Below are 52,202 nucleotides of genomic sequence, written 5' to 3'. Positions count from 1 at the left end.
CCAGCTGCTCGTAACAGATCCTTATCTGCACTACCTCGACTTTTCAACTCTTGCCAAAAAGCTTTAAATAACATTCCTGTTCCATTAAGTACAAAATGAACTTTGTCTACAGCACCTGTTAATTTAGAAATTGTTTCATCAGATAGTCCGGCTGCTTTTAGTAATTCAACTCCAGCGTCCTTTTTACCTGAAAGCACCTTCCAAAAACCTTTTAATGCTTTTAAAACGTTATTTATAGCATTATGGAAAGGTTCTATATTTTTGTAAGCATAAGCGAACCCTACTGCTAACCCTGTTATCGCAGCAGCTAATGCCCAAGCAACGGGACTAGCCATCGCTAAAACCATGACTGCAGGTTTAATTATCATCCATAAAGCAGCAAAAGCAGCTCTATACCCTTTTAATAATCCCATTCCTGCCCCTAAGGGTAGCAATAGGAGTGTTAGGGCTGGAACAAGCATCATTGTTCCTTGAATAAACCTTGCTAAAGCTGGATGCGCCTCGTTAAATGCTATTACCATTTTTGCTAACGCATTAACGAAGTTATATATTGGTACCATAAGAGCAGCGAAAGCATCTCTCATAGGTTTTAATGCTTCTGTGATTGAATCCATCATATTTTTATACGCTTCTGCGTATTTAGGATTCATCTCCATATTAGCTTGATGCAATCGGTTGTAAAACATTACAGCCCCAATACCAACAACTAAAAAAGCTTGTCCCATACCCATGACAGACTGATTAATAATGCGAATCTGATCATTAAGTTGTTTCATATTCGCATTTGGTCCAAGAAATTCTAAAGCTAATTGAGCAGCACTACTTCTATTTGCTAATCGCTCCATAGCATTTGTTGCCATTAAAGCACCTCTGGAAACGTTATACAACGGATTGCCCATACGTTGTAAATTACCTTGTAGTTTGCTAGAAGTTGTAGACATATTGTTTAGCATACCTATTGTTTGTAATATACTAGCCTGCTTCATTCTATCTAATTTCATTATTTCATCGTTAGCAGCCTTCTCAGCCTTACCGATTTCGTTAACTTGAGCAATTAAGTCTTGTGCACTACCGGTGTATGTCGCCATTCCCATGGCAGCATCCAAGTAAGCGAGTTTCGTCCTTTTCAATTCTTCAATATGGGGTCTCATCGCTTCCCGTTGCTCATATTTCATCTGACGTAAGCGTCTGCTATATTCGCTGTTCGCATCCCCCATATTCTCAAGACTACGGTGATAATATCGGGAGGACCGAGCCGTAGCATTTACAAACTCGTTCATTTCACGTTGCATGGCAGCTAATTCTCTTCGAATTTGGTCAGTCTCTGCTCGAAACTGGACTACTAATTCTTCTTGTGTCGCCAAAATCTCACCTACCTTTCAATCAACCGAAGTTGAGATTTTGTAAGAATTGCATATCTGCCTCAGCTTGTTTTGCACGATTCTCAATAGATTTTTTCTTTTGTTCATCAGTAACCATTTTCGATCTATCAAATAAATCTTTTGGCTTCATGCTCTTTTTAGGATTACTGTGATAAACCGCACGCATCATGAGAGCAAATATACTATATGTTTGCAGTTCATCTAGATACTGTTCATTTCTCCCCGTCATCATATTTTGAAACTCACGAGGAGTTAGGTTCATTACCTCATTTGGTAACAAACCTAAATATCTAAATCCATCCTGCTGCACCTTGTCTATTTCTTCTCTAGAGAAGTCTGCGGTTCGTCGTCCGTTCCGTACATCTCCTCTGCAATCTCCTTGAATTCCGGATTCTTCGCTAATAATTGCTTCTTCATTCGTGCTTTGTACTGCTTCGTCTTCGCTTTGTAGAAAAAATTATCCGCTACCACTTCGTTAAGAACATCTTCAATGTATTGTTGTGAGATTTTTTCTTCTACAAACAGCTTTTCAATAGCAGCTGTCACTTTAGCTCTAGTGAACCCTTCTTCTGTGTGCATTAATCCGAAGTATACCGCGTCTTCGAATAGTTCTAAGTCACCTTGCAAACAAGCAGCGATAACTTGGTTCGCTCCACCCTCATATTTCTTGTTTAGCTCTGCAATAGATTTATAAGTAAGTTTTAACTCATATTCTTTTCCTTCGATTTCAAAACGCATATATATCAATCTCCTTTTAATTGGATGTTATTTTCAAATTTAAAAAGAGCGGTATAAAACCACTCTTATGCATTAGCCCCTGCAGGGATTTCAGTTAATATTTCTTCGCTTACAGTTCCAGAAAGCTTAGCCTCTAAAGAGTAAGTCGCAAATTCACCAGTAGATGCTGATTTTTCAAAAGAAGTCATCATGTAAGTTCCTTTTTCAGCTTTTAATGTACGTTTGTTAATTTCGTAGATTTCAATGTATTCCTTATTGCGTAGCTTTTTCTTTGCTGCATCAACAAATGGATCTCCTTCAGAAACAATTCCTTCAAAAGAACGGGTCTCTGTTACTTTTCCGTAATCAGAAATTGTTCTATCCTTTGACTCTGCTTCAATCTCATCCGCTTCAATAGAATGAGATGAATCAGTTTGGTCAAACGGACGAATCAGTTTAGTTTTTAATGGGTCGGTTGGGTCAGGGATTACTACCGCGTAAATAAACTCGTCACCGCGGTACATCTTATTTGAAGTAGTAGGCGTTTGCGTTTCAGCCATACGTTACACTCTCCTTTAATTGATATAACTTTGTTCGTATTCAAAAATCATTGTTAATTGAGCAGAACCTACCTCAACTGGGGCGGTAGTCACTCTTCTGAAATAGACGGTATCAGTCGATTCACTTCCATCCTCATTCCGAAGACTTAATGTGTAACCGCTGCGTCGAATTAAGTTCGCAATTCTGTCAGATAGCTCCATAGCTTCTTCTGTTGTTGCATAAAAAAACCTCACTGTCATTGTGTACAGTAAGGTGAATGTATCCTTTGTATTTTTCAAATCATTCGTTGATAAGTGCGGAAAGTATACTGAAGGTATCTTTATTTCTTCCGGAACCTGCTCATGATAAGCGAATGTACCTTGCGGCAGGTTATCGAAGACAAAAGCCTTCATAGATCCATGTATTTGTGCGTACATATCCTAACCTCCATGTACCCATTGTCGGAACTGGCGGTCAAATGCAGTCTGGAACATACGCTCATAGATAGCGATAGCATTATCCCAATAGGGACGACCTTCTATGAATTTAGCAGTTAACATCATTCCAGTAGGTGCATGCGGATCATACTCGAAATTATGACCATCCCATCTTCCTGGGACGAATCTCCTTACCTGCTGCCACCCATCATTTTGAAGTTTAGCGTATTCTACATTTGTACCAACTTCTAAAACTAAACCACCATCAGAGGAGCGCCATACGTTTCCATCTCCGCCTTTATCAAACGAATTGAGCAGCCTTCTCGTATCGACAACTGCTAGTGAAATGATTTGGTTCTGAACTTCCTCTAAAAATTGAAAACCGCTAGCTTCAAGCCATAAGGCAACGTTCTGATCTAACCCATTTGCCATACGATTCAACTTGGCGCTGAACTCACGGAATCCTCTAGTCGTTATTTGGCTAGCCATGGCTCACTCTTCCTTTCTGCAGTGGCCTTTATATGTGAAACCTCACCAGTAAGTGGATGTACTACCGGAAAGGGATTGCGTATATAGTAAACGACATTAGTATTCTTCTTAATTACCTTGTCATTGTGTCTTATATCTGTACCAGGCATAAACAATACACGTGTATGCTGTTCGTTTAATTGATTTGGTGCAGACTGTATTGCAGTAGGTCTAGCAATCGCTACATTCTCTGCAAAGTAGCAGCTTTGTTCTGCTATATCAGGAGTATCAGGGTATAAATAAACCTCTTCTCCTGGTTGCCCGTACTTTCCAGGCTTTGTTTCCTTCTGCAAATGGTAAATATCACATTCATGGACCATCATCGCTTTTAGAGACATTAAATCGTCCTCATTTTGAAAGTGACTTTATTTTTACCTTTATGATCCATAAACTTTTGCAAAAGGTATAATACAGACGGTTTTGTGATGCTGGAACTATCCTTTGTATAAGAATAGTCACCACTACCAATACTTTCGGACTTAATACCTTTCATCGCAGTTGTATCGGCATTTGTGTAAGCATAATACTGCGCTAACTTCTTACACGCTAACTTCACTTCTTCCGGAACCTCAGGATACTTCGTCTTATCACTAAAATCTATTTTAGAGAGATTATTAATCTCTGTTTCTGCCTCAAGTATGTCCTGCTCCAATAAAGGAACAGGACGATTTTTAACTTCAGGCAATACAGTGTAATCTATTAATTCTTGAGCAGTAATAAGTGGCATGCTTATCACTCATCTCCTTTAGATTTGCCGCCTTCTTTTCGAACTTCAAATTGTTCATTACCATTTAGATAATCATAGGTTTTCTTTGTAACCTTCTCTTCTTGGTTCAATACAAAAAGACGTTCATGGACGTCATATGTTTTACCAACAATTAATTTAGCGTAGTAGTTCAAAAGTCATCACTCCTTAACTTTGATAACTTTCGCTACTGCATCTTCCTCTTCGAATTTAGCATCCACTTTAGCAGTTAAAACAATGATGAACTTACGAGCACGGATATCTTTATCTACTTCAATTCGGATATTTCGGCTCATACCAACTACAATGTTTTTAGGATGAGTTAATAGAATGTCAGATACAGTATTTGTTTCATTAGTGTATGGTTGTAACATCGCAATACCATCTACAGGAACACCATACGCTGAAGATAAACCGCCTTGAAGTGAGAAGTCACCAAGGTTTGTTTGTCGTGCTGCAACTTGGTCTTTCCATTCAACTTCTAATCCATGTGAAGTATAGAACTTCCAATCTTTAGGATTGCGAAGGTATTTCGCAGGAACAGCTTTATAAGCTTTCTTAAATACATCTTTAGAGAATGCACCAGCTGCATGATCAATTACATGTGAAGTCGCTTGTTTACGTAAACCATCTAGTAATGTTAAATACGTATCAGCAGAAGATTTGTCGCCATTAATAATTAATTCTTCAATATCTAATGCCGCGCGCTCTGCGATCATCTGCATAATTGTATTTTGTAGATTATTACCTTCAATATTATTTTCTAATGTGTCATAAGTAATATGCACTTCAGCGATTACTTCTTTTGCGTTTAATGTGACTGTACTAGTTGTTGGAGCAGAACGATCAGAATCCTTTAATGGCGTTCCTTCTACACCTGGACGTAGAATACGAGAACCGAAACCGATTTTTTCAATTTTACGTGTATCTGAAGCCATTTGAACAAATCGAGAATCCTTTAGAATCGTAGGAGCACTTTGTACCATGCGTAAGAATGTATCGGCTTGCTCAGGGTTCATTAAACCACCACTAGCTAATGTGGCAAGAGTAACATCCGCTTTTTCAATAATTGTTTTGTTATTAAGTGTCATATATATTTTCCTCCTTCAGGTTTACAGTAAGCCATTCCATACAGATTTTTTAACTTCTGCTTTCTCAACAACATCAGTATCTTGCTGATTACTAATACCTTGAGATTTTTTTAACGCTTCAATTTCTTCACGTAATGAAGCAGTAGCAGCTTCCACAGCTTTTTCTACCTTGATATCCTCTTCCGTTTTTTCTTCATCAAGATTAAGGTGTTTCTTAACAGAAGCTAATTCTTCCTTGATTGGGCCAACAGCCTTTTCTACTGCTGAAGTTAATGTCTTTTCAAATTGTTCTTGATTAAACTCCATATTGTTTCCCTCACTTCCTGCGCCTTCCGATGACGGTGTGACGCGCGTTTTTAGATTTGTTAATGATTCAATAGCTGCATCTATATCGGCCATATTTGTATTACTAATTTTCTTTCCTGCTTTTTCTACTTCTTCAGCTAGAGAGATAACAGGTTTGTTTTCCCATGCCTTTACAACTGCTCCTGTACCCTTCAGCTCATTGATAATCTCAATAAACTCTTGCGCAGCTGCTTCAATACGATCTAAGTCGATAGTATCAGCAGTAGGTGCATTCCGAAGAGATTGATAGAAAGTATCTTCTAGAGCAGAGAAAGAGGCGTTGACGTCACGACGATGCTTATTCTGGTTAAATTTATCTCTAACCTCACCTTTCGCAACTTTTTCTCCACCAAAAAAGCCCTTCATCAATTGGAAGAAGGACTTCATTTGTTTCTCTTCAGTTTTAGTTACTTCTTCCTCAATTACTTCTGTTTCAGCAACTCCTGCAAGGGAATATCCTTGAAACTCACCTTTCTTAACAGCTTCCCATGTTTCCTCATCTGCTTTTGTAGTAAGGATCCATGTACCTTTCTTTACAGACTCACCGTTAAGTTCCATATCAGCAGGTGCAATATATGATTCAACAACTTCTCCAACTCCTGCTATAAAGTCATGATTCTTATCGATTTGGCGGTACTTGAGCATAAACTCATGCGCAGCCTTTTCGATAGTCTCAGAGTCTGTAAAATCGCCATGGGCATCAATTACATCCGGTTCATATACGATTCCATATACTAGACGTTTCTCTTCATCATTGGACTTAATAACCCTCACAGGCTTTTCAAAGTTTGGTTGTTCTTCTGATTTCGTTAAAAAGAACTTGCGTTGGTTTGCTCCATTCTCTACATAAGAGACGTGCGAGACCTTCAAGTTCTTCAGCTTACGTTTTTTCATTTATTCACCTCCTTTCAAAACTATTTATTTTTTTCGACTTAAATGATACAAGACTTAAATCATATTCAGTGATTTTATCGATAGCAGAATCAATTTTTATTGCAGTCCAATCCTTAACTCTTTCCCCATGCATGTACACTTCTTCTCTTCTGCTATCATGAGAAACAAATATAAGTGCAGGAGGTTCATCGAATTCAAGAACATATTTCTTTTTAGATTCTTCATCCATTACTTATTCAACTCCTTCAATGTTTCTTCCCTAATCTTCTGCTTCTCTTCTTCAGAAAGACCTAATATGTTGTTATCTACAGCAGGAGACATAACGCATTTGCACTTAACTCTCTCCTTAGCAGATAGAGAGCTATCGCGCGGAAACATACACCTCTCACCAGAACCAGGTAATTCAAACTCTTCCTCTACCGGCACCGTTGTACCGTCATACGCCACGTGATTATCACGTGGTTGGTTATTCTTTGCACCGCTATGACGCCACTTTTTACCTGTAACCGCAGGGGATTGGCGATATGATTCGAATTGAGAGGCAGAGCATGCAGCGAGTACTTCTGTCTGCGCTGTAGTCTTCGCTCTTTTGCGGTCAAATTCCGGAAGCTTCGCAAGTTCTCTTGCAATCTCCTTTATACCTTTCCCTTTCTCTAATCCCTCGTTTAAGATACGTTCTACTGCTTTGTGAGAGTTAATCTTCATGATCTTACCTAATTCATCAGACCAACTATCAATCCACTTAGTAGTACGTTTTGAGAAGGTATTAAACTGAATATCAGGGTCAATTGCATCCATGAAAGCTTTTGTCATATCCTTCATTGTGTAATTAAGAAACTTCCTCGCTGCTTTACTCAAGCTTTTAGCAAAGGTATCAGCTCCGAATAGGCTACCAGTAACAAAGTCGATGATATCCTTTATCTTAATACCCTTCTCCACAGCATCCTTTTTCGTATAGTTCTTAATTCCATCTATAAAGTATTTCTTCTGCTTTCGAAGCAGTTTAGCTATTTCTTTTTCAAATTCCTCAACGTATCCTGGTAACATGTCCAATACTTCTAAATCAGCAGGTAATGAAGCCGTGAAATCGTCAGTATCAGCCTTTTCAATCCACTCATTCAATGAATCCAGTAACTTATCAATCTTCTGCATTTTGCATCGACTCCAGTAAGTCACGTAAGTCTTTCATTACATTGACTAAATCCTCATTCGAATTACCATCAGCTGACTTTTGCAACGTTTCGCTTAATCCCTTCTGCCAACCACTCACCTTACGATGTCTTTCGATTACTAAAGCGACCGGTTCATTCGCTTCAGGCATATCATAATCTGAGAACTCTTTATTTAGCATATTGCCAGCGATATTACGCACATCTTGGAAAGTCAATCCACCCTTATCAGCAAGTACCTCAATGGTTTTAACCATATCCTCAGTATTACTAATCTCTGACTTACGCAGATTCACATATACGTGTTTTAATCCATATGGAAGCAGCAGAACGTTATTAATGATGAATTCTAAATTGCTACGCTCAGGCTCAAATACCTGCTCCTCTGTAATCTCTCGTACAGACTCAGCAGTTGCTCTGTTAAAATCACGAATATACCCTACATATACATCAGGAAGACGGAATGCTGATTGCACTTTTTGGCGCGACTTCTCATCATATTCAAGGAATAGAGCGTCATTTTGCAATACATCTGCTAATGATTTCAACTCTATATCAATGTTTGGCTGTGTATCACCAACTACACCTTCTTCTGCATTTTCAACTTGCAACAAGAGATATTTATGTTGATTATCTTCACCTTCAACATTTGAAACATAATCGGTAAGAGCTGCTTCACTTTCATCTGATAAGATGCCATTCTTCAATAAGATAGCCATTGGAATATGACGGCCTTGTTTGAAATAGCGTAGGTTTAACTCTTCCGCTTTCCTCGCACCAACCATGTGAACGACATGCGATACCCAACGTGGAATGCCATAAGGACCATTCCCAATCTTCAAATGCAGGACCTCAGTAGCATTTTTCTCTCCTAATGAAACATCGGAAAACTCACCCGTCTCTTTATTTAAAAAACGAGGATCACCAAACTCTTTAAAGTAAGTATCTACTGCTCCTACTCGTTGTACATAGCGACGGAATATCTTCTTACGTTTAATTTCTTTCCCGTTTACTAAGTACGTTACGTCTTGAGGTTTATTATCCTTACGCGTCACTCGCATGTACTGCGGTAACATATTTATTAATTCAGCGGGTTTTCCTTCTAAATTACGAATAACTTCTATATAACCATTGCCAGTTGTCTCTTTATCATCAATAGCAGTTTCAAGGATCTCTTTGAATGGCTTGTCGAAACTAAATAAAGGTATGATTTCTGTATCAACTAGAGTCCACTCTGCCTTCATTTCAGGAGTTTCCTTGTCATCCTCTTGCTTATACTTCATTTCATGACCAAATCCAGCTATATTTCGCTTGTATGCATCAATACATTGACCAAGAATTGTACTATTTTCTCTGATTTGCTGTAAGTCTTCTATTCTATAAGGTGGTTCTATGATGTCGTTTACAGCATACTTTTCATCTTCGCTCTCTTGTTGACGGGATAGCACCTGTGTACTTGTTCCTGCTGCCTTAATTACCTTCGCACTAACTTGTCTTTTCTTCGTCATTAAGTTACTTCACCTCATTTCCTTTTCTTCTTTTTACGCAATCCAAATATAATTGTATTAATGAAGTATCTCGTTTCATCCATGTGGTGGTCATTCTCTTTGAGAGGTTTATCCTCACCACGTTGTATCGCTTTTTCATCCCATATATAAGAGGCAAACTCTTTAAATGTCTCGACACAACAATCATTAAAATATGTTCTGCCAGTATTCAGTGCTATACCAACGTTACCTATACCTTCTTTTACATTGTTACGAGCCTTATATACTTTCCTCTTATTACGCATCAACACAGCGATAAATGAAGCTGCAGAAGGGTCAACTACAGTTCCTTTGATTGGCAAATCACCAACGAACTCCTCATAGTCTTCGTAATATTCTTGGTCAGTTTTCTGCTTCTCTGTATCACGGCCACTATAATGGTACTCTTTTATTTTGTACCATACTTCTTTGTCGCCTTCTTCAATACATTTACCCCATAAACCATACGCCATTGCATTCTGCGTACCGTAGTCACAGGACACATAATACTCAACGTAATTACGATCAACAGACTCGACTTTGTGTACTTTTTCATCAAACATATCAAATATTAGTCCAGAAGCAGCTGCCCATTCACCTTTGATATATCTGCGATAGAATACACCACTATACATACGGTGATATCTTCTTTTCGTCTTCTCGTCTAATGACAAATTATCGTCCATAGAGAATTTAAGGTGCAGTAGATTCTTTTCTTTCTTTTGATCCAGCCACTTCTCTTTAAACCAGTGATACGGTCCTGCCGGGTTACAGTTAAACCACATTTTTGAACCAGTAACCGATAAACGTCCAGTCGCCTGATTGACAAAGCTTTGCACCATAAGCGCTACCTCATCAAAGAACATTCCTGCCGCGGTTATACCCTGAATCAAATCCTGAGAACTTTCATCCTTACCACCAAAGATATAAAAGAAGTTTGTCACACCATCTTTAGTAATAGTAAGCATATTCTCACTGCGATGGTCCTTAACCTTATACCCACGAGACTTCAGCATCTTTTTAAGTGGCGTTATAACGTTACGACGGTGCGAACCAATCGTTTTACCACACATACCAAAGTTCTCGCCTTCGAATGATTCCATTGCCCACATAACGTAAGAAAGTGCCATTGATACTGTCTTTCCAGCACGGATAGAACCATCGCAAATAATCCCGTCATAATCTTTAACGGGACTGTTAGGCTTCCACCAGGTTAATACTTTCAGCTGCTTCTTGGAGAATGGTTTAAATTTGAATGGAGCAGGTTTCTTTTTACGCTTCGGAATCGTCGCCATGGTCATCCCACACTTCCTCTACCTTGCTTTCTAGCGCCTCTTTGAAACCGTCATCTTCGTACTCATCACCATCTTCACCTTTAATACGAGCTGTATCGGCTTTTGTTTTTTCAATGTTAGCTTTCATCTGCTCTAGCTTCAATCTTCTTTCATCATCAGCATTTGCTAACTTATCAAATCGTTCAATCATAGAGGATAACGCTGTCATAGCGCGCGAATAAGCTGTAAGTAAATTAGCTTGTTTATCCCATGCAAACTGCACTGTATACGCGTCTCCATTCAGTGATTCGCTAATCATCTCTTTTGACATATCATTTTGAGTACGAACATGCATAATACGTTGTGAATTAAGGATGTTGAAGTATTGCAGTTGAATAGAATGGAATAGCATATCTAATTCAGTATGGTTTTGTATTTCATCCAGCAATTCCATTGCACGTGGATCGTCACTCGGGATTATCTTCCTAAATAACCCATGCGTCATAGCGTTATGGTTACCTTTTGGTGGACCATGCCCTACAGCATTCTTATTACCATACTTAGGGTTCTTGTTACCCGAATTACCAACTGCGTTCTTATTACCAATGGGTGCACCTGTTTTCTTTTGTGTGCGCACTTTTTCCTCTTTTGTATGCACACTTTTTCTGTCCCATTTATATCTGGTCTTCCATGACTTTACGGTATTTACACTGACCTCATATTTTTCAGCCAGTTCCTTATACTTCATACCTTGCATGTAATCTTCTTGAGCTAACTCGTGTTTTTGTTTCACTTCACATCACCCACCACCTTCTTTATTAATAGGAAGAAACTCGTTATAACTCCCCCTCATGGTAATCCCTAATTTAGTCTTGAAATTCTCTAAAACTCGTATTATTATATTTTTGTGTTTTTCTCAGTTCCCAAACGGAGAATGCATCATCACTTATGAAAAGGACCCGAACTCCAGCGGGTTCTTTTTATAAAATAAAAAAACATCCATTATATGAATGCTTCATGTTATTATGGTAAAGCTGTATTAATTCAGATTGATATGTAGGTGAGACTAATGGAAAATAAAGAACCTGAACAAAAGTACGATCTAAGCAAGATATACACATACACAGAACACCCTGACAAAATCAGTGGTCGCTGTGATAATTGCGGAAATACCGCATTCAAAAGTTCCGTTAAAGATTTCATCTATTTAAGAGAATGCCGTAAATGCGGCATGAAGAAAAGTATCTAGCCCAGGTAGGGCTTTTTTCTTTATAAAATAAAAAAGCAGCGGATTCGCTACTGTAATTGTTCAACGATCTCATTAAATAACTGATGTCCTTTTTCCGGATATCTTTCTAATCCGCCATCAGCGAAATATTCACCTTCACTATTTATCATTTCAATTAGCACTTCACCCTTCTCCCAAACTTGCAAAGAGAACGCTACACATGATTCAAATTCTTTTAACGCTTCTTCTCTGTCTGCAGTAGCTAACATAATATCCGTATCAGCATGGTCCCACATCATAACTGTATAGATCAGCACGAAATCACCTCAAAAGAATCATATTTTAAAAAATCCATAACGAAAACTAATTTATGCAGGGAAATGAATAGACCCAGCAGTTTTAGTTTACATAATAGTTATTATATTGCAGTAGTTAAATCGGGAAATGCCCGTGGTTGAGTGATTCTTGTTTTTACCCTTTATACAAGTTTTATGCATCGTTGATTTTACGCCATTTTCAGTACCTAATCACCGTTATTTCCTGCATAAACTTCACCTTGTTAACTATCTCTATTTTTATCCTGGTCTATATTCTTTTACTAATACGTCTCTTGGATGTAAATTAGTTTTTTCAGGACCGACAATACCTTCTTCTTCTAAACGTTCTACTATTGTAGCCCCTGCAGTGTAACCAATTCGAAATCTACGTTGAATGAAAGAAACAGATACTTTTTGATGTTCAATGACAAATTGTTTAGCGTGCTCATACACTCTTTCTACAACTTCTTTAGTCTTACTATCTAGCATGTTCTGCCTCCTTTATTTTCGTTCGTTGTGTTCGTTTGTTTTGTTAGAAGTCAACCGATAAAATTTCATCTGAATTCAACAACGTTACTCTCCAATTTTCTCCGTCATAATAATTAAGCTTAATAAAACGATTCGAATTAAGTATTTGTAACACTTCAATTTCTTCCATATCGGTGTACAAACCCTGTCTTTTATTATCCTTTAAAAACACAGTAATTTCTGTCATGGTATTACCTCACCCCTTATCTTTCCTTAACAACAAACAAGACGCCACCCAGATCACGGCAGCGCCTACGATAATTGCTATTGGTTTAATCATTATGCTTCTTCTTTTGTTTCTTCCACTCTACTGAAGTTACAGTGTTCCTGAACCAGTAACTGTTACATTCCTTGCATTCGTACTTTGTACAAGCGGAGGTATAGTTAATCGTAATTAATTGTTTTCCGCAATCCATACAATACATAATCATCCTCCTAACCAAATGTCCATTTTGTTCATCTTCACGTTTAATGTGTAATTTCTATATAACAAAGAAAAAAGCACCCGTTATGGATGCTATAGTTCACTCTTTAGATAAGGAACAACTATAATTTTATTATCTTTCATAGGAATTATTACGGTCCTTAATTGTTTGGCAGTCTCATCGTAACTAAATTCACTATCGCTTAATTGTCTTTCGAATAATTCGTTATTTTCTATAACTGTCATATTTACATTAATTTTATTATTACTCATGTCCTCATCCTTTCCTAAAAAAGAAGCCATCACTACATAGTGACAGCTCTTTTACAACTATAAAAATATTAAAGGGGATGGGAGAAATAATTCACGTTCGTACATAAGGAGATATGTTTATGTGAATTCAAGGCTGAGTACTCTCGACCTTCTCCAAGCCACCGCATCAACTAGTATGGCTACACGCCCTGTGTTCGGTGACCTAGAGAAGACTAAGAATCTTCTCGTTTATACTCCGTAGAGTCGGCTCAATACTTCGGCTACTTAATGTCATTTTCACCTTTGCTGGCCAATTATGCTTGATAATGTGATTATATCTAGAGGGAATATGTTTATTCCGTCCCCCTGTTTGAACCAACACATAGAACTAAGGGGGAAGTTCAGTTGTATTAGCTCAAACAAAGAGCGGAAGCTCTCTGCCCTCGTTTTGGTCATTAATAAGAATCGTGAGTAATTACTAATGTACGAGATTACGTATGTTTTAGATTTTTAGAATGCAAGCGTTTCGTTACTCATTTAAGAGCAACCACCCCCATTCCATTTTCAAGAAACAACTTTAACAAAGAATACAGAGTATTATATTCACTATCAACCCAGAGGACATGGCGGTCTCTGAGCTGAATGTTAAATATAATAGAAACAGCATGACGAATGCGAGTAATCTCACACCCGCCACACTGGAATATGTCATTGTTATACATTCATTGGTCTTTTCGTCTTAACGCGGGTTCTTACCGCCTTGCCCGCCCTACTATGCGGTATACGTTACCGTGACATTCTCGCATAAGAACGTTTCACTGATAGGTGTACTAATCCTCTTCGATATGCGGTTGTCAAAGGGCTGTCCAAAGCTCGTTAATGAGCTTGTAAGATAATAATAATTTGAATCGCACATCTACTTATCCGCTCCTTTATCGTTAATTTATCCGCATTTTATCCGTGTTTTTTAATTACATATTCTTATAAATTAGGAACACTATGATTTGCAAAATGTGTATCGCTTGATCGATTAACAATCCTGATTTTAATGAATCTAATTTCTTATAGAAGCCTACAGGTTTCGCTTTCATGTAATCTGCAACAACGTGAACAACAAACATCCAAGCTACATCAATATAAGTAATGTTATAACCTAAGAAATATGCCGCGATTAATACTGTTCCTGTCCATATCCCTGCGTGTGTAGCTAGTACAATATGATTCTTACCTTTCATATTTGCTAAGAAATCTCCTTGTAATGGGTAATCTGCCAATAAGTGCGCAAATAACAATACTAAAAAATCCATATATCATTCTCCTTTTTATATAATCAATAACGCTTCAGCTAGCGCCATAATTGCATGTCTCTTTTGCGTATAGAACCAATTATTCTCCATCATCATTTGTGCCTTTACAGCTTTATCGCTCATCAATCCATTATTAAGATACTTCCTTTCAATAATTTCTCTCTGCTCCGGATCAAGAGCATGTTCTAATGCTCGCTTCATTTGAATGTACTTTATATCCTTTATTTTCTTTGTATTACGTATTTCAACGAAAGGACTACTGATATTTTCTGCTGCACACTCTTCCTGATTAATCATACGAACTTTTAAAGCTCTATAATTAAGCAATGACTTTGCAACTTCTCTCTGTATATCTTTGTACTCCTCATTCGTGATTTCTGGAAAGAATGCTAATTGCTCCATCTGTAATCCCCCTATTTCTAAATTTGTTTTTTAACATCACGTAAGGTACGTGAAATTTTACTATCTCTTTGTTGAATAAGGGAACGATACTTACAATACAGCCCCCACCACACTGTGAAGCATGGTTCCGCTATCCATTAAGCTGTCTTTTGCCCAACTGTTATTCCACTACTAAACCGCCATCCATCATTTAAATGGTCCATTAACTCCTGATACGTTAATACATCGAATATCGTAACGCACTGATTATCTCCAAACCCTGGTTCTTTTCGAAACAACATATACTCTCTTGTACCTTCGTATCTTTTTATAACACTCACCCCTTATTCTCTAATCCAGCCTTTTTGCTTGTCCTTCTTAACTACAACTAACTCCTGCTTGTATCTATGTTCAAACATCTTCTTAAAATATGGAAAGCGATCATTTGCATAGCCTTTTACATCAATCACTTCCTGCGTTCCGTCTTTATAAGTAACAAGAAAATCTGCTGTGAATTTCCAGTCTCTACGTTTCTTTCGCTTGCCATCTCGTGTTGTAATATAAAACCCTTCAAGGAGCAGGTACTGAGGTTGTAGCTCAATCTCAACAACCTCAGGATTACTCTTCAATACCAGGTAATACTCCGCTTCTGTTTTACTATCAAACTCAATTCCTAGTGCAACTGTTTTTCTACTATTAATACGGCCTGTCTTCTTTTTACGCTTGAACAACTTATATCCTCACTTTCTATTCCATTTGTTCTTTACACTCTTCAAGAAAATCAATAACTTCCTGAACATGCTCCCTTGTTGTCATACTCTCCATTACATGTCCTTCATCGTTATAAACATTAACCTTATCTCCCGTGAACTCCATTCCACACATTCCGTCTGCGCCTAATATTTTTACGTTACCTTCCATTCTTTTAACCTCGCTTTCTATTCAAAGGATTATTTTGTTCAAAAATCATGCCCAGATAAGCCATCCTGTTCCTACTCCTATTAAAAATGCAGGTCCTAACCTCTTGATTAATTGCCATAACCAAATACAAAGCAACATACGAGTAAATCCATTACCAAATATCATTTTTCTTATCCTCCACTCCGATTCCAACTACAAACTCATCTAAGATGTCCGCTAAGTTATGAGCTTCTTCCATATTTAATGTATGAAATCTAATTACCTTACCATCAGGAAAATTCACCGAAACTCCTTGAGAATTTTCTGATCCAAAAGTACTGCAATAAACTCCCGTTTTACACCACAAACACTTATCTTTATCTATATGACATGTACATGCACTACTCATTTTCCTCTTCCTCCCCTGAATAAAACTCAATATTCCGTCAATACTGTAGATGGAGGAATTTTTATATACCCATTTTTATTCCTCCCTTTCTCTAAAGACTGGACAGTTAGCTTTCACTAGCTGTCCTTTATTAATTGGAATAATTAGCACAACTTTGTGCATACTATCTATAAGCTGCTTTCTTAACAGTGTTGGCAGCCCGGAATCTTTTGTCAAAAGGAGCAGTTAGCTTTTGCTAGCTGCTCTTTTATATTCCTGTAATTCCTTCTCGAGTCTTTCAATATGTTCATCCCTTATTTGAACATCATCTTTTAAAAACTCAATTTCCTCTTTAAGTTTCATCCGTTCATTAAACAATTGGCGATATTCGTGTATAGATTGATCACGACTTGCTCTAAGAAGTTCAATTTCTTTATTCCTCAATTCAATTTGTTTTACAGCATGATCGAAATCATCTTTTAATAGTTGATACTTTGTAGAGCCTTTCATCTGAGCACCTCATTTTTCTACAAAATGAAATTTTTATAACCTTTTTGCTATCTCGTACACAACATCTACAGTTACGCCATTACCAGCCTGTTTATATAATTGATTTTTCGAAGTAACTGCAGCTGCCTTTTCAAAATACGAATCTGGTATACCTTGCAAACGCCATGATTCTCTTTCCGTAAGCCATCTCAACTTATCGTCATTAGTTAAGACAGCTTGTTCTCTAGATGTGAGTAGGGTTTGTGCTATTCCCTTACCGACACGTCCTCTTCTTGTTTTAGATGTAGGAAAAGTTAAATTCACCGTGTCACCATGGTATGCAATGTTATACCCTTTCTTTGTAGCTTCACGAACAAATACTTTCCCTTCGCAGATACCAATTACACAATCTTTTACTCGATCCAGGTCAACTAAATACTCGTCTGGTGTCTCGTCCTCTAAGATGTGCGACAATGAATAGTCTTGTTCTATTTTGAGGAATTCCGCACTCGGTTGAGGTGATAGTTTGCCATTCTGCATCATACCCGACTTCATCCAAGCTAGAGAGAATACGGAAAAGGTCCCATCCTTTATTAACTCGTAACAAGTTTTCAACGTTTTCAAAGAGTAATCTTGAGGGTTTTTTAACTTCATCTGCTTCCCTAATGATTCGTATAACCTCTCTGAAGAGTCCTGATTTTTCTCCTGCCAATCCTTTTTGTCTTCCGTTCTTTGAAATGTCTTGGCAAGGGAAACCGGCACACCATATATCTGCTGCTGGTATTCTTGATCCGGTAACGTTTCTAATGTCATTTTCGGTCCATTCTCCCTTCGTATCATGCATAGATTCGTATGTCGCTCTAGCATCTTTGTCCCATTCAACCCAACCGATGCATTTGTGTCCGGCTTTCTCCATCCCTATCCGAAACATTCCAATTCCAGCAAATAAGTCTATAAAAGTAAGACTCATATCACCACCTCGCTTTCTACTAAAATGAAGTTTTTATTCGATTTCTGCATCCAAACCATCAGCATTTAAGAAGTCACTTAATATCTCTAAATCACCACTTGCCACAACCATTTCCCAAGCTTCGCCTTCATAACCATATTCTTGTTCCAAATTTCGTACAGCACTTTCAAATCTAGTAAATTCATATTCTCCGCAATTAACAACCAAACTTCGAACATTATCCGAATCTTCCGTTTGATCTAGTTTTAACTCATCGATAGTTATATCTTTTTCAATTAATTCTTCTTCCTCCACATATCCATCACGAACACGATCAGCTGCTTGTTCTAATGTTTCCGCTTCTACAATTCCCTCGTATACCTTTGTTTCCGTATACGTTACAGCAAATGTTTTCATCATTCATTCTCCTTTTCTATTCAAATAGCGTTTTTGTTGAAAATGATGCCCTCATTTTTTTGGACACATTTACCAGTGTTTTTACAAAAAAATTCATGATATGGTTATTTAGTTGAGTACGTCATTACTTGACAATTACCCTTAGGAACCCCGCGGACAAACGGGGTTTCTTTTATTTAAATAACGATTTTTTCTTACTCCTCAACCAGCTAAAACTATGTTAAAATTAATCCATAATTTGTAAGGAGGTATATAAAATGCTCTCACTATATACATGTGTATCTTGTGATCAACCTCTCATACAACACGATGAACATTCGTTTATTCATTACTGTATTAATCCAAATTGCGAAGAAGCAAAACTGCACTTATCTCTGTTGGAAGAGATGGGGTTGTGAACCCTATCTCTTTTTCTATTCAAATACCGATTTTGTCTAAATCCATTCACTACTCTCATACTTTGACATACAATAATAGTGCCTTTCTAAATAATGTGAGTTCGTCACTGTCGTTATAATGAGGTATAAGGAGCGCTCTCGATTAGCGCTCTTTTTATTTAAATAAAGATTTTATTTAATTCCCATTCATCTTTTAGATTTCTTTGAATACATTAATATCATAAGAAATTCAATATGGTGCTCTGGTCCAGTTACCTTGAATTTCTTGCAGACCTTGAGAGAAGAATCCGTTTATAGCAAACGGGTTCTTTTATTTTTGGTCATACAATAAGAATTTTGTTTAAATTTCATTAACCGTTTTCCCCATTTTACATATAGTAATATCATCCAAGTGAATACCTAGATTGCTCTGGACCAGCTTCCTGGTGTTCCTGGTGCACCTGTTACGAAGAACTCGTTTATAACCAGCGGGTTCTTTTATTTATTCATCACAAAATAACTATTTTATGAAGTTTTTAAGTATCCGATTTCCCTTGCGTATTCACGCATTTTCTTCATTTCTTCCTTTGGCCATCCCCAATGAGAACAGTACAAACCACCATAACCATTCGCTCCATCTGAATCATCATTGCCAAATATAAAGTCAGTAAAATCCCTAACTAATCCCCACATAGTTCCACCTTTTGAGAAGTAGTGGCTTTGTTTCTTGTTTTTGTATGGGCTACGTGTCATACGCATTGCTACATTTGTAAATCCATCAACGAACCATAGGTTTTTACCATCATGTTTAAACTCGCCTATTTTATGTTTAGATTTAAAGAAATCTTTCTCTTGATCTCCTAAGTAATTAATAAGTGAATTCACAATTTCAATCCGTTTTTGCTTGTCCATTTCTTATTCCCCCCTCAAGCTCATCATGCATCCATTGCACCAATACCACACGTTTTGTGGCCCTGAACAAATACCATAATCTTTAGTACTATCGACGTTCCCTTTACATACGCAGCATTTTTTAACTTTAGTAATTCTCCAACGTTGTTTCTTCATTTTCCGCTCCCCTTCCAACCAAATAACGCTTTTGTTAAATTTCTTTTAAATCCGTGTACTTAGCAACATGACCGCATACGTTATCCCATTTATGAACTGCATACCATTCTCCATCTTCACAAAAACTTTCTATTTTCGGCTCAGACATCTCTTCTCCACAAGTTGGACAATTCCACTCAACAGCTACAGTTTTTGTTCCATGTAACCAACCTGATGCATCTCTATTAGGTACAACAATTGGTTTTACATTCATTTTGTTTCCCTCCATTTTCTTTTCTTCTAACCACCAGGCACCCTTAAACTCTCCATCTACTATCATGCAATCACAATATCCACCGTAAGTTCTTTTGCCGCAATTGCTGCATGTCATTTTGTTCACCTCGTTTTATACAAAATTCAAATTTTGTCTTACTTTACTCCCGTTGATCCGAACCCGCCTTTTCCTCTCTCACTATCCGATAGCTCGTCCACCTCAACAAAATGAGCTGTTTCCACCGGTGCTATAACTCCCTGAGCAATACGCGTTCCTCTTTCGATAATATGAGCTTTCATATTCGTTCCTAAGTTACGTTCTGTATTATCTACAATGACTCCAACTTCACCCCTGAAACCACTGTCTACAGTTCCAAGAATCACTCTTAATTTAGTATTACGTGAAATCCCGCTACGTGGTCTCACCTGCAATTCGAATCCTGGTGGAATCTCAAAACACAATCCTGTAGGTACGACCTTTGTTTCGCCTGGCCAAATAATTGTGTCCTCTGCTGCTACAAGATCAAAACCTGAATCCCCTGGTTTAGCATACTTCGGCAATTCCACATCTTTCACTCGCTTAATCTTCACTTGTAAATCCATTCCGTTACGCCCCTTTTAGTAACTTGATAATTTTATTTTTGCGATCAACTAATTCTGATAGATTTCTTTCTGATTTTTGTTTCTCCAGGTTTAACATGTGGATATGTAACTTCGTGTTGCTAACATCGCTTTGAACACTTTCTAATTCTGATTCGAGTTGAATTCTCGTTTCTTTCTTCATGCAATCCCTCCTACAGTCCTAAATGCTCCATGATCTTGCCAATGTTCTCATCAAAACCCCTATATACATTTCCGCCTATAATGAAAGTTGGTAAAGTGTTAGATTCATAAACTTTAGTCAGCACTTGTCTATGCATTGGAACTTCATCAACATTTAACTCTTCCATCTCAACCTCAACCGGACAATTCCCTAACATTTCTTTTGCTCTCTTGCATTTACCGCAATTATCACCTGTATACATAATGATCTTAGTTGCCATTCTCTTCAGTCTCCTTCGCTTCTGCTAATAATTTAGTAATTTCATAAACACCGTTTTGTAATTCCATCATTCTTTATCCGCCCCTTTTAATAGGTTTCTATTTTCAAACTTATTACCAATCACTTCAGCGTAATGCTTCATTCTGAACAAGTACCAACCACCACAACTTAATTCTGTATATTCGTTGTAGTAAACTTCGTAATTCCCATTTATATCAATTGAACCTTGGAATGGATGATCACTAATTTTTACAATGTCACCTTCATAAATTTCGTTTCCTTTTGAATCCTTTAGCCCTGTATACTGTATCAACTCCACTTGTTCAAAGTTGAAATACTCCGTATCAATATGATTTGAATATGTTGCTGGCACTTCTACCTTTTTAAAATCGAATTGTATTGAAAGTACTGGCAACACCAAATTCATTTCCTTTACATAGGCTTTAAACTTAATCTCTCTCATTCTCCCCATCTCCTTTTATTCGCACTCGAAATCAATCATGCAATCCATGTCGTCGTATCTATTTATGATTACATCTGAGTAGCCTTCAGTATCTTCGCTTGTGTATCTGTTTATATCAAAAACAAATGCTCCACTTACATTTGTAATTACTTTTCCATCAACCTCAATAAGATCAAACAATTCACTACAAAGGTATACTCCTCTTACTTCACTATCTGTTTCATGTTTGCTGTAAACCTCACTAACAATTTGATGCAAAACTCTATCTGATAATGAAATCCTCATTCTCCCCATCTCCTTTGATTAATTCGAATAGCTCCTGTTCACTCATTTCATACAGCTGACGTCCTGTGTCTTCTTCCTTATAAATCCCTTTATGCAGTAGTACTTCTATGTAGATTCGCTTTTTGTTCACGACTGAAATACCTCTTGTTTTTTACTACTGGAATTGTCATTGCATCTTCTTCGCTCCACCCATTATGGATACGTTGGTAATATGTGTTTTTGCTGATTCCGTTTTTAATCGCTATAGCTAAGTTGCTGTTACTTTGTTTAATCGACTGTTTCGTGGCAGCTTCCATTGGATCGAAACCTAAATTCATAACCCTGTTATAAAACTTTTGATAAGTAATTCCGTTTCTTTTAGCAATTTTTAATTCTTCCTTATACTCTTCAGAAAACTTCCTATTTTTTAATGGCTTTGTTGCTGCTTCGTAAGGCGTCATCCCTCTCCTAATACGCGTGTAGAATGTTTCAATTCCAATACCGTTATCTAGTGCAATCTGAAGCTCTATGTGTTTTACAGTAGGTTTTATAGCAGCTTCACGGGGATCCATTCCGTCTTTTATTCTCTGTCTATAAGTTCCATAATTAATTCCATTCGATTCAGCTAACAGCATTAACGCACGATCTGTTTTCTTTTTCTTTGTATTGAGAAGAGGTTGCGTAATAGCTTTCTCTATTGGCCAGCCATATTCGTTTACACGTTGATATACATTCCTCCTTGAAATACCGTTTTTGTTTGCAATTAAATATTGTTCGTCTGTGATAACTTCGTTGTACATTCTTGTCATTTCAGGCTTCCTCCTTAACCTTCACTGAACAACGTCTTCCCGTATTAATGACTGGCGTTGTTGCCGCTCGTTCGATGTCCCATTTTTGAGTGCAAATCCGTGAAAGGAACGTATGATATCCAATGTCGTTGTTCTTTGCGATATCTAACCACTTTTTCTCTATTTCACCTTTTCGTCTCACTGGTTTAGTTGCCGCGTTTTGATATGTCCAACCTAATCCCAATCTGTTATAAAAATTATGTTCCGGAATGCCATTCTCTAATGCAATTTCCTTCCATTGTCCATGTTTACGATTACGTCCTCTATGCGGTCTTAATGGAGTCGTTATCGCTTCTTCTACACTCATCCCCATAACAACAATTCTTGCGTATGCAGTTTTGTAAGATATTCCATTTGATTCTGAAATTTCTCTCTCTTCTTTTGTGAATATCCCCCCTCGCACTGGAGGTGTTGTTATCGCTTCTTTTATCGTCCAACCACTTCTAATCCTGTCGTACAACGTGTGGTAGCTAATCCCGTTGTTTAATGCTTTTTGTAAATTTTCTTCGCTTATCCAACTCGGCATTTTCTCCCTCCTAATCTAGAGCTAGAAACTCAGTCCTTGTACGATTTGAATGTTTTATCTCAATCTTCTGAATGCCTTTACCATGTTCTTCTATCGCTTCATTCCACGCTTCACTTTCGGTATCAGTATCAAAGCAGTCCATCTTTTGCCTTTCGTCTTGGTCGAAGAAGTGAACCTCGTATGACGTTATGACGCTAGGCTTCGCTAGGAATTGCTCGGCCGTACTTTTTGCTTTGTAATCGAAAGTCCCAACTACATCTTCCAGTGTTAGTTGTTTCATGCTCCTAACCCCATTGGACGCTTATTAATTCTTTGCTTATCACCTTGATCCATAATGAGAACCGCTATTTCCATTTCATGACGTCCCATTTCTTCAGCTATTTCTGCTAGCGTTTTGTTATCTCTCCATAGTTCTTTCATACGAGTTACTTCTTTTTCGTCGAATACCAGGTCATACTTTTCAAGAGGAATATACAAATTGCGTCGTTTCTTTTTCATATACTTTTTGGTCTGTTGTGAAATCGTGTAATTCTCAAGCTGTTCTGCCGTTTCGAACTTCCCCATCCCATTTCCCCTCCATTTGTAATTTATGAATTGCTCTTAGTCTCGCCATAACGGCATGACGCTTTCTATCCACTTCCTCAGGCGTTTGATTCCCTGCTTCGCAAACACATGGTCCAAACTGATACATACCCGTTCCAATGTCGTTCTGAATTACTCCCGTTCCATTACATGCACACATTTCAATTTCCCCCTTTTAAAATGGCAATGCCTTTCTTCTGTAATCCTTTGTTTCTTTGAAAGTGATCGTTCTGAAATTATTGAGAATACGCGATACAATCCGTTCATCGTATGCCTCGTCTAAACGCTTCCCTGTGAGGTTTGTCGTGAAGATAGTAGATTTACCTTGCCTGCCATCAAAAACATCGAATAGCACCCTATTAATGAAGTTTGTTGCTTTTGTATTTGCATCTAATGCGCCTAACTCAGCTCCCAAATCATCAACTATTAATACTTCCGCTCTTACTAAGCCTCTTATAATTGCATCTTCAGTTAATGTAGATTCTTTACTGAATGTACTTTTAATCTTCCGTAGCAATTCGCCTACTGTAACGAAGACAACTGACTTCCCTGCTCCTGCAAGCTGATCTGCTATTGCATAAGCAAGATGTGTTTTCCCCGCTCCGCAATTCCCGGCCATAATCGTGTTAAAAATCTTTCCGTTTAGATAATCCGTTGCAATGACCTTTGCAAGTTCAAGGTTCTTCGCTCCTTCATCGCTGGTAGGTTGGTAATTATCAAAGTTAGCTTTCTTAATGTTGCTATCTGCAATCATGCTTTGTTGATGGAACATGAATTTCTTTTCGTTTGCTTTACCTGCATCGTATTTCGCTTGTTCCTGCTGTTGAAGCTTCTTACTTTCGTTTTCAAGGAAGCATCGAGGGCAAACAACTTGTCCACCGAACTTCATCTTATTCATGCCGTGGGTATCACATACATCAGAATCCATAGTCATATTCACCTTTTTGGCTATATCGGTTGGTATTGCTGCCGCCGCTCTCTGCATTGTTCTTCGCTCCTTTTTTTGAATTCATTTGAATAGTAAGTTGATCGAACTTCTCACGTAGCTTTTTAGGAGATAAAATGTTACCTTGCCAGAATGGATCAGCTTGGCACCAATCGATAACATCTTTAATCTCTTGTGGTTCCCTGTTATCACGTTCTCGCATTAATCTAAATTCATTTGCCCAATTATCGAAGTTAGGCTCTTTTTGTTTAGGGTTGTTACCCTTAATTTTTTCAAAGAGATACTTAGCCCCGTTGGTGTCGCAAGTTTCAAACTTGTGACGAGAAGTCTTTTTTTCTTTTTCTTTTTCTTTTTCTTTTTCTTTTTCTTTTTGTCCCCGTATCGCGGACGTATCGTGTGACGTATCGTCAAGACCCGCATAAACACTGACTTTTTGTACTAACGAGGTGTTTTCTGTTCGCTCTAACACCAGTCTTACTAACGATAAATCTTTAATACTTTTAAGCTCTTTTTTAATACAATCCTCAATCGGCTTGCCACCTTTATTAAGGTTGTATTTTCCCCAGTTAAGTATGCAAATCTCTCTTGTTTCTTCGTTATAAACAATAAGTTCATGATGATTTATAAAACGATCTAACAAAGCTTTTGCACTTTCGATTGAGTAACCTAATTCGAAAGCCATTTGCTTTCTAGTTATCTGATAAACTCCGATTTGGTTAGTATGTTCATTTGTCATTAGGTAGAGATAAAAGTATCTATCTTCTGGTGTCATTTCTTCTGAAACTCTTGCGTCTGACCAAAATGAAGTCTGTACGTGTCTATATTTAGCCATTTAATTCACCTTCTTCATCCAACATTCATAGCTGACATTATCCACATATCCGATTGTTCTAAATTCATGTTTCCCTTGAAAACTTCTACCACTTTGCTCATAAAATTTACCGTTCTTATATATCGGTTTGATTGGTGTTAAGAAATCAAAACCTCTTTCAATCAAATCATTTGTAGCTTGTATCATTTCTATTTGCGTTTGTCTTCTTACAGGTATCTTAAACATCAACCATCACTCCGTTCGCAGATAGCAAATCCTTTCGATACTTTCAGGACCCTATAACCTGGGTAGCGTTTCGGATTTATATATTTCAGTACATTTTGTTTTACTTCGTCAGTTGATTTGGCATCCTTCCAGCACCAAGCCGGAAGGAGTACCTTGCTTTGTTTTTCGATCATTGTTCAAATACAATTTCTGATTGTTCTTGGTTTGTTGTTTCTTCATTTGGTTCTTCCACCTCAATAAATTCAGGTTCTGCCGTAATATCTTTTCTAACTACTTCGTCATGCTGTGCTTGCGTTTGAACCTCAATACTGATTGGTAAGTATTTAAACATCGATCTCACGACTGTTTTCTTAGCCATTTCTTCATAATCACTTTTCCAAGGTCCGAAGTCTTTTGATTTAGAACGACCTCTTCGCTTTTCAATCTCGCTTTCTGGCATAAATTCCATTTGATATCCACCATCTTTGAAGTGAGCTACTGCATAAGCTCCAATGAACTTCCCTCTATCTCCAAATGAAGGTTTATGTGTCAACTTAGGATGTAACCCTAATTCGTATTCAAACTCGTCATTTTCGTACACCGCGTGAGCATATATGCTTTGGATATGACCGGAACGTCTCGCTAAATCAATCATTCCTTTGTATCCGATGATGAATTGAACTTCCTTAACCCACTGAGGATTCTGTTTTGTACCTGCGTTTTTGTTAAATGGAAGCAAGTAGCAATGACCAAGTAACCCTGGTTCTAACCCTAATTGCACTGCCTGCATCACAGCCCCCATAAGAGAAGGAACAGTGCATTCTAATAGTGTTGGGTTAGTTCGAATCGTTGTAAGTGCTATACGGCTCATACGGTCCATATCCATGTGCTTTGGTAATACTTCAGCCATTCTTGGACCCATTTTCTTCATATAAGCTTCAACTGTTTGTTCTGGGCTAGCTGGTTTGTTTTCAGTACGATTTGCTAATTGATTTTTAATAGATTCATTGTTTGCCATTGTTCATTTCCTCCCTATTTAACTGTGAACTTTCTGCTTTTAGATTCCTTTGTATACCGTTTGTACAATTCCGGTTGTTCTTCTTTTAAACGCTTGCTATCAATCCGATTAGAAATTTGTGTTTTCCAAGAAACCTTGTAATTTTCTGTTTTCCCAATCTCATTTGAACCAAGTTTTGCTTTAATTTTGTTTTCATACTCTGCTTTTTGTTCTTCTAACGCTTTAATTTCTTTATCTACCTGATCACGAGCTTCTATTAATAACTCAACTTCATTTCCTAGCTCAATCTCGCTATCCTCAACCGAATCTGGATACATTTCTTTGAGTAATGTAGATGATGCTTCAGAACCGTCGAACATAGGAGGAATCCCTTTTTCTACGTGGTTTAACCAGAAGTCTTTTTCAATATCGATTAGGTACTGAATGATTTCTTCATCACGTTCAATCTTTTTATAGATAAATTTGTTGCCACCGATTAACACCGCAATCCACCATGCTTTATAACCCGTTACAGCCATATAGTGTTGGCACTGTAGAAGGTAAGAAGCTGGAATTTCTTCACCTTCCCACTCTTTTTTTAGGTATTCGGAAGCTGTTTTACACTCAAGCCCTACCTTTTCACCAACAACCAACCTGTCCACGTTTGCTAGCATCCAAGGGTATTCAGGGTGTTGTAAGATTGCGTTGCATGTTCTAACTTGCAAATTAGTACGTTTACTGAATTCTTCTGCTACAATTTCCTCTAACACATTACCGAAGTAAGCTGCTTCACTTGGTAATTGATCTTTAACTGTTTCACTTGTTTTGTCGTAATAAACCGCAATTGGAGAACTCCATTTATTTAAACCTGCAATAGCAGCTGCATCAGATCCACCGATACCTGCTTTTCTTGCTTCTAACCATTGTTCATGGGCCATATCTTCAGTTGTTATAAGTACGTTCGCTTTCATCTTATTCACCTGCAACTTTCGTAATTGAATTCTCAACTACATACTCTTCAACACATTCCGTTGAGTTATGGATGTAATCTCCGTCAAAATCCAAGTACTCTTCACCCAAATAAATCTCTTGAGAGCATCCTTCACAATTACCAATAGAATCAATAGCTGATGAGTCATGATGATTACCAATTAATATTCCATTTTCAATCATTTCCACATTCCTCCTTATTTACTTGGAAGAAACAACGTTGTATAATAGAGGTACATAATAATCTGTTGTTTCTCAAACCATTCGATTAGGCGTAGTCGAATGGTTTTTATTTTGTTTTGATGCTGTACGCATCATCATGACCAGAAACGAGGTGGAGGAGGAAGGGTGTCCGCTCCTGATCATGATGACAAGCACAACGCTTGTCCTATTTAGCTAGGGTAATAAACTCCTTATGCATTTCCCAAATCCTATATGCACTTCTATGTAACCCTTTTTCTTTTAAATCACGTATCATTTTGATAATGTTCGCTTTCTCTTCTTTGTCCCGCTGCTGTCTATCCATCACTTTTCATCCTTCATAAACCTTTTGTCTATCCAATCCATCAGATGAATAAATCCTGCGACTAAAATGACAATTACCAGAATCATTAAATGTGAGAATGTGCTTTCTTCCATCATTTAAACCGCCTCCTGTTCCTGTTCTTTCTTCAGTCGGTCTATGATGTAGGCTTGTCCTTTTGGTGTTACGTATGTCGTTGTCCATGTGAATGGTTCACCACTCGGCTTCTGTTTAACACCTTGTGCGATTTCAAAGTATCCTTTTTCAACTGCTGTCTGAGTTGGTTCAGTAGATCGCTTAAACATTAAGTTCCATTCTCTAAGTTTTGCGAATAACTGACGTTGCCCGATTTTGATATTGTGTTTAGCTGCTAACTTAGCGACTTCACTTACTTTCAGCGATTCATTCGACTGCATGCACGCTTCTGCGAATGTTACCAACGGTTGTTGTTGTACGATTTGTTGTTGTGCTGCTGCAAGCTTTTCTTTCTCTTCTTTTAATTTAGTGAGAAGACCGATTGCAAAGTCTGGATTAGTTACCGCTTGTTCCAGGACTTGATCTGTCATGTATGCTCCGTGTTTTCTAATAGAAGGAAGTACTTCTTCAAACACCCACTTTTCGAACTGTTCCGCTTGTGGAAGTTTTGATTTGACGATTAAGCGGTATAAATTGGGTTCATTGATGAATTTCTTTGTTTGTATACCACTATTAGTAGGGACTAACGATTCGTTCACCCCTTCAGGTTTACAATGATCTTTTATTGCTTTGTGCGGATTTGAATACCCAAGCGCCTTTGCAACAGATGTTGCCGGAAAGAATTCCTTTCCCTCTTTAATAAGAATTTCTAAGTTACCGAACATGTTATGTGAGAATTTTTCAAGTTTATTCATTTGGTTTACTCCTTCCATTTTGTAAATCTTAGGTTTACTTCAATTGTTAAAAAAAAGTTCTTTCGGATCTTCCTCAAGAGCTACTGCGATTTTATATGCTAAGTCTATTTTTAATGTTCTTTTGTTGTTTTCGATATACCAGTAGTGCATTTTAGTGATTCCGACTTTATCGGCAACGTCTTGGCAAGACATCCCTTTTTCTAGTCGTTTAAGTTTTAACTGATGCAAGTTATTTCCTCCCTTCGTTGCCTGTGATTTCATTATAAGTAAACCTCAAGTTTATTTCAAGTACTTTTTTTAAAAAAACTCGAATAAATTTTATCTTGTGGTAAACACTATGTTTACTTTATACTTTAGGTATCATAAACACTTTATATAAAGGGGACGTTAATGTTGATCGGGGAAAAGATTAAAGAACTCAGGAAGAATAGTAAGATTACGCAAGAGCAATTAGGTAATGCTATTGGTGTATCTAAGATGGCTATTTCTTATTTTGAAAAGGGTAAAAAATCACCTGGGCGAGAATCATTAGAAAAGATAGCGGATTATTTCGGAGTAACTACAGATTATTTATTAGGGAGATCAGAAGACCCTGAACTAAATGAAGAAGAAGACAAAGTTGTCTCTGAAGAAGGTAAAAACATAATGTCATTAATTGAGAGTCTTCCAGAGGATGAGCGAAAGAAAGCTTGGGAGCAATTAGAAATGTATGTTACTTACATGCAAAATAAAAAGAATAACTAATTAAAGAAGACTACCAAGCACGGCAGTCTTCTTTTTTTTATGTATTTGGTTTTTCTTTATATGATTCATCAAGGACAATCTTTAGAATATCCTCCGCTTTAGGATTCCCCTGTTTTAACCCTAATTTTGCAGCCATTCTCACTAATTGTTCTTTCGTCATCCCTAATTCCCCCAGCATCTTTTTATTTGGTTTGTGAATAATTCACAATAATTGCATTTCCCCTCATTTTTTTAAAAAACGCAATTTCTTCGTAAAACAAGAATGACACCGCCTATTTAATAGACGATGTCATTCAATACATATATTTAAATTCTTACCAGCCGCCGCCGCCTGGATCAGTCATCATGCGCTGAACTTCAGCAGTTTTTTCAACGGCTACTTGGTTACTCTGTTCTTTCTGAACGTAAGTATTACTTAATGTAAATACTCCTAATACAGCAAGAACGGAGATAATAGAAAGTAGTTTTTTCATTTTTATCACCCAAGTATATTATACCATTTTTTCAATCTATACCCAAGTAAATCTTAGGTAATTTAGCATAAAAATTGTTATTATTTTTAATAAACATCTCTAAGGATTTCTCTATAAGTCGAACATCATTTTTAGCAAGACCTAAGTAAAATGTCGAGAATTCATTTAAATAACCTTTTTCTCTTTCTATGTCTCCAAGTATTTTCAGAGCTAGCTTATTATTCCCTTGTCTTATCGCTAAAAAAGCTTGTTCTGGATAATCTAAATCCCCTGTTAAATTGTCCAAATCTTTTGCGTGATAAATCTTCAAGAAGTTTAAGGTTCTTTCGATCGCTTTCCTTTTTCTCGCAACCTCTTGGCTATAAGGGGATTCACTTAACACATGTAGTGCTTTTTCGAAATGGTAGTTCGATTGGACGAAGTTTTCAAAGATGTATGATTCCGCAATATTATAATGTGCGTTAGCTTTTTGGATGTAAAAATTAAGTTCGCTACTACATATTTCTAATAATTCGAATGAATTCTTTCTTATTTCCAATACTTTATCATCCATCAGTAATACTGCGTTCATACCTTCTTTTAATCTTACAGAAAAACTAGCGCGAAGAAATTTGTTTTTCACTTTAGATAACCTTTTTTCAATCTTTTTCATTCTCTTAAGTAATGTCCTGTAATCGCGCAATTGATATGCAGTTTGGCACCTAAGAATATCGATTAGCACTCCCATTTCTTTAGTACTTACCTCGAATCTCATTTCTTCTAATTCTTCATCGAATTCTTCTAAACTAAACTTTTCGCCTTCTGTATGCCTACGGTAAATCAATTCGTAAACATTAATCCATTCTTCATCCACACTAGGTGTGTACTTTTCTTTATTTTTCTCTTTTTCTTCTCTTTTTAATGTAATGCGTTCTTTCTCTTTAATTATTAATCCTTGTAACATTTCAAATTCGCCACGGAAAGACAAATACTCCATCGCTTCTTTAATGTTTTCAGGTTTCGCAAATTGTAAATACTTTTGAACAAGATCTCTTCTTAATACTTGATCTTCATATAAACTTAGTAGAGTCTTTGATAAATAACAAAAACTTATTTGCGTATGTCCGTTGAATACTCTTGAAACATTACTTGGTGCCACTCCCCATATTTCCGATAACGCCTCGTTTGTAATTCCTGCTGCATATAAATCATTATGAATTTTGTTTAATAACGCTTGCATGCACTTTTGTCCTCCTTGTTGGACAAAAAAGACACGTTACCCTAGATTCTTACATTTACAGGAAAACGTGTCATTATATCTAGGTTGTGTGTTATAATTATGTATGAGACTTATGACAAGTGTTTTCCCTACCTGGTTTAGGGAGGACGGTGTAAGGGTGTTGGTAGCACCACTTGCACAGTCATGGGTCTTTTTTACGTCCGTTTATTTTATTATTTTCATAATATCACATTTTTGGCAAATTTCAGTCATGCAGTTATCAGATAAATATTGAGAAAGTTGTAAAACCGTTATATACCAACGTTTACCAGCTGCAACGAAAATAAAATATGCAAATATGCATGGAACGTTCGAAGACCTCACATGCATATTTTACCACTAAACATTCAAAATGAGAACACTAGTTCTTATTTTTATTTCTAAAAACAGAAACTTTAACTACCATTTTATCATTAAAGGTAGTTAAACGCCCATAAATAGTAGTATAGTTGTTTAGTATTTATACTTTAAACTATGAGACACTTTGGACAGATTCTAAAAAAACTAAGGAAGTCACGTGGCTTAACTCAAGAGCAACTTTCCCACAAGTTAAACTTGAGCAGGAGCCAAATCAAGAACTGGGAAACTGATCGATATCAACCAGACATAGACACTTTGGTTAGTATCGCCTCCTTCTTCAACGTATCTGTAGACGTGCTTATTGGGTTCAAGAACGATTTTGAAGATGAACCGCTACAAGAACTATTATCCAATGTTCAAACAACGTATACGGCGTTGAATGAACATCAGAGAGAACGTTTCTGTAAGCAAGTCTCCGTATTAATCGATATGCTTGAAGATAATCAAGATATATTCTGATTTAAGTACATTGTAGAAGAAAAGGTTTCCATTGGATAGTGGTAAAAATTTACAAAATATCACAAATCCAACCAACAGGACTAATTGGTCCTGTTTTTTATTTTTCTTCGACAAAATATGACAAAATAGTTGTAACCGTTTCTGTTATTATGTTCTAGAAATCTTACATTTTATATTTTAGGGACGGAGTGAACAGAATGAAATCTAAAGGTATTGCGTATTTATTACATATTTTCCTTGGATTCTTAGGTGCGGGGAGATTCTATGTCGGGGATATCGGTATGGGTATTTTGAATCTTCTCACTGTTGGGGGATTCGGTTTTCTGTGGTTTATTGATCTATTCTTACTTAGCGGACGTGTGGACTACAAGAATGCTTTATTTGCTGCTCGTACTGGCGGAACTAACAATGTAAATAATGTCAATACAGTCCAAGTTAATATTGATCCGAATATGTTAAAAAGCATGCAATCTGAGGCTGCTGCAACATCAGAACCAAAAACAGAAGAAAAGAAAGAAGAATCTTTAGATTTATCAAAACCTCGATTCTAATTAATTTGTAGCGCTCGATAGAGCGCTTTATTTTGTTCTATCCAAAAATACATATTCAAATTATGGGAATTTTGATACTATTTTATTATAAAAATCTAATATATAAGGGGAGAAATACGGGTGGAAGTTGAAAAGAAATCAAAGGTTTGGGAGTATATCGGGTGGAAGTTGAAAAGAAATCAAAGGTTTGGGAGTATATCGGGTGGAAGTTGAAAAGAAATCAAAGGTTTGGGAGTATATCGGGTGGGGGAGCTTCATTTTAGTCGGTTCTTTCTTATTTTTTTGTGCTTTGATATTAGTATTTGGTGATCCGAAAACTAAATACCAAGCTCAAGAGGTTACAGCCCAAGGTCAAGAGGTTAAAGATGCTGAAAAAGATTCAAAAAAAGAATATTCGATTGGTGAGACTATTAAATTAGGTGATCACAGACTAACTGTAACCGAAGTTAAAAAATCTCCTGGTGGAGAATTCGATAAACCAAGACAAGGGCATGAATACATATTGGTAGCAGTAAACATCTATAATGGTGGAAAAGAGGACATCTCATACAATACGCTTGACTTCGAAATGAGAAATAGCCAAGGTAATATCACTAGACCGACCTTATCAATGATCAATCAAAATACCGCACTTAATTCTGGCCAATTAGCGCCCAAAGGACAAGTGGCAGGAACTATTGCATTTGAACAACCTATCGGTGAGAAATTAAAATTACAATTCACACCTAATTTCTGGAGTAAGAAAAAGATCATCATTAATCTTTAAAATAAAAAAGCACAGGGAAAGGGAATCCCATGTGCAATAATAACTTAGGTAATTACAGTATAACATAAAAACTCCAATATTTGGATGGTAATCCAATGTAAATTATTCAAATTAATGTAGTTCAAGTCGGAGGAAGGCACCTTAGGGTGTCTTTTCTTTATCTAATACAATTGTTGAAGTTATGCTGCATAGCATGATATACTTTAGGTAAAGATAAAGATGAAGATAAAAAAGAAGCCTCTCAGTGCGCCAACACTGAAAGACTTTAGATAAAACTATTACTTTTTTTCTTTACTCAGGTTAATCATTCCCATTACAACCATGAGTATTGCACATACCGCTGTTACAGTGACTGCATCCATATGTATTCACCACCTTTAACATCCCTTCGTACGCCAATACATGGGATGTTTTTTATATACATCTATTATACCATACACCACCCTCAAAACCCGGAGATGTATGTTACATTATTTGAAAAAACTTTTAAATTCTCCTACAAACTTATTATATTAATTTAAATCAACAACAGTCTAATTCAATAGTTTCATCTAAAAATTTCACGTACTATATCTATTGTGTAAAACCAAATTCAGCAATAAGGCCTATTCTACCATCCGTTCCCTTATCCTCTAACCAAGTAAGTAGTAAATCCTTTATTTATTCCTCTATCTTAGCGAGTAGTTCCCCTAAGTATTAAACAATCTCATATTTTTCTGCTTTTCTTCGTAATTAATCTTGACTGAAGGTCTTGAGAGTTTTTATCATGTGGGAACGATTATGGAACACGGCTGGAAGGCAGATTTATCCCCTACTTTGAAAGATCACAAAAAAAGTAATCGATCAAAATAGATGGATAAGCGTCTTGTTTTCGCCATGCGGTCACTTATAAGGTATCCGTATGTATAGACCCTGTTCACTCAGCGATTTTCACCGCATACATCCTTTTACTATGGCTTGTCCTTGTAATATCGTCCCTACACGACAAACTGAATGTACTCCCTAGCACCGTAATGCTAACGATAACCACCCGAACCTTTTAGAGAATCGTCCCTGGGCAAGTTCTCGCCCTCCCTCACCAGAAGAACAGGATTCCAATGAGGGGTGCTGTTTTTGTAGGCGCATACTCTGTACCCCCTGCACGACCAACAGCTAGCCACGCACGTAACACGTTCCCTCTATATAGAAGCACGGAATTACGGCTTATCAGTTTTTATTTACGTGGTTTCAGGCAATTCCACGCGAACCAAAACAAAAAGGCATCCCCAATTCCTAAAATATCCTGTACGTTCACAAGACTTCTAGGTTTAGAGATGCCCGTTATATATCTTTTGGACTATAAAATAATCAAAACTAGTATTTACTAGTTGATATTTATCCAAACAATAGATAAAATGGGTATATCAAAGAAGCCTCGTGAAAAGGCATAGTTGTTTAAGGTTAGTGGTGGTACACTACCTAAACGTTAATACTGTCGGTTAAAACAGTTTTTTCTAGACAAGTGGTGGTACACTTGCTAGAGCTAGTCATTCCCGCTAAAGGTTGGTAGCCATTAGCATACGGGAGTGGCTTTTTGTTTTGTGTTCATATTCAATTGTCTTTAATTTATCTCGTCAATCTTCATGATCTTCGTTTATGTAAAATATCAAATTATGTTTTGTTTTGTAGAATGTTGCTTGTTGTTTATTACGTTACAACAAGCTTTTTTCTTTGTAAATACCTCTATAAGTGGATTACATTCCCCTCTATGTAAAAATCCAATTCCATTTTTATACTTTTATAATTTTATACTTTTATAAAAACCTAGTTTTTCAAAAATATAATGATACATTTTTTATAAATTTATACTTTTATAAAATTATAATCTTATACTTTTATAAAAAAAGAGTCGGTAAACCTTGATAATACGCTCTTTTAAAAATACATTTTACAAACTATTTTCTGTTTATAAATTAATATTAAATTTTTTATAAAAGTATAAAAGTATAAAATTATACTTTACCGTAGGTATGTTGTGTTATAAAATCAAATTATAAATTTATAAAAGTATAAAAAAACTTTTTTTTACGAGGTGACGGAAAATGTGCAAGGTTATCACAACTGGTAACTTCAAAGGTGGAGTTGGGAAGACTACGAACGCTGTAATGTTAGCTTATACATTCGCAAAACAAGGAAAGAAAACTTTATTAGTAGATTTAGATCCACAAGCAAATGCGACTGATTTACTATTCAACACAATGAAGAAAGTATATTCAATTGAACCGGAATTTAAAAGAACATTAGCAATGGCTCTTATAGATGCGAACTTACAAAGTGCGTTGATTAATGTACTACCTAATTTGGACTTGCTTCCTTCTTATGAGGATTTACAAACATATGAGAAATTCTTGTTCAGAAATTTTGAAGATGACTTCTCACAAGATACATATTTCGCAAAACAGTTAAGTACAATCAAAGAAAATTATGATTATATTTTTATTGATGTGCCACCACAATTAAATAAATTTGCAGACAGTGCCTTAGTCGCTAGTGACTATGTAATGGTTATTTTACAAACACAAGAAAGATCATTAAAAGGTGCTCAGAAATACGTTGAACATGTATTCTCGCTAGCAGATGATTACAATTTACCATTAGAAATTATTGGTGCGTTACCTGTGCTAATGCAAAACGGTAACGAAATCGACAAAGATATTCTTCAAGAAGCAGAAGAGATTTTTGGCAAAGCTAATGTATTCAATAACATCATTAAACAGATGGCACGTTTAAAGAGATTTGATAGAACGGGAATTACTTATAATCTGAAAGATGTTCATGATAAAAACGTTCATACTGTATACCAAAATATTGCAGGCGAAGTTGAAAAAAGAATTGAGATTTTGGAAGGAATGACAACAGTAAATGGATAACAAATTGAATATAGATAAAGAACAACTTGGGATGAGAAGAAAGAAAACAGAAGGATCAGTAACCTTTACACCCGAAAGTAAAGAAAATCAAGAACGTAGTTTTCCTGATGATGATAAGCTCTTTGAAAAACCGAAGAGAAAACTTACTACGAAAGAGTTACCAAAATCTTTCCGTGTCTCATTAGAGACACACACGGCAATATCTACACTGGCTACAATTGAAGATATGAAAATTTATGAAGTAATAAATATGTTAATCGAAGAAAAAGTCGCTTCACTACCTGCGCCAAAGCAAAAGTTAGTAAAAAACGCTGTAAAACAAGTACTTGAAGTGAAGAAAAGTCGAGAATAGGTATATTATTTATACCTATTCTACATAAATATTTTTATAAATTTATAAAAGTATAAAATTATAAATTTATAAAAATAAAACTAGGAGTGATTAATTTGGATAAACAATACTTAGTGACTGTAACACCTGTACCTGTTCAAGAAAACCCTGTAACAAAGGTAAAGAAGTCCTTGTCAACAACAGAGAGAAAAAACATAAAAGTATCACCTGAAACGCTTAATAAAATAAAAGCTATTTGCACAATGAAAGACATGAAAAATTATGAGCTTATTGATGAAATGTTAGACTACTATGTTGCCAATAAATTGAATTCAAATGAACAAAATAATTTAAACGACATACTGTCTATACGAAAATAAGCCCTACAGAAAGCAGGGCTTATTGTTTTAAGTAATTAGATTCTCACCAGAACTTCCACCAGGGCTTTTTCTTCTCTTTCGCAGCAGCAACCTCATCACGAAACTCTTGCATCAATCTCTTCGTTTCCTGCATCTCACGCAGCGTCTTCATAAGGGTTTCATCCCGCGCTTCCAATCGTTTTTCCACTCGTTCATTATGTGCTTCTACACTTGCCTTGATTTCCTCGTTACTTTGCTTTGCCTGCTCACTTAATCGTTTCTCCATTGCCAACATACCTTGTTTCATTTCTTGCGCCATAACGCCGTACTGCTGCTGTAATTGCTGTTTAATGTGGAATGGCACTAAATCCGTTTCCTCAGCTTCTTCTTGAATTAGATCCGGATTAACTTTCTCTATTTGCTGCGCAATCATCTTCGCTGCCTTCTCTAACGTCATACCGTCATGCTTACTAAGCTCAATTAGTTTCTCAATAACCATAATGTCACTGTCTGTGTATTGGCGTCTGCCACGATTATCCTTCTTCACTGCGAATCCTTCGCGTGATAATACTTCCATGTACTTTCTAAGGGTGCTATCACTTATTCCTAGTCGTTTATATACTTCACTAGCGGAATAAACAATTTCGTCCGTCATAACGTCACAACACCTCCTAGTGAGAGTATTCAATGATGATTAAGTTTTTCCTGCAAAGAAAAAAGCCCTATCATATAGGACTACAAATCTTCTTCTGTAATATCTTTTCCCCATCTTCCATAATCATACGAAAACTCATTTGCTAAAAACTCTTTATAACACTCATCGTGATAGATGCCGTGACTGATACCGAATTCTGAACTATTTATTACTCATTCCCCTTTACGTATTTTATTTTTACACCATTCGCATTCTATTGTTTTTGCATGATTACCCTTTTGATTATCACTAGATAACATAAGACAAGCCTCCCCATTCATATAGTTTTACAGTTTACTTTTAACCTTGTAACTCTTCCCATCTTCGACCGTACAACTGGGTGTGCTGTTTAGTTAGGGAAGAGTTACTATATTTCTGCTCAACTGGCGGTTTCATTTTACAGATGAACGCATGTTGTAGATCACCGCCAGCTCTTACAGAAATAATTGCATGGAATCGTGGTAATCTTGCTGCATCATCTATCGATATAGTTGGTTCTAATCGATGTTGGGACAACTCAAATGTTTTAATGTGATCATTTGAAAATAGAATTTGTTGTACTCCACCGCCTTGTAAATTCTCTTGTAAAGAGTGCGGCAACTTATTCCAATGATGGAATGCATATAACGCTCCAAGACGTTCCTTGCGTCCTTCTGTACCAATACGACCCATGAGTTTAGTTAATCCCTCTGTTGCGTATTGCTCCGGCTCATTAAATACAACGAAACACCCCCGGCTCTGTTCTTCTTTACTCATTAGCATGCGTGTCATAAATGTTTTTAATGTAATCCAGTGGACAAGCGTTTTAGATGCTAACTCACCTAATTTACGGTTTGGGATGCGGATAATAACAACCTTCCCTTCCTGCATCCATTTAGCGAAATCTACCTCTTTCTTTGGTTCCTGTGAAAAGATATCAAATAAAGTGTCGTTACCAAAGAAATCATCTAATCTATTTAATACCGCATCAGCTTTGCTTCCTAGTTCTTCATTCGTTCCCCATGAAAGTAACTCTTCTGCTAATCTTTTATTCCCTTCCTGGAGCAGCTGCTCAATTACACTTATACGAAACCCTTCATCCTCTATAATTCTCTTGATATTAAATAAAGATCCACCTGCTGCCTTTGCTGCGGCTTTTAAATAACGTTTAGAACGAGCCATTTTCTCCATATCGCCAAAGAAATCTGTTACTTCATCTGCAAACCTACTTGCACCCTTGCGTCCTAATTTTGTAATTACTTCAGTAAGATCCATAGGAACAATGTAATTTTCATCACTTAAATCAATATCTATTATTTTATCTGGAGGCAGAGCATCTCTTATACCGTCAGCCATACCACGCTCTCCTACTTCGCAAATCACCTCAGGGATAATGGCGCTAATACCATGATTTAAACATCCGTCTACTACCCAATTTTTAATTGCGGTGTCTTTACCAGAACCCTGTTGACCGATAAACGTGTAACCTTTATACAATTCATCAGGATTCTTAACAGGAAAGTAGATTGGTATTTTCTTATCTTTCAATTCGCTTTCACCTAAATGAATACCATTCGGATCACATAGCACACTTGGAATATCCGTTTCTGTTCTTTTCTTCACACTCAACGCTTCTTCATATCGTCTTTGCAGTTCTGCTGTAGGCATTTGCATTGCTAACTTAGCCATTTCATCAGTTGAGATTAAATTCGCGTTACCGTTCATTTTCGTGCGTTTGGAGAGATGTAATGTATTTAACTCTTGAATAATTTCTTTCTTCTTACTCTTTATGTTAATTTTGACGCCATGTAGCTCGTTATTATCAGCTATTTCGCTAAATGATAGGGATAAGGTTTCACTCATCGTTTCACGAGTCAGGCGGTCTTGTGAATGCGCTGCGATTCGTATATGGCTTTTGAATGTTGGATTATTTAACTTTTCACGACTAGCAGTACTAATATGACGTGAGTTTATCTCATCTTCTAAACTAAATGGTTTGTCGATTACCTTTTCTTTAGAGTATGACTTATCGCTTTTAAAAAACGTATTGGATAGTGCATTAAATAAATCAGATATCAAATAATTGACCTCATTCACGAATCCACCAATCGTCTTTTTAGAGGCACCTATAATCATTTTAGAGTTCAATGTAGCGCGTTGAGGAACTTTCCCTTTAGATAATTTTTCGTAAGCCCAAGACGCGTTCTTTATCCACTTTTGACGGTTCTCTGCTTCATTACAGATACTTAGCCTTGCAAAGTCTCCATCAAATTGTAATTCGTCTATCGTGTTCATAACTGCTGCAATAGGTGTCTTTTGTTCATTCATGTTTGTGTTCAAGCTGAATATATCGTGTTTTAGATACTTTAACTCCTGGATGATCGTATTTTCTTCCGGGACTTGTATTTGCTCAAGAGAAGCTTCTTTTATGGTGACACTCATCTTATTTTCTAATTTTCGTTTCAACTTAGTTGCTTGGTATTCCGATGTAGATACATAAAACTCGATCCTCTTCTGTCCATTCTCTTGTTTAAATATCACATCGAACCAAAACAGATCCTTTTCACGATATACAAAACGTAATCCATCCCTTTCCAAACGCGTCCCTGGTGACTCATACATTTCATACATCTTATAAATAGCTTTCCATAGTCTACGAGTGCTATTTGTAACATTACTGTGCGGAATAATACGATACACAACCATTTTGTTTTTCTCTGTTTGAAAGAAATCAGACCATGCTATTGTTTCAGTACGTTTCCACCACTTCTTTCTCTTTTTCGGTATCTCGGCTGGAACACCACCAAGATAAAGCGCTGGGTAATAAAATTTCTGCTCCTGATCCGGTAAAAACTCTTCTTTCTTCTCATCCACTTTAAACACCTCCAAGTATTGTAAGTGCAAGAATTAAAAGAGCTGTGTACCAACTTACCGTTTTCATTAAGCTTCCTTTCCCTAACATAGATGAAATGATAATAAATGCACCTGCCGCTATTGTGGTATATCCCATCAAATCAGGAAGACTCACAATAAACCAATCCCAAAGCAACGTACCGCATTCTTTAATGAAGTGGCCAATTGGTTTTAGAATGAACTCTATTTCTGTATGAACGATGCTATCACTAAAATCGTTTAGTATATCCATAAATGAACCTTCCTTTGCCTTTTCACCGATATAACCACTTGCATTTGCTAAAACCATTTGACCACCATTTAAGATGAATTTCATGATGTGCCCTCCTTATATCCCTTTTAAGAAATCACGGATATCTATCGCATGTCTCGACAAGATGTAACCACAAGAAACGCCTATGAGGATTTCTAACGCCTTCGTACGATGTCCCAAGGCCCAACTTGCTCCCGAAAACATAATGACAAGTACTACTCCTGCATCAAATCCGTTCATGATGGCCCCGTGGACGTTTCCAAAAGTGCTATTAACAGTAGCTGCAAATGCTGCTTTGGGTAGGATCATGATAAGTGAACCGATAGTACCGGTAGTAACTCTTTTTAATACAGTAATATCACTTTTCTCCTTATTTTTGTAACTGCCATCCATAAACGAACTGAACGGTATTACCTCTGTTTTCGCCATGATGTACACCTCTCACATGTTATTTTTTTTAACAGGACATACTAACGGTAAATCCTTAAAATTGGAGGGATTAACAATGCATGTAGCTATTGCTGTAACAGTAGGAGCAATTATCGGTACATTAGTTAATATTTTCGCGGGCTAGATGGCATAAATGGCAGTGAACTTGGAGAAGTTTGCTGCTTCTTTGTTTGTGATTTAAGTTGTTGGATCCGTTCGGATGCAGTTGGTTGCGTTTTTGGCTTTGAAGGTGCAGCAGGAGTGAATGCTTTTTCTGTTTTAATTTCTTTAATTTGTACTTTTGGCTGTTCAGATTGCTCTGTATGCTCTTTTTCTACTTCTGTAAGACTCATAGCTTCCCAAATTAATTTCTTCACGTATCCGCTAAAATTACGACGTTTAACGTGTTGTAACATTAATCTATCTTTCTCGTTCTTCTCATTAAAAGCCACTGGTTTACTGAATTTAGCCATTTACAACACTCCCTTTTGGTAGTAGCGGTGATATCGCTTTGTTAAAAGGTATTTCGTGCTGCTTGAACAATATTCAATCTTTTTTGAAGTTTAGAAAGTTTGATTTTTGGACAGGCTGATTACAAAAAATAAAAGGGAGCGTTTAATCATGTTCGGTTTAGGTAAACGCAGATCTAAATTCGGTAAATTCTTAGACAAAAATGGAATTTCACAACAAGACGTAGTAAGAGAAAGTGGTGTGAATAGAGGGACTGTCAGCAGGATATGTCAAGGGGATGCTTTTTCTCCTTCTATGAAGAATGGGCAAAAAATCATTAAAGCATTAAGAAAACTTACAGGTAGAAATATAGACTTTGATGACTTTTGGACTATGTAAAACGATAGTACCGCTATTACCAAAAAAGCATAAAAAATAGCCCTACTTTGGCAGTGGACTTGTTAGTTAGCTATAAGCGCGCTATACGCTATTAGCTATATGTCGGGAACATAAAAATATTGCGTGTACATAAAGTATTTTCTCAAATAAAAAAAGCCGCCCACAGGACGGCTCTTATTTTTGTTCATCAAACTATTCTTTTGTATAGAAGTAGTCAAGTCCTCTAGCATCTAACCATGCTGTTGCTCGATCTAGTTCATTCCCTTGGCGGTATGCTGTTTCAAATCTAACTAATCCTTGTTTATCTCCATATGAGATAATACGAGATTCATACCCAAGAGCATCCATCATTCCTAACATCTCAGGTACTAACGCTGTACCAAATTCATACGTAACAACTTTACTAAATTTATTCACGATAATCTCCACTCCTCCATCATTTGGGTTTGCTTGAATTGATTTGCCAACAATAACCTCAGCTACCGCTTTAGCTGCCTTATCAAAATTAGCACGGTATTTTTGCATATCTATTTCATTATCGATAAAGCAAATTTCAGGGAGTAATCCAGTCTTAGTTTTATTAATCCATCCTAAATCCGTAGAAAATTTAATCCCTCGATCCCTCAATCCAAATGCATCAGCCATTGCCTTTGAAATCTTTGCCGCCAATTCTCTATTTCCGTATGAAGGATGTAACCACACTTCACAACCTGTACCGCCTGGAGTGGCATTTAAATGAAACTGTAAATCTACATCACTATCCACTACACGTAAATGGTTATTGGCTGCATTATTCCAAACATCGTATTTTGTCGTTCCTACTTCGTCAGAACAATTCACATATTTCCATCCCGCTGCTTGTACATATTTAGCAACTGCGTCAAGAAACCTTCTATCCTCCACATGTTCTTTCCCATAAGCGCTATTTGCACCTTGCACGATACTATTGTGACCACCTGATCCTGCAAAACAACCCATTGTTCAACATCTCCTTTTAGTGTAAGTTATTTTTTTGTAATACATCTTTTTGTTGTAATCCTTTATTGCTTAAATAGTTGTTCTTCCATGCCATATATAGAGTGAAAGCTCCTGTAATTACTGCCACTAAATCGTTTGTAATTTTGTCATCAATCGTTTGGTACCCAATAAGATTCAAAACACTGTTAATCACAGCGATTACTAATACGACATAACGACTAATTGAAGCTGCATCAAAGTTTTTCATAACCTCACCTCCTTTCAATAAAAAAAGTGACCGTATATACGATCACTTCCCTGCGAATTTAAAAAGAGCCATTATCCCACCAGTGATAATAGCTCCAACTACTGTAGTACCAATCCAAAATACGAATTTATCTAATCGATCAATCCTCAAATGAGCACTTTTCGCTGATTGCTGCGCTTCAATTGCAACATCCTTAACGTTACCAAGCGTATCTAACTTTGTTTCCACCCTTGTTAATCCAACTAATAATTCCTTAAAGTCATCATGTTTTTGTTCTGGCATTTATTAAGCCTCCTTTTAAGCTGCAAAGCAACTTGGATCCATTCCGAAAATATCTGCAATATCTTCCTCACTCCTATCTTTTAAATAGGATTGTGTTGTCGAAATATCCGAATGATTTGCAAGTGATTTTAATTTTTCGAGTGGTACACCTTGCACTTTTAAATTATCTAATCTGCTATGACGAAAACAGTGAGGATTCATTTTATATTCCTTACCTTCTTTTTCGTATAACATCTTAGAAAATATCTTGCACCAGTAATTAAATGCGCTCTTATTTAAAAGTTTTCGTTCACCATTCTTATAAACTCGTACGAACAAATCTGGAATAGCATCTTTACCGCGCTGTTCTATATATAAACGAATACATTTCTGTACTCGGGGATTATAATACAATCTGAATTTCTTACCTCGCTTACCACGTACTACATTCGTAAAATAACGTTCTGTTAGTTCTTCTTTTTGAACTTGGTAAACTTCATTCTTCCTTGCTGCACTGTAGTAAGAAAGCGCTAAATAGGTTGCTAACATATATTTCTCTTGTTTAAGTAATTCATCGATTAACCACTCAATTTGTTCTTCAGTTATAAAAGTGATTTCTCTGACTGGATTCTTAGGTAATCCGCGGACCCGTGAACCTACATTAAATTCATACTCATAGTCATCATCGTCCGCACAAAATTCAAGTGCTGAACGCAATGCACTCATTAATCCATTCACACGTGCATTAGACATTCCCAGCTCTTGAAAAATAATAGATAAGTTTCGAATATCTTTACGTGTTAATTCAGTTAGATTTTTATTTTCGAAGTGTTCATGTATTAGAAACAAAATAATTCGTAAATCCCAATTGTATTGTTTTAAAGTGCTTGCCGCTTTCCCTTGTGCTTTCTTTTCGATTAGAAAATCTTTGACTAGGTTTTTGTTTTCTTGGCTAACATGCTTTTCATAAATTGCTTGGTCTACTATTCGTTTCACAATGATCATCTCCTCAAAATAAAAAGAGAAGCGAAATCGCTCCTCTTGATCTATGAATTGAATTTTTACTCAAAGCCGTATTTTGTAGAAAAATTAAAGAGAATTGATAAACCATTCAATTCTTTTACTTATAAATTGATGACCTTCTGCTGTTGGATGAATACCATCTGGCATCATTAACGCACTTCTTTGAACAGCGTTAACCGGTAATAATCCACCACTTCTATAATTATCTAAAACCGGTATCCCATAGTTACCACATATCTCAATAATCGCGTTCACATAATCTATAATTTTTGCCCCGTTACCATTAGCGTTATTATGATTATGATAAGGTGTCATAAATCCGATTTTTGATTTCGGGTATTTTTCTATTAATCCTTTACACAATACATTTAAAGCACCTTTAAATGTGTCAACAGTCACATCATCATCTGTACCAATAGGGATATTCCCACTCCCTTGATCATTCGTTCCGCCCATAACAATGATATAATCTGATTCGTTATCCATATCTACATAACGCGTTGCCATACTTGCACCTGAAGCGTTTGATGTTCCGGCTAAACACGTCCCGTTAATACCATAGTTTCGTACATTCATTTTGTTACGTTTTGCAATTGCATACCCCCAAGTGTTTGAAAACCCAAGCGTATGTCCAGCTGTTATTGAATCTCCTAGTAAATTGATTTTTTTCCCTACTAGATTGTTTATAACAACATAAGATGGCAATTCTCCAAATGTAACTAAATTTTCATCAGGAAATTCTTTATAAGCTATATAGTCTTCAGGGTTAGCTCTATACAAAATATTATTTTCTACTTTGGAGTACACATAAGTATTTCCTCGGATTGTAATACTTACATTGTTTACTTTAAAATTAGTTAACGTAGTACCGTCACTTAAAATCACATTAAGGAAACAATGTATATATTTTTGTTGTGCCGCTCTAACATTATCTATATACATATAATTCATTCGAGGAGTTTTATATGATTTAACTCCACTAGGAGGTAATTGTGTACCACTGGAATCTCCTGGCGCTGCCCCATTATTAAAAAAGTACTGACTTTCTAATTGGATTACATTTGAATCCGTTGAACTTACATCTGCTTGGAATGAAAAAATATCTTCCGTCGTTAATCCTAATGACGATACATCAAATACAAAATCTAGTTGTACCTTCGTTTTGTTTAATGCATTACCTTTCGCTTTGATATCAAATCCCTTAAGAGAAGAAGTTCTTGTTGTTAGCTCACTATTGATTTTTCCAGGTAGATCTTTCTCTAAAGACAATTGGACCGGCAAGTTTTTTGTATCAATAACACTACCATTTTTTTCCGGATAAGTGGTAATTCTGACGGGTGAAATACTTTGACCAAAAATAGTTGTTTTAATATTTTTATAAAAGAATTCTGTTTGCTTATTGATATCAATAGCATAAGCCCAAATGAAGACATGCACAAAATTACAATCTTCTTTGAAACTATTTTTAAAATTTAATTGATGAATTCTTTTTTTAGTAACAGGAGTAATTTCTGAGTTTAATGCTACTGGTCCAATATTACTAATACTATCGCCGTTAATGACTTTTATTTTCACTTGACTTATATTTGGGCTTTCTGTGTAAAAATCCGAACTAACTTCAATTGGAGAATTGGCCATATAAAAATTAGTTACATTATAAGTTAACCATGCTGCCGCGCCGCTTTCGAAAGATGAAGCTATAGGTACTACATTCTTTTTTCCATTAAAGTCAGCTAATAAGAATGGATGCAAGGTTGAAGCATCAACAGATGTAGCTAGGGAATTAATCCTTTCGATTTCTTTGCTAGTCGCTTCATTTTGTTGTTCAAAATCGTTGCATATTCCTTCTAACTTTGTCCAATTTTCATTCTGCTCATTTTTAAATCCCGATCCAAAGTTGTTATTTCCTATCTTATTAAATTGAACCAAATTTATCACCGTCTTTCCTTACCTACTTGTTCTCTATATAAAAAGTAAAGACAGGTTATATACCTGTCTTACTGATAAGGAATTGCTGGAGTTGCCGATTCCTCTATATACCCACTAATCATTACATTAATAGCATTTTCTTTATCTTGTTGTAATGAAAGCGTATTGTTCTCATTCAATACAACTGTTAGATCAATAAACTTTGTTTCGCCCGGATTAACTATTAACCCCTTCATAATATCAGTTGTATTCACTGTGACTGTAAGTTTCGCATCAGTTTCATTTGTGTTAGTTATAATCATCTGTTTGATGGTTACTTGTTTACCAGTTTTAACATCATATACTTGTAGTTTAGCTGTTTGTGGAACTCCTAAATAAATTTGAACTGGTTTCATAAATGATTCCTCCTAAAGTTTGTTTTATATAAAATTCGTTTTTTATAGTTTTTTTAATACTAGATTGTTATTAATAACATTATCCTTCCAACGTCATTCGTACTACACGACCATATGCCCATTCTCCTTTTTCGCTTCGTAACCGAATATAACAATCCATTTTTTGCCCTGTCGGAACACCTAAATCAATAATCATAGTTTTCGCTATTCCTTTCGGACTGTTATCTTGTGTCGCAGAAGTAGCAAGCACCTCAATTGGTGTACCACCGCCACCTCGTTCCACAGTCATATAGCACCAACCAGAATCACTCCTTTGAACTATTTCAACACGAAGATAACGGCTCTTATGTTCGAACGAGTAATACTGACAGTCTGTAGCGTACTCTGTAAATTTCGTTCTCCACCACCACGAAAATATTTCCACAGCTGATGAAGTAAACGGAGGAAATGCACCTTGTATATCAAACGAATGCTGTAATACACCGCCAATAACAGTCGCATATCCATCTTCCCGTTCAACGCGAACAAGACCACGATGAACATCGAGGCCTCCTGCACCAATATGGACGTATCTATTTTTATCTTCTGGATCTATATACCAAACTCCAGTGTTATCAGCGAATGTTTCTGTATTCATGTACAAGCGTTTTAAAGCTAAGCTTAAATTGCCTTCATCATCCATCAATTGTTGAATGTCTCTTTGAGTCTGTTGAAATTGCGCTTGAATTGCACTTGCAGTTCGTAACGTTTTAAAAGTCGATAATTCAAATGTTGGTGAAATACTATTATTTACTGGGTCGTCTATAACCTCAACGATTCGTATCTGAACAGCTACCTCTGCCTCTTCATAAAGCATATATACATAGTCGCCATAATCGTATGGATGCATTTGTAAACCATTTTCGTATAAATCCGAAACGGATACGTTAAATTTCGTTAGAGGTGTATCATTTAAATTGTTTTTACATGCTTCTAATAAAGAACTTTCATACTTATAACGATCATCATCAATCGACTTTTGATGAATTTCACCGTATACACTTACTAATGGCGATTTATATTCAACGGAAAACTCTGTCTCGTCATCCCTTTTTCCAAATCCTCTAATAACTGTACAAAAGTTTGACATATCCGTTTCTTCATTGAAAGTTTGTAGATTATGTCCATACCTGAACTGTGATTCTGTAGTTTTGCCTATCTCATTTTTAAATGTAATAATTTTATTCTTGTTATCAATGGAAAACTCAGCTTTATATCTTTCTAGCCCTTTTTGCAGCAATGAAAGCTTAGAATCTCTCCCAAAGTTTTCAAAACGTTGTGGAGCAAATGCACCGTTTATAATGTATGTCCATCCACTACCCACAAATAAGAAGTCGCAGAATTGTTTAAAATTAACGGTTCCGTTCAGTAATTCATATTTATGTTGGCTGATAAAACCGTCAAGAAATACATGCATTGCGTTAATCCTTTTTCCATAATGCCCCACTTTAGATATACCAAGTACAATATATTCATCACCTGTTTCGGGAATTGTAACTATGGAACGTTTATCTAGCAATTTATACGCATGCGCTGCTTCTGGAGTGTTTAGCTGATAGAAATTAAGAGAATGTTCTCCATTGACTCTTCGTTTTCTTCTTACTTCCTTGAAGTCGCAAAGCATCTCTGTTTGTCCATTTATTCCTGTAACTAATAACATGACTTCACCCACCTACAAATAATAAAACCGGAAATCAAATTCAATTTTGAAGTTACCTGAAGCGCCAGATAACACAAAATCATTCCAACCCGGTTTTAGTGTGATTAACTTCCAATTCGTGTCTTTAAAGATACTACCTACGCCAGGACGATAAGACTTAACCCCATCTAATATAATTTGCGAACTCTCAATTACTGTGGATTTTCCATAGCTCCATATATCACCTGTTGTTAAATTCTTAATTGTTAATTGTTCAGACCATCCTGTATAAATAATTTTTAATGGCATTTCCTTCGGGTCAATCGTAACATCACCTGCATTATAGATACGGAAGGATGTTGTATTATGCGTGTACTTTGTATCTTCTGCAATTAACCCCTGTCCAATTTGCCAAAGATTAGAATCAAATGTATTTGGGTCAGTGGTTTTTCCAATTGATTCTGCAAATGGTAGTTTCACAGTTACAAAATCAATTTCAAAGAACCCGTATTTCCAATTCTGATCGATACTGTAAGGTGAACTATATTTTACAAGCCATCGCTTGCCCGGATTTCGTTGATCTATGATATAGAAAGCTTCTCTACTATCAAATATACGAAATACTTCATCTCGTAGTAATGCATAATCCCACATATCAACTGCTTTAAAATAAAAAGAACAGTTGATAGTACGTTGGCCATAAACTGTTCCTCTATCAATAGTTCCATTTCTATTTTCAACAGTCTCAAAGTTATGAACAGGCGATGGTGACTGCGGATTAAAATCTCTTGTCATGATGCCTAGTTCTTCTAATACATACTTTTTCCCACTTAATGTTTGTACTGTCGTTCCTAATGTAATTACTTCAGACATTTAATCACCATCCTCCCTTTTGTCCCATAACAAATGATTGATTTACAATTCGTTTCCCCTGGTCTACGTCTATCTTGTCTCCGATTGCTCTTACTACTTCAGTGCTATCAATAACAATTACATTTTCAATAACAGCAGGAGTAGCATTTTGAACGTTATTTGACGGTCTAGATTCATTTGTAGATTTACTTAAAGTTGCGCCACTAAATCCAGAAGTAGACGACACATTTGATATGCTAGAAGGTGTTTTATAACCAGCAGAAACCATTGGAATTACAGGTCCTGAAACAGTCCCCATTGACACATCTCCGAGTACTATCCCTTCTGATAATGAATCGAATGCATCCTTAACTATTACAGCCATTTCTTTCGCTGCCCTATATACTGGGTTCTCCATGGATCCAATACCTTTAACTAGCCCTTGACCAGTGTAAATACCTAAGTCTCTCATAACACGGGATGGAGAATGAATATTTAAAATTCCTTTTACCGCACCAGCTACGCTACTCCCTAATTCTCTTGCTGCAGCTACAGCGGAACCTACCATGGATCCAATACCACTTATTAATCCTTTGACAATATTTACGCCTATATCGAACAAATTGACTTTACGCAAAGAATCAATTATTTTAGCGCCTATTTCTACTCCGGCATTAAATACCGCTCCAATTAAACTAAGTATTCCTTTTATCAAAGCTTCTATCAATTGCACACCAGCAGACAATAACTGAGGTAAGTGTTGAATAATAGTTGCAATTAACTTAGCCATAACTTGGAGAGCGGCACCAGCTAATTGAGGTGTCATTTTAAGAATCCCCTCAATAAGTTTGGTTAAAATCTGAACCCCGGCATCTATGATTCTAGGAAGGTTTTGGACTACAACTTCAGTAAATTTAGTGATAATTTGTATAACTGCATCTACAATTTGAGGTAACATTTGAATGATACCCTCAACCAATTTCATTAGTATCTGCATTCCCGCCTCGAGAATCTGAGGCAAATTCTGCAAAATTATCGTTATGAATTGATTGATAACCTGCAACGCTGTATCAATTAATTGAGGTAAGATCTGTAGAATCCCATTAATTAACGCCATTAAAATCTGAATACCAGCATCAATAATTAAAGATAAATTCTGCACAATTGTATTCAATAATGTTGTTATGATTTGCATAGCAGAGTCTATTAGTTGCGGTAAAACTTGAATAATGCCATTAACTATCGCTAACAAAATTTGAACCCCAGCATCTATAACTTGAGGTATTAAAGGGAGAATCGCCTGTACTAAAGTAGTAATTATTTGGATTCCTGTATCTATTAGCATAGGTAACAATTGAGTTATACCTTGGATCAAAGTGCTAATAATTTGAGTAGATGCTTGCATCATATAAGGCAGTGCCTGAACTATCGCCAACACCAATGTTTGTATTATTGATACTCCTGTCTGAATGATTTGAGGCAGCTGAGTCGTCAAAGTTGTAATAAGCGTTGTCATGATTTGAGCATATGTCTCAACAAGCTGAGGTAAAGCTTGCAGAATTCCTTGGATGAAGCTAACGATAATTTGCATTCCTTGTTCTAAAAATACTGGTAGTTTAGTAGTAACAAAATTTGCATACCAAGCAACAAATTTATTCATTACTTCGCCAAACTTTTGTATCAATACCTCTCCACCAATACCTGCCGCATCCGACATGCGAGCAAACATTGTGGCGATCCCGATTATTAGGCCTGGAACTCCACCTAGTAAAATTGCAATAATACTCGGAATCAGCTTTACAAAGACATCAGTTATTTGTGTGAAATCTCCATGGAAAGCATTAATTATTGCTTGTTTAACATAATCAAATGCCGAGCGTAACTTTTCGCCAAATGATACTACCATTGAAATTAAATTATCATTAAGTCCCATCGCCTGCATAAGTTGCATTGCCCCATCACTGTTACCAGAAAAGGACAACGAAAACCCCTTTATAACTGTTTTTACTGTATTTAAAGCACTATTAAGGGCACGACCAAAAGAGACAACCTTTTCGATTGCCCCAACGGGAATTCCAGCAGCAACAAGTAAGTCAATATCAGCCGTACCGCCAGCTTTCACTTCTTGTCCGAATGCTTTTAATAATAATTTAATTGAGTTTAGATTATGGTTTACCTTCGCTCCTGCTTTTGTAAAAGCATTAATGGCATTATCAGATATACCAGCAGCTTTTAATAAATCAATATCAGCACTACCTTGTTTTTTCACTTCTTTCCCAAATGCCCCAATTAGCATTTTAATAGCATTCAAATTGTGACCGATTTTAGCTCCAGCACCAGTAAATGCATTAATAGCACTATCAGATAATCCAGCTGCTCGTAACAGATCCTTATCTGCACTACCTCGACTTTTCAACTCTTGCCAAAAAGCTTTAAATAACATTCCTGTTCCATTAAGTACAAAATGAACTTTGTCTACA

The 52,202-nt window shown here is 36.5% G+C and carries 77 protein-coding genes and 1 pseudogene; 10 read left to right on the top strand and 68 right to left on the bottom strand.

Annotated features, from left to right (window positions below):
• The 16 genes and pseudogenes from ACTFRN_RS26745 to terS all read right to left on the bottom strand — a co-directional run.
• A pseudogene (locus ACTFRN_RS26745) lies at positions 1–1,364 on the bottom strand (tail length tape measure protein); the annotation flags it as partial.
• 19 nt (positions 1,365–1,383) lie between these two features.
• On the bottom strand, positions 1,384–1,644 hold the full coding sequence (locus tag ACTFRN_RS26740; RefSeq protein WP_065383470.1) for a hypothetical protein: 261 nt from the start codon (positions 1,642–1,644) through the stop codon (positions 1,384–1,386).
• Positions 1,645–1,697: 53 nt separating this feature from the next.
• Entirely contained in the window at positions 1,698–2,120 is a 423-nt protein-coding gene (locus ACTFRN_RS26735) for a tail assembly chaperone (protein WP_065383440.1), read from the bottom strand.
• A gap of 65 nt (positions 2,121–2,185) precedes the next feature.
• Entirely contained in the window at positions 2,186–2,659 is a 474-nt protein-coding gene (locus ACTFRN_RS26730) for a phage major tail protein, TP901-1 family (RefSeq protein WP_065383439.1), read from the bottom strand.
• 15 nt (positions 2,660–2,674) lie between these two features.
• Positions 2,675–3,076 carry a hypothetical protein gene (locus ACTFRN_RS26725; RefSeq protein WP_088106215.1) on the bottom strand — a complete coding sequence of 134 codons (402 nt, stop codon included), beginning with the start codon at positions 3,074–3,076 and terminating at the stop codon, positions 2,675–2,677.
• 3 nt (positions 3,077–3,079) lie between these two features.
• The gene (locus tag ACTFRN_RS26720; protein WP_088106214.1) at positions 3,080–3,565 is read right to left on the bottom strand and encodes an HK97 gp10 family phage protein; all 486 of its coding nucleotides are present in this window, start codon (positions 3,563–3,565) and stop codon (positions 3,080–3,082) included.
• Positions 3,550–3,942, bottom strand: coding sequence for a DUF3599 family protein (locus tag ACTFRN_RS26715; protein WP_088106213.1), 393 nt, complete (start codon positions 3,940–3,942; stop codon positions 3,550–3,552). The genes ACTFRN_RS26720 and ACTFRN_RS26715 overlap by 16 nt, the downstream gene beginning before the upstream one ends.
• The gene (gene yqbG / locus ACTFRN_RS26710) at positions 3,942–4,331 is read right to left on the bottom strand and encodes a protein YqbG (RefSeq protein WP_088106212.1); all 390 of its coding nucleotides are present in this window, start codon (positions 4,329–4,331) and stop codon (positions 3,942–3,944) included. Before yqbG ends, ACTFRN_RS26715 begins: the two co-directional genes overlap by 1 nt.
• 5 nt (positions 4,332–4,336) lie before the next feature.
• A complete protein-coding gene (locus ACTFRN_RS26705; protein ID WP_088106211.1) occupies positions 4,337–4,504 on the bottom strand; it encodes a YqbF domain-containing protein in 168 nt (55 codons plus the stop codon).
• A 6-nt stretch (positions 4,505–4,510) separates the two neighbouring features.
• The gene (locus tag ACTFRN_RS26700) at positions 4,511–5,440 is read right to left on the bottom strand and encodes a phage major capsid protein (RefSeq protein WP_088106210.1); all 930 of its coding nucleotides are present in this window, start codon (positions 5,438–5,440) and stop codon (positions 4,511–4,513) included.
• A gap of 21 nt (positions 5,441–5,461) precedes the next feature.
• Positions 5,462–6,679, bottom strand: coding sequence for an XkdF-like putative serine protease domain-containing protein (locus ACTFRN_RS26695; RefSeq protein WP_440038710.1), 1,218 nt, complete (start codon positions 6,677–6,679; stop codon positions 5,462–5,464).
• Between the two features lie 4 nt (positions 6,680–6,683).
• Positions 6,684–6,908, bottom strand: a complete 225-nt coding sequence (locus ACTFRN_RS26690) for a hypothetical protein (protein WP_088106265.1) — start codon at positions 6,906–6,908, stop codon at positions 6,684–6,686.
• Positions 6,908–7,831, bottom strand: a complete 924-nt coding sequence (locus ACTFRN_RS26685) for a phage minor head protein (RefSeq protein ID WP_440038708.1) — start codon at positions 7,829–7,831, stop codon at positions 6,908–6,910. Before ACTFRN_RS26685 ends, ACTFRN_RS26690 begins: the two co-directional genes overlap by 1 nt.
• Positions 7,818–9,356: a phage portal protein gene (locus ACTFRN_RS26680; RefSeq protein ID WP_098906868.1), complete on the bottom strand. Its 1,539-nt coding sequence runs from the start codon at positions 9,354–9,356 to the stop codon at positions 7,818–7,820. Before ACTFRN_RS26680 ends, ACTFRN_RS26685 begins: the two co-directional genes overlap by 14 nt.
• Before the next feature lie 14 nt (positions 9,357–9,370).
• Positions 9,371–10,675, bottom strand: coding sequence for a PBSX family phage terminase large subunit (locus ACTFRN_RS26675; RefSeq protein WP_088106262.1), 1,305 nt, complete (start codon positions 10,673–10,675; stop codon positions 9,371–9,373).
• Positions 10,647–11,441: a phage terminase small subunit gene (terS, locus tag ACTFRN_RS26670; RefSeq protein WP_088106261.1), complete on the bottom strand. Its 795-nt coding sequence runs from the start codon at positions 11,439–11,441 to the stop codon at positions 10,647–10,649. Before terS ends, ACTFRN_RS26675 begins: the two co-directional genes overlap by 29 nt.
• A gap of 276 nt (positions 11,442–11,717) precedes the next feature.
• Between terS and ACTFRN_RS26665 the strand changes: the two genes are divergently transcribed.
• On the top strand, positions 11,718–11,897 hold the full coding sequence (locus ACTFRN_RS26665; protein ID WP_078419486.1) for a hypothetical protein: 180 nt from the start codon (positions 11,718–11,720) through the stop codon (positions 11,895–11,897).
• Between the two features lie 47 nt (positions 11,898–11,944).
• Here the strand turns inward: ACTFRN_RS26665 and ACTFRN_RS26660 are convergent, their stop codons facing one another.
• The 14 genes from ACTFRN_RS26660 to ACTFRN_RS26595 form a co-directional block, all read right to left on the bottom strand.
• Positions 11,945–12,193, bottom strand: a complete 249-nt coding sequence (locus ACTFRN_RS26660) for a hypothetical protein (RefSeq protein WP_098906869.1) — start codon at positions 12,191–12,193, stop codon at positions 11,945–11,947.
• A 258-nt stretch (positions 12,194–12,451) separates the two neighbouring features.
• Positions 12,452–12,682: a DNA translocase FtsK gene (locus ACTFRN_RS26655; RefSeq protein ID WP_440038704.1), complete on the bottom strand. Its 231-nt coding sequence runs from the start codon at positions 12,680–12,682 to the stop codon at positions 12,452–12,454.
• A 43-nt stretch (positions 12,683–12,725) separates the two neighbouring features.
• On the bottom strand, positions 12,726–12,908 hold the full coding sequence (locus ACTFRN_RS26650; protein WP_440038703.1) for a hypothetical protein: 183 nt from the start codon (positions 12,906–12,908) through the stop codon (positions 12,726–12,728).
• Between the two features lie 330 nt (positions 12,909–13,238).
• A complete protein-coding gene (locus tag ACTFRN_RS26645) occupies positions 13,239–13,418 on the bottom strand; it encodes a hypothetical protein (protein WP_440038702.1) in 180 nt (59 codons plus the stop codon).
• Positions 13,419–14,368: 950 nt separating this feature from the next.
• Complete coding sequence (locus ACTFRN_RS26640) at positions 14,369–14,704, bottom strand: DUF3307 domain-containing protein (RefSeq protein ID WP_258109449.1); 336 nt, start codon at positions 14,702–14,704, stop codon at positions 14,369–14,371.
• A 15-nt stretch (positions 14,705–14,719) separates the two neighbouring features.
• Entirely contained in the window at positions 14,720–15,106 is a 387-nt protein-coding gene (locus ACTFRN_RS26635; protein ID WP_440038701.1) for an ArpU family phage packaging/lysis transcriptional regulator, read from the bottom strand.
• 137 nt (positions 15,107–15,243) lie between these two features.
• The gene (locus ACTFRN_RS26630; RefSeq protein WP_440038700.1) at positions 15,244–15,426 is read right to left on the bottom strand and encodes a hypothetical protein; all 183 of its coding nucleotides are present in this window, start codon (positions 15,424–15,426) and stop codon (positions 15,244–15,246) included.
• Positions 15,427–15,429: 3 nt separating this feature from the next.
• Positions 15,430–15,816, bottom strand: coding sequence for a DUF1064 domain-containing protein (locus ACTFRN_RS26625; protein WP_266132645.1), 387 nt, complete (start codon positions 15,814–15,816; stop codon positions 15,430–15,432).
• Between the two features lie 16 nt (positions 15,817–15,832).
• Positions 15,833–16,006 carry a hypothetical protein gene (locus ACTFRN_RS26620; RefSeq protein WP_440023291.1) on the bottom strand — a complete coding sequence of 58 codons (174 nt, stop codon included), beginning with the start codon at positions 16,004–16,006 and terminating at the stop codon, positions 15,833–15,835.
• A gap of 151 nt (positions 16,007–16,157) precedes the next feature.
• Positions 16,158–16,394: a hypothetical protein gene (locus ACTFRN_RS26615; RefSeq protein WP_440038698.1), complete on the bottom strand. Its 237-nt coding sequence runs from the start codon at positions 16,392–16,394 to the stop codon at positions 16,158–16,160.
• Between the two features lie 225 nt (positions 16,395–16,619).
• Entirely contained in the window at positions 16,620–16,883 is a 264-nt protein-coding gene (locus tag ACTFRN_RS26610; protein ID WP_440038697.1) for a hypothetical protein, read from the bottom strand.
• A 33-nt stretch (positions 16,884–16,916) separates the two neighbouring features.
• Positions 16,917–17,402 (bottom strand): DNA cytosine methyltransferase, encoded by a 486-nt coding sequence (locus ACTFRN_RS26605; RefSeq protein ID WP_440038715.1) that lies wholly within the window; start codon positions 17,400–17,402, stop codon positions 16,917–16,919.
• A complete protein-coding gene (locus tag ACTFRN_RS26600; protein ID WP_440038714.1) occupies positions 17,290–17,778 on the bottom strand; it encodes a DNA cytosine methyltransferase in 489 nt (162 codons plus the stop codon). Before ACTFRN_RS26600 ends, ACTFRN_RS26605 begins: the two co-directional genes overlap by 113 nt.
• Positions 17,779–17,865: 87 nt before the next feature.
• Complete coding sequence (locus ACTFRN_RS26595; protein ID WP_440038716.1) at positions 17,866–18,228, bottom strand: hypothetical protein; 363 nt, start codon at positions 18,226–18,228, stop codon at positions 17,866–17,868.
• A 257-nt stretch (positions 18,229–18,485) separates the two neighbouring features.
• Here ACTFRN_RS26595 and ACTFRN_RS26590 point away from each other — a divergent pair, with 257 nt between their 5' ends.
• Entirely contained in the window at positions 18,486–18,626 is a 141-nt protein-coding gene (locus ACTFRN_RS26590) for a hypothetical protein (protein ID WP_000950346.1), read from the top strand.
• Positions 18,627–19,130: 504 nt separating this feature from the next.
• On the opposite strand, the gene ACTFRN_RS26585 is transcribed toward ACTFRN_RS26590, so the two are convergent.
• From ACTFRN_RS26585 to ACTFRN_RS26485, 21 genes are all read right to left on the bottom strand, one after another.
• The gene (locus tag ACTFRN_RS26585; protein WP_088106252.1) at positions 19,131–19,517 is read right to left on the bottom strand and encodes a hypothetical protein; all 387 of its coding nucleotides are present in this window, start codon (positions 19,515–19,517) and stop codon (positions 19,131–19,133) included.
• Positions 19,518–19,707: 190 nt separating this feature from the next.
• Positions 19,708–20,043 (bottom strand): hypothetical protein, encoded by a 336-nt coding sequence (locus ACTFRN_RS26580; RefSeq protein WP_438907705.1) that lies wholly within the window; start codon positions 20,041–20,043, stop codon positions 19,708–19,710.
• 38 nt (positions 20,044–20,081) lie between these two features.
• Entirely contained in the window at positions 20,082–20,528 is a 447-nt protein-coding gene (gene dut / locus ACTFRN_RS26575; RefSeq protein WP_000365734.1) for a dUTP diphosphatase, read from the bottom strand.
• Between the two features lie 4 nt (positions 20,529–20,532).
• Positions 20,533–20,709, bottom strand: a complete 177-nt coding sequence (locus ACTFRN_RS26570) for a hypothetical protein (protein ID WP_000712438.1) — start codon at positions 20,707–20,709, stop codon at positions 20,533–20,535.
• 10 nt (positions 20,710–20,719) lie between these two features.
• On the bottom strand, positions 20,720–20,968 hold the full coding sequence (locus ACTFRN_RS26565; protein ID WP_341119575.1) for a glutaredoxin family protein: 249 nt from the start codon (positions 20,966–20,968) through the stop codon (positions 20,720–20,722).
• A gap of 66 nt (positions 20,969–21,034) precedes the next feature.
• The gene (locus ACTFRN_RS26560) at positions 21,035–21,430 is read right to left on the bottom strand and encodes a YopX family protein (RefSeq protein WP_440038694.1); all 396 of its coding nucleotides are present in this window, start codon (positions 21,428–21,430) and stop codon (positions 21,035–21,037) included.
• Between the two features lie 15 nt (positions 21,431–21,445).
• Entirely contained in the window at positions 21,446–21,715 is a 270-nt protein-coding gene (locus ACTFRN_RS26555; RefSeq protein ID WP_440038692.1) for a hypothetical protein, read from the bottom strand.
• Positions 21,693–21,845 (bottom strand): Fur-regulated basic protein FbpA, encoded by a 153-nt coding sequence (locus ACTFRN_RS26550; RefSeq protein WP_440038691.1) that lies wholly within the window; start codon positions 21,843–21,845, stop codon positions 21,693–21,695. The genes ACTFRN_RS26555 and ACTFRN_RS26550 overlap by 23 nt, the downstream gene beginning before the upstream one ends.
• A complete protein-coding gene (locus ACTFRN_RS26545) occupies positions 21,805–22,503 on the bottom strand; it encodes a hypothetical protein (protein WP_065107706.1) in 699 nt (232 codons plus the stop codon). Before ACTFRN_RS26545 ends, ACTFRN_RS26550 begins: the two co-directional genes overlap by 41 nt.
• Before the next feature lies 1 nt (position 22,504).
• Entirely contained in the window at positions 22,505–23,068 is a 564-nt protein-coding gene (locus tag ACTFRN_RS26540) for a nucleoside permease (protein ID WP_440038690.1), read from the bottom strand.
• Between the two features lie 10 nt (positions 23,069–23,078).
• On the bottom strand, positions 23,079–23,348 hold the full coding sequence (locus ACTFRN_RS26535) for a hypothetical protein (protein WP_440038688.1): 270 nt from the start codon (positions 23,346–23,348) through the stop codon (positions 23,079–23,081).
• Positions 23,345–23,632, bottom strand: a complete 288-nt coding sequence (locus ACTFRN_RS26530) for a helix-turn-helix domain containing protein (protein ID WP_088106245.1) — start codon at positions 23,630–23,632, stop codon at positions 23,345–23,347. Before ACTFRN_RS26530 ends, ACTFRN_RS26535 begins: the two co-directional genes overlap by 4 nt.
• The gene (locus ACTFRN_RS26525; protein WP_134656511.1) at positions 23,601–23,810 is read right to left on the bottom strand and encodes a hypothetical protein; all 210 of its coding nucleotides are present in this window, start codon (positions 23,808–23,810) and stop codon (positions 23,601–23,603) included. Before ACTFRN_RS26525 ends, ACTFRN_RS26530 begins: the two co-directional genes overlap by 32 nt.
• A 15-nt stretch (positions 23,811–23,825) precedes the next feature.
• Positions 23,826–24,584: an ATP-binding protein gene (locus tag ACTFRN_RS26520; protein ID WP_088106241.1), complete on the bottom strand. Its 759-nt coding sequence runs from the start codon at positions 24,582–24,584 to the stop codon at positions 23,826–23,828.
• A complete protein-coding gene (locus ACTFRN_RS26515; protein WP_368500965.1) occupies positions 24,568–25,428 on the bottom strand; it encodes a hypothetical protein in 861 nt (286 codons plus the stop codon). The genes ACTFRN_RS26520 and ACTFRN_RS26515 overlap by 17 nt, the downstream gene beginning before the upstream one ends.
• Entirely contained in the window at positions 25,429–25,653 is a 225-nt protein-coding gene (locus ACTFRN_RS26510; RefSeq protein ID WP_200730696.1) for a hypothetical protein, read from the bottom strand. It abuts the gene before it with no gap.
• Between the two features lie 169 nt (positions 25,654–25,822).
• Entirely contained in the window at positions 25,823–26,650 is an 828-nt protein-coding gene (gene recT, locus ACTFRN_RS26505) for a recombination protein RecT (protein ID WP_229181991.1), read from the bottom strand.
• Positions 26,651–26,664: 14 nt separating this feature from the next.
• On the bottom strand, positions 26,665–27,600 hold the full coding sequence (locus tag ACTFRN_RS26500; RefSeq protein WP_252213255.1) for a YqaJ viral recombinase family nuclease: 936 nt from the start codon (positions 27,598–27,600) through the stop codon (positions 26,665–26,667).
• Position 27,601: 1 nt separating this feature from the next.
• Positions 27,602–27,802: a hypothetical protein gene (locus ACTFRN_RS26495; protein ID WP_252213252.1), complete on the bottom strand. Its 201-nt coding sequence runs from the start codon at positions 27,800–27,802 to the stop codon at positions 27,602–27,604.
• Positions 27,803–28,261: 459 nt separating this feature from the next.
• Positions 28,262–29,032, bottom strand: coding sequence for a phage antirepressor KilAC domain-containing protein (locus tag ACTFRN_RS26490; RefSeq protein ID WP_270704664.1), 771 nt, complete (start codon positions 29,030–29,032; stop codon positions 28,262–28,264).
• A gap of 39 nt (positions 29,033–29,071) precedes the next feature.
• Positions 29,072–29,293: a helix-turn-helix transcriptional regulator gene (locus tag ACTFRN_RS26485; protein WP_002004084.1), complete on the bottom strand. Its 222-nt coding sequence runs from the start codon at positions 29,291–29,293 to the stop codon at positions 29,072–29,074.
• 132 nt (positions 29,294–29,425) lie between these two features.
• On the opposite strand from ACTFRN_RS26485, the gene ACTFRN_RS26480 reads away from it, so the two are divergent.
• The gene (locus tag ACTFRN_RS26480; RefSeq protein WP_050552172.1) at positions 29,426–29,776 is read left to right on the top strand and encodes a helix-turn-helix domain-containing protein; all 351 of its coding nucleotides are present in this window, start codon (positions 29,426–29,428) and stop codon (positions 29,774–29,776) included.
• A 37-nt stretch (positions 29,777–29,813) separates the two neighbouring features.
• On the opposite strand, the gene ACTFRN_RS26475 is transcribed toward ACTFRN_RS26480, so the two are convergent.
• From ACTFRN_RS26475 to ACTFRN_RS26465, 3 genes are all read right to left on the bottom strand, one after another.
• On the bottom strand, positions 29,814–29,936 hold the full coding sequence (locus ACTFRN_RS26475; RefSeq protein WP_002170420.1) for a hypothetical protein: 123 nt from the start codon (positions 29,934–29,936) through the stop codon (positions 29,814–29,816).
• A 154-nt stretch (positions 29,937–30,090) separates the two neighbouring features.
• A complete protein-coding gene (locus ACTFRN_RS26470; protein ID WP_000735458.1) occupies positions 30,091–30,249 on the bottom strand; it encodes a hypothetical protein in 159 nt (52 codons plus the stop codon).
• Positions 30,250–30,280: 31 nt separating this feature from the next.
• Positions 30,281–31,468 (bottom strand): AimR family lysis-lysogeny pheromone receptor, encoded by a 1,188-nt coding sequence (locus ACTFRN_RS26465; protein ID WP_061184879.1) that lies wholly within the window; start codon positions 31,466–31,468, stop codon positions 30,281–30,283.
• Positions 31,469–31,981: 513 nt separating this feature from the next.
• Between ACTFRN_RS26465 and ACTFRN_RS26460 the strand changes: the two genes are divergently transcribed.
• The 6 genes from ACTFRN_RS26460 to ACTFRN_RS26435 all read left to right on the top strand — a co-directional run bounded on the left by ACTFRN_RS26460 (position 31,982) and on the right by ACTFRN_RS26435 (position 37,263).
• Complete coding sequence (locus tag ACTFRN_RS26460) at positions 31,982–32,326, top strand: helix-turn-helix domain-containing protein (RefSeq protein WP_242302957.1); 345 nt, start codon at positions 31,982–31,984, stop codon at positions 32,324–32,326.
• 197 nt (positions 32,327–32,523) lie between these two features.
• A complete protein-coding gene (locus ACTFRN_RS26455) occupies positions 32,524–32,877 on the top strand; it encodes a TM2 domain-containing protein (RefSeq protein WP_134656518.1) in 354 nt (117 codons plus the stop codon).
• 202 nt (positions 32,878–33,079) lie between these two features.
• Positions 33,080–33,643 (top strand): DUF4352 domain-containing protein, encoded by a 564-nt coding sequence (locus ACTFRN_RS26450; protein ID WP_242302958.1) that lies wholly within the window; start codon positions 33,080–33,082, stop codon positions 33,641–33,643.
• 2,081 nt (positions 33,644–35,724) lie between these two features.
• Positions 35,725–36,552: a ParA family protein gene (locus ACTFRN_RS26445; RefSeq protein WP_033691957.1), complete on the top strand. Its 828-nt coding sequence runs from the start codon at positions 35,725–35,727 to the stop codon at positions 36,550–36,552.
• Complete coding sequence (locus ACTFRN_RS26440) at positions 36,545–36,904, top strand: hypothetical protein (RefSeq protein ID WP_000369031.1); 360 nt, start codon at positions 36,545–36,547, stop codon at positions 36,902–36,904. Before ACTFRN_RS26445 ends, ACTFRN_RS26440 begins: the two co-directional genes overlap by 8 nt.
• Positions 36,905–36,999: 95 nt before the next feature.
• A complete protein-coding gene (locus tag ACTFRN_RS26435; RefSeq protein ID WP_088106226.1) occupies positions 37,000–37,263 on the top strand; it encodes a hypothetical protein in 264 nt (87 codons plus the stop codon).
• A 43-nt stretch (positions 37,264–37,306) separates the two neighbouring features.
• Here ACTFRN_RS26435 and ACTFRN_RS26430 read toward each other — a convergent pair whose 3' ends face one another.
• The 5 genes from ACTFRN_RS26430 to ACTFRN_RS26410 all read right to left on the bottom strand — a co-directional run bounded on the left by ACTFRN_RS26430 (position 37,307) and on the right by ACTFRN_RS26410 (position 41,983).
• On the bottom strand, positions 37,307–37,897 hold the full coding sequence (locus ACTFRN_RS26430; RefSeq protein WP_088106225.1) for a DUF3967 domain-containing protein: 591 nt from the start codon (positions 37,895–37,897) through the stop codon (positions 37,307–37,309).
• 339 nt (positions 37,898–38,236) lie between these two features.
• Complete coding sequence (locus tag ACTFRN_RS26425) at positions 38,237–40,789, bottom strand: ATP-binding protein (protein ID WP_088106224.1); 2,553 nt, start codon at positions 40,787–40,789, stop codon at positions 38,237–38,239.
• Between the two features lies 1 nt (position 40,790).
• The gene (locus ACTFRN_RS26420; RefSeq protein WP_088106223.1) at positions 40,791–41,144 is read right to left on the bottom strand and encodes a hypothetical protein; all 354 of its coding nucleotides are present in this window, start codon (positions 41,142–41,144) and stop codon (positions 40,791–40,793) included.
• Positions 41,145–41,156: 12 nt separating this feature from the next.
• Complete coding sequence (locus tag ACTFRN_RS26415; RefSeq protein WP_088106222.1) at positions 41,157–41,510, bottom strand: glycosyltransferase; 354 nt, start codon at positions 41,508–41,510, stop codon at positions 41,157–41,159.
• 125 nt (positions 41,511–41,635) lie between these two features.
• Complete coding sequence (locus ACTFRN_RS26410; protein WP_088106221.1) at positions 41,636–41,983, bottom strand: hypothetical protein; 348 nt, start codon at positions 41,981–41,983, stop codon at positions 41,636–41,638.
• A 148-nt stretch (positions 41,984–42,131) separates the two neighbouring features.
• On the opposite strand from ACTFRN_RS26410, the gene ACTFRN_RS26405 reads away from it, so the two are divergent.
• On the top strand, positions 42,132–42,359 hold the full coding sequence (locus ACTFRN_RS26405) for a helix-turn-helix transcriptional regulator (protein ID WP_088106220.1): 228 nt from the start codon (positions 42,132–42,134) through the stop codon (positions 42,357–42,359).
• A 192-nt stretch (positions 42,360–42,551) separates the two neighbouring features.
• Here the strand turns inward: ACTFRN_RS26405 and ACTFRN_RS26400 are convergent, their stop codons facing one another.
• From ACTFRN_RS26400 to ACTFRN_RS26360, 9 genes are all read right to left on the bottom strand, one after another.
• Positions 42,552–43,337: an N-acetylmuramoyl-L-alanine amidase C-terminal domain-containing protein gene (locus ACTFRN_RS26400; protein WP_088106219.1), complete on the bottom strand. Its 786-nt coding sequence runs from the start codon at positions 43,335–43,337 to the stop codon at positions 42,552–42,554.
• A 16-nt stretch (positions 43,338–43,353) separates the two neighbouring features.
• Positions 43,354–43,584, bottom strand: a complete 231-nt coding sequence (locus tag ACTFRN_RS26395; RefSeq protein WP_000787571.1) for a phage holin — start codon at positions 43,582–43,584, stop codon at positions 43,354–43,356.
• Between the two features lie 42 nt (positions 43,585–43,626).
• On the bottom strand, positions 43,627–43,866 hold the full coding sequence (locus ACTFRN_RS26390) for a hemolysin XhlA family protein (protein ID WP_001115041.1): 240 nt from the start codon (positions 43,864–43,866) through the stop codon (positions 43,627–43,629).
• A 15-nt stretch (positions 43,867–43,881) separates the two neighbouring features.
• A complete protein-coding gene (locus ACTFRN_RS26385; protein ID WP_046940543.1) occupies positions 43,882–44,841 on the bottom strand; it encodes a tyrosine-type recombinase/integrase in 960 nt (319 codons plus the stop codon).
• Between the two features lie 93 nt (positions 44,842–44,934).
• Positions 44,935–46,797: an SGNH/GDSL hydrolase family protein gene (locus tag ACTFRN_RS26380; RefSeq protein ID WP_088106218.1), complete on the bottom strand. Its 1,863-nt coding sequence runs from the start codon at positions 46,795–46,797 to the stop codon at positions 44,935–44,937.
• Positions 46,798–46,865: 68 nt separating this feature from the next.
• On the bottom strand, positions 46,866–47,192 hold the full coding sequence (locus tag ACTFRN_RS26375; RefSeq protein ID WP_088106217.1) for a hypothetical protein: 327 nt from the start codon (positions 47,190–47,192) through the stop codon (positions 46,866–46,868).
• A 79-nt stretch (positions 47,193–47,271) separates the two neighbouring features.
• A complete protein-coding gene (locus ACTFRN_RS26370) occupies positions 47,272–48,891 on the bottom strand; it encodes a phage tail protein (protein ID WP_065383443.1) in 1,620 nt (539 codons plus the stop codon).
• Between the two features lie 12 nt (positions 48,892–48,903).
• The gene (locus ACTFRN_RS26365; protein WP_065383442.1) at positions 48,904–49,743 is read right to left on the bottom strand and encodes a phage tail family protein; all 840 of its coding nucleotides are present in this window, start codon (positions 49,741–49,743) and stop codon (positions 48,904–48,906) included.
• 4 nt (positions 49,744–49,747) lie between these two features.
• On the bottom strand, positions 49,748–52,202 hold a 2,455-nt coding region (locus ACTFRN_RS26360; protein WP_440038681.1), incomplete at its 5' end, for a phage tail protein.

This window comes from Bacillus cereus group sp. MYBK245-2 (genome assembly GCF_051916145.1).
Lineage (GTDB): Bacteria > Bacillota > Bacilli > Bacillales > Bacillaceae_G > Bacillus_A > Bacillus_A pacificus.
The sequence above is the reverse complement of the archived record's forward strand: the minus strand, read 5'-3'. Positions and strand labels throughout refer to the sequence as shown.

Bases quoted from the DNA above. Each gene is read 5' to 3' on its own strand.
- dut (WP_000365734.1), bottom strand. From the start codon at position 20,528: ATGGATTTACAAGTGAAGATTAAGCGAGTGAAAGATGTGGAATTGCCG.
- ACTFRN_RS26740 (WP_065383470.1), bottom strand. From the start codon at position 1,644: ATGAACCTAACTCCTCGTGAGTTTCAAAATATGATGACGGGGAGAAAT.
- ACTFRN_RS26420 (WP_088106223.1), bottom strand. From the start codon at position 41,144: ATGAAATTCATCTTAAATGGTGGTCAAATGGTTTTAGCAAATGCAAGT.
- ACTFRN_RS26570 (WP_000712438.1), bottom strand. From the start codon at position 20,709: ATGAAGAAAGAAACGAGAATTCAACTCGAATCAGAATTAGAAAGTGTT.
- ACTFRN_RS26605 (WP_440038715.1), bottom strand. From the start codon at position 17,402: ATGCAGAATGGCAAACTATCACCTCAACCGAGTGCGGAATTCCTCAAA.
- ACTFRN_RS26370 (WP_065383443.1), bottom strand. From the start codon at position 48,891: ATGTTATTAGTTACAGGAATAAATGGACAAACAGAGATGCTTTGCGAC.
- ACTFRN_RS26365 (WP_065383442.1), bottom strand. From the start codon at position 49,743: ATGTCTGAAGTAATTACATTAGGAACGACAGTACAAACATTAAGTGGG.
- ACTFRN_RS26445 (WP_033691957.1), top strand. From the start codon at position 35,725: ATGTGCAAGGTTATCACAACTGGTAACTTCAAAGGTGGAGTTGGGAAG.
- ACTFRN_RS26725 (WP_088106215.1), bottom strand. From the start codon at position 3,076: ATGTACGCACAAATACATGGATCTATGAAGGCTTTTGTCTTCGATAAC.
- ACTFRN_RS26475 (WP_002170420.1), bottom strand. From the start codon at position 29,936: ATGACGAAAGAACAATTAGTGAGAATGGCTGCAAAATTAGGGTTAAAA.
- ACTFRN_RS26485 (WP_002004084.1), bottom strand. From the start codon at position 29,293: ATGAAATCACAGGCAACGAAGGGAGGAAATAACTTGCATCAGTTAAAA.
- ACTFRN_RS26495 (WP_252213252.1), bottom strand. From the start codon at position 27,802: ATGATTGAAAATGGAATATTAATTGGTAATCATCATGACTCATCAGCT.
- ACTFRN_RS26585 (WP_088106252.1), bottom strand. From the start codon at position 19,517: ATGGACAAGCAAAAACGGATTGAAATTGTGAATTCACTTATTAATTAC.
- ACTFRN_RS26730 (WP_065383439.1), bottom strand. From the start codon at position 2,659: ATGGCTGAAACGCAAACGCCTACTACTTCAAATAAGATGTACCGCGGT.
- ACTFRN_RS26410 (WP_088106221.1), bottom strand. From the start codon at position 41,983: ATGGCTAAATTCAGTAAACCAGTGGCTTTTAATGAGAAGAACGAGAAA.
- ACTFRN_RS26415 (WP_088106222.1), bottom strand. From the start codon at position 41,510: ATGGCGAAAACAGAGGTAATACCGTTCAGTTCGTTTATGGATGGCAGT.
- ACTFRN_RS26690 (WP_088106265.1), bottom strand. From the start codon at position 6,908: ATGGATGAAGAATCTAAAAAGAAATATGTTCTTGAATTCGATGAACCT.
- ACTFRN_RS26675 (WP_088106262.1), bottom strand. From the start codon at position 10,675: ATGACCATGGCGACGATTCCGAAGCGTAAAAAGAAACCTGCTCCATTC.
- ACTFRN_RS26720 (WP_088106214.1), bottom strand. From the start codon at position 3,565: ATGGCTAGCCAAATAACGACTAGAGGATTCCGTGAGTTCAGCGCCAAG.
- ACTFRN_RS26535 (WP_440038688.1), bottom strand. From the start codon at position 23,348: ATGAAACAACTAACACTGGAAGATGTAGTTGGGACTTTCGATTACAAA.
- ACTFRN_RS26500 (WP_252213255.1), bottom strand. From the start codon at position 27,600: ATGAAAGCGAACGTACTTATAACAACTGAAGATATGGCCCATGAACAA.
- yqbG (WP_088106212.1), bottom strand. From the start codon at position 4,331: ATGCCACTTATTACTGCTCAAGAATTAATAGATTACACTGTATTGCCT.
- ACTFRN_RS26635 (WP_440038701.1), bottom strand. From the start codon at position 15,106: ATGGAGCAATTAGCATTCTTTCCAGAAATCACGAATGAGGAGTACAAA.
- ACTFRN_RS26405 (WP_088106220.1), top strand. From the start codon at position 42,132: ATGTTCGGTTTAGGTAAACGCAGATCTAAATTCGGTAAATTCTTAGAC.
- recT (WP_229181991.1), bottom strand. From the start codon at position 26,650: ATGGCAAACAATGAATCTATTAAAAATCAATTAGCAAATCGTACTGAA.
- ACTFRN_RS26715 (WP_088106213.1), bottom strand. From the start codon at position 3,942: ATGTCTCTAAAAGCGATGATGGTCCATGAATGTGATATTTACCATTTG.
- ACTFRN_RS26565 (WP_341119575.1), bottom strand. From the start codon at position 20,968: ATGGCAACTAAGATCATTATGTATACAGGTGATAATTGCGGTAAATGC.
- ACTFRN_RS26395 (WP_000787571.1), bottom strand. From the start codon at position 43,584: ATGAAAAACTTTGATGCAGCTTCAATTAGTCGTTATGTCGTATTAGTA.
- ACTFRN_RS26685 (WP_440038708.1), bottom strand. From the start codon at position 7,831: ATGCAGAAGATTGATAAGTTACTGGATTCATTGAATGAGTGGATTGAA.
- ACTFRN_RS26650 (WP_440038703.1), bottom strand. From the start codon at position 12,908: ATGACAGAAATTACTGTGTTTTTAAAGGATAATAAAAGACAGGGTTTG.
- ACTFRN_RS26735 (WP_065383440.1), bottom strand. From the start codon at position 2,120: ATGCGTTTTGAAATCGAAGGAAAAGAATATGAGTTAAAACTTACTTAT.
- ACTFRN_RS26390 (WP_001115041.1), bottom strand. From the start codon at position 43,866: ATGCCAGAACAAAAACATGATGACTTTAAGGAATTATTAGTTGGATTA.
- ACTFRN_RS26510 (WP_200730696.1), bottom strand. From the start codon at position 25,653: ATGTTTAAGATACCTGTAAGAAGACAAACGCAAATAGAAATGATACAA.
- ACTFRN_RS26695 (WP_440038710.1), bottom strand. From the start codon at position 6,679: ATGAAAAAACGTAAGCTGAAGAACTTGAAGGTCTCGCACGTCTCTTAT.
- ACTFRN_RS26375 (WP_088106217.1), bottom strand. From the start codon at position 47,192: ATGAAACCAGTTCAAATTTATTTAGGAGTTCCACAAACAGCTAAACTA.
- ACTFRN_RS26620 (WP_440023291.1), bottom strand. From the start codon at position 16,006: ATGGAAGGTAACGTAAAAATATTAGGCGCAGACGGAATGTGTGGAATG.
- ACTFRN_RS26490 (WP_270704664.1), bottom strand. From the start codon at position 29,032: ATGAATAAACTTGAAAAATTCTCACATAACATGTTCGGTAACTTAGAA.
- ACTFRN_RS26465 (WP_061184879.1), bottom strand. From the start codon at position 31,468: ATGCAAGCGTTATTAAACAAAATTCATAATGATTTATATGCAGCAGGA.
- ACTFRN_RS26400 (WP_088106219.1), bottom strand. From the start codon at position 43,337: ATGGGTTGTTTTGCAGGATCAGGTGGTCACAATAGTATCGTGCAAGGT.
- ACTFRN_RS26655 (WP_440038704.1), bottom strand. From the start codon at position 12,682: ATGCTAGATAGTAAGACTAAAGAAGTTGTAGAAAGAGTGTATGAGCAC.
- ACTFRN_RS26680 (WP_098906868.1), bottom strand. From the start codon at position 9,356: ATGACGAAGAAAAGACAAGTTAGTGCGAAGGTAATTAAGGCAGCAGGA.
- ACTFRN_RS26515 (WP_368500965.1), bottom strand. From the start codon at position 25,428: ATGGCTAAATATAGACACGTACAGACTTCATTTTGGTCAGACGCAAGA.
- ACTFRN_RS26530 (WP_088106245.1), bottom strand. From the start codon at position 23,632: ATGGGGAAGTTCGAAACGGCAGAACAGCTTGAGAATTACACGATTTCA.
- ACTFRN_RS26645 (WP_440038702.1), bottom strand. From the start codon at position 13,418: ATGAGTAATAATAAAATTAATGTAAATATGACAGTTATAGAAAATAAC.
- ACTFRN_RS26665 (WP_078419486.1), top strand. From the start codon at position 11,718: ATGGAAAATAAAGAACCTGAACAAAAGTACGATCTAAGCAAGATATAC.
- ACTFRN_RS26545 (WP_065107706.1), bottom strand. From the start codon at position 22,503: ATGACAAGAATGTACAACGAAGTTATCACAGACGAACAATATTTAATT.
- ACTFRN_RS26455 (WP_134656518.1), top strand. From the start codon at position 32,524: ATGAAATCTAAAGGTATTGCGTATTTATTACATATTTTCCTTGGATTC.
- ACTFRN_RS26595 (WP_440038716.1), bottom strand. From the start codon at position 18,228: ATGAAAACATTTGCTGTAACGTATACGGAAACAAAGGTATACGAGGGA.
- ACTFRN_RS26590 (WP_000950346.1), top strand. From the start codon at position 18,486: ATGCTCTCACTATATACATGTGTATCTTGTGATCAACCTCTCATACAA.
- ACTFRN_RS26430 (WP_088106225.1), bottom strand. From the start codon at position 37,897: ATGACGGACGAAATTGTTTATTCCGCTAGTGAAGTATATAAACGACTA.
- ACTFRN_RS26525 (WP_134656511.1), bottom strand. From the start codon at position 23,810: ATGTGTGCATGTAATGGAACGGGAGTAATTCAGAACGACATTGGAACG.
- ACTFRN_RS26460 (WP_242302957.1), top strand. From the start codon at position 31,982: ATGAGACACTTTGGACAGATTCTAAAAAAACTAAGGAAGTCACGTGGC.
- ACTFRN_RS26615 (WP_440038698.1), bottom strand. From the start codon at position 16,394: ATGAGTAGTGCATGTACATGTCATATAGATAAAGATAAGTGTTTGTGG.
- ACTFRN_RS26700 (WP_088106210.1), bottom strand. From the start codon at position 5,440: ATGACACTTAATAACAAAACAATTATTGAAAAAGCGGATGTTACTCTT.
- ACTFRN_RS26610 (WP_440038697.1), bottom strand. From the start codon at position 16,883: ATGAAAGGCTCTACAAAGTATCAACTATTAAAAGATGATTTCGATCAT.
- ACTFRN_RS26470 (WP_000735458.1), bottom strand. From the start codon at position 30,249: ATGAAAAAACTACTTTCTATTATCTCCGTTCTTGCTGTATTAGGAGTA.
- ACTFRN_RS26540 (WP_440038690.1), bottom strand. From the start codon at position 23,068: ATGCCGAGTTGGATAAGCGAAGAAAATTTACAAAAAGCATTAAACAAC.
- ACTFRN_RS26440 (WP_000369031.1), top strand. From the start codon at position 36,545: ATGGATAACAAATTGAATATAGATAAAGAACAACTTGGGATGAGAAGA.
- ACTFRN_RS26520 (WP_088106241.1), bottom strand. From the start codon at position 24,584: ATGACTATGGATTCTGATGTATGTGATACCCACGGCATGAATAAGATG.
- ACTFRN_RS26600 (WP_440038714.1), bottom strand. From the start codon at position 17,778: ATGGAGAAAGCCGGACACAAATGCATCGGTTGGGTTGAATGGGACAAA.
- ACTFRN_RS26580 (WP_438907705.1), bottom strand. From the start codon at position 20,043: ATGACATGCAGCAATTGCGGCAAAAGAACTTACGGTGGATATTGTGAT.
- ACTFRN_RS26640 (WP_258109449.1), bottom strand. From the start codon at position 14,704: ATGGATTTTTTAGTATTGTTATTTGCGCACTTATTGGCAGATTACCCA.
- ACTFRN_RS26555 (WP_440038692.1), bottom strand. From the start codon at position 21,715: ATGAGGATTTCATTATCAGATAGAGTTTTGCATCAAATTGTTAGTGAG.
- ACTFRN_RS26560 (WP_440038694.1), bottom strand. From the start codon at position 21,430: ATGAGAGAGATTAAGTTTAAAGCCTATGTAAAGGAAATGAATTTGGTG.